52 protein-coding genes, 1 riboswitch and 1 other annotated feature are annotated in these 45,087 nt (G+C 52.5%); of the genes, 28 read left to right on the plus strand and 24 right to left on the minus strand.

Annotation, left to right across the window (positions count from 1 at the left end; genetic code table 11):
* Positions 1-90, plus strand: a 90-nt coding sequence (locus EVJ22_RS13550; protein WP_131441643.1) for an IS3 family transposase, incomplete at its 5' end; no start/stop codon positions are given.
* Positions 91-149: 59 nt separating this feature from the next.
* Here EVJ22_RS13550 and EVJ22_RS13555 read toward each other — a convergent pair.
* The gene (locus EVJ22_RS13555; RefSeq protein ID WP_071398879.1) at positions 150-1,529 is read right to left on the minus strand and encodes a TrkH family potassium uptake protein; all 1,380 of its coding nucleotides are present in this window, start codon (positions 1,527-1,529) and stop codon (positions 150-152) included.
* 201 nt (positions 1,530-1,730) lie between these two features.
* Between EVJ22_RS13555 and EVJ22_RS13560 the strand changes: the two genes are divergently transcribed.
* From EVJ22_RS13560 to EVJ22_RS13570, 3 genes are all read left to right on the plus strand, one after another.
* Positions 1,731-1,922 carry a hypothetical protein gene (locus tag EVJ22_RS13560; protein WP_233589722.1) on the plus strand — a complete coding sequence of 64 codons (192 nt, stop codon included), beginning with the start codon at positions 1,731-1,733 and terminating at the stop codon, positions 1,920-1,922.
* Positions 1,923-2,008: 86 nt separating this feature from the next.
* On the plus strand, positions 2,009-2,791 hold the full coding sequence (motA, locus tag EVJ22_RS13565; protein ID WP_070329182.1) for a flagellar motor stator protein MotA: 783 nt from the start codon (positions 2,009-2,011) through the stop codon (positions 2,789-2,791).
* Complete coding sequence (locus EVJ22_RS13570; RefSeq protein WP_071398878.1) at positions 2,769-3,545, plus strand: flagellar motor protein MotB; 777 nt, start codon at positions 2,769-2,771, stop codon at positions 3,543-3,545. The genes motA and EVJ22_RS13570 overlap by 23 nt, the downstream gene beginning before the upstream one ends.
* 35 nt (positions 3,546-3,580) lie before the next feature.
* On the opposite strand, the gene EVJ22_RS13575 is transcribed toward EVJ22_RS13570, so the two are convergent.
* The 4 genes from EVJ22_RS13575 to EVJ22_RS13590 all read right to left on the minus strand — a co-directional run bounded on the left by EVJ22_RS13575 (position 3,581) and on the right by EVJ22_RS13590 (position 7,501).
* Complete coding sequence (locus tag EVJ22_RS13575) at positions 3,581-5,005, minus strand: dihydrolipoyl dehydrogenase family protein (protein WP_071398877.1); 1,425 nt, start codon at positions 5,003-5,005, stop codon at positions 3,581-3,583.
* Positions 5,002-5,367, minus strand: coding sequence for a DUF1499 domain-containing protein (locus EVJ22_RS13580; protein WP_071398876.1), 366 nt, complete (start codon positions 5,365-5,367; stop codon positions 5,002-5,004). Before EVJ22_RS13580 ends, EVJ22_RS13575 begins: the two co-directional genes overlap by 4 nt.
* Before the next feature lie 65 nt (positions 5,368-5,432).
* Positions 5,433-6,812 carry a sensor histidine kinase gene (locus tag EVJ22_RS13585; RefSeq protein ID WP_071398875.1) on the minus strand — a complete coding sequence of 460 codons (1,380 nt, stop codon included), beginning with the start codon at positions 6,810-6,812 and terminating at the stop codon, positions 5,433-5,435.
* A complete protein-coding gene (locus tag EVJ22_RS13590) occupies positions 6,809-7,501 on the minus strand; it encodes a response regulator transcription factor (RefSeq protein ID WP_016509883.1) in 693 nt (230 codons plus the stop codon). The genes EVJ22_RS13585 and EVJ22_RS13590 overlap by 4 nt, the downstream gene beginning before the upstream one ends.
* Positions 7,502-7,626: 125 nt before the next feature.
* On the opposite strand from EVJ22_RS13590, the gene EVJ22_RS13595 reads away from it, so the two are divergent.
* Both EVJ22_RS13595 and EVJ22_RS13600 read left to right on the plus strand, forming a co-directional pair.
* Positions 7,627-8,448 (plus strand): Cof-type HAD-IIB family hydrolase, encoded by an 822-nt coding sequence (locus EVJ22_RS13595; protein ID WP_070328310.1) that lies wholly within the window; start codon positions 7,627-7,629, stop codon positions 8,446-8,448.
* Positions 8,449-8,480: 32 nt separating this feature from the next.
* Complete coding sequence (locus tag EVJ22_RS13600; RefSeq protein ID WP_071398874.1) at positions 8,481-9,470, plus strand: alpha/beta hydrolase; 990 nt, start codon at positions 8,481-8,483, stop codon at positions 9,468-9,470.
* Positions 9,471-9,509: 39 nt separating this feature from the next.
* Here the strand turns inward: EVJ22_RS13600 and EVJ22_RS13605 are convergent, their stop codons facing one another.
* From EVJ22_RS13605 to EVJ22_RS13620, 4 genes are all read right to left on the minus strand, one after another.
* Positions 9,510-11,072, minus strand: a complete 1,563-nt coding sequence (locus EVJ22_RS13605; protein ID WP_071398873.1) for an aromatic amino acid hydroxylase — start codon at positions 11,070-11,072, stop codon at positions 9,510-9,512.
* A gap of 53 nt (positions 11,073-11,125) precedes the next feature.
* Positions 11,126-11,320 (minus strand) — a binding site (T-box leader).
* A gap of 122 nt (positions 11,321-11,442) precedes the next feature.
* Positions 11,443-12,120 carry a uracil-DNA glycosylase gene (locus EVJ22_RS13610; protein WP_071398872.1) on the minus strand — a complete coding sequence of 226 codons (678 nt, stop codon included), beginning with the start codon at positions 12,118-12,120 and terminating at the stop codon, positions 11,443-11,445.
* A gap of 78 nt (positions 12,121-12,198) precedes the next feature.
* Positions 12,199-12,834 carry an FMN-dependent NADH-azoreductase gene (locus tag EVJ22_RS13615; RefSeq protein WP_071398871.1) on the minus strand — a complete coding sequence of 212 codons (636 nt, stop codon included), beginning with the start codon at positions 12,832-12,834 and terminating at the stop codon, positions 12,199-12,201.
* Between the two features lie 120 nt (positions 12,835-12,954).
* Positions 12,955-13,386 (minus strand): MarR family winged helix-turn-helix transcriptional regulator, encoded by a 432-nt coding sequence (locus EVJ22_RS13620; protein WP_016509745.1) that lies wholly within the window; start codon positions 13,384-13,386, stop codon positions 12,955-12,957.
* A gap of 159 nt (positions 13,387-13,545) precedes the next feature.
* Here EVJ22_RS13620 and EVJ22_RS13625 point away from each other — a divergent pair, with 159 nt between their 5' ends.
* From EVJ22_RS13625 to EVJ22_RS13635, 3 genes are all read left to right on the plus strand, one after another.
* Positions 13,546-13,920 carry a hypothetical protein gene (locus EVJ22_RS13625; protein ID WP_070328315.1) on the plus strand — a complete coding sequence of 125 codons (375 nt, stop codon included), beginning with the start codon at positions 13,546-13,548 and terminating at the stop codon, positions 13,918-13,920.
* 91 nt (positions 13,921-14,011) lie between these two features.
* On the plus strand, positions 14,012-14,896 hold the full coding sequence (locus EVJ22_RS13630; RefSeq protein WP_071398868.1) for a diacylglycerol/lipid kinase family protein: 885 nt from the start codon (positions 14,012-14,014) through the stop codon (positions 14,894-14,896).
* Between the two features lie 49 nt (positions 14,897-14,945).
* Positions 14,946-15,470 carry a GNAT family N-acetyltransferase gene (locus EVJ22_RS13635; protein WP_071398867.1) on the plus strand — a complete coding sequence of 175 codons (525 nt, stop codon included), beginning with the start codon at positions 14,946-14,948 and terminating at the stop codon, positions 15,468-15,470.
* Positions 15,471-15,503: 33 nt separating this feature from the next.
* Here the strand turns inward: EVJ22_RS13635 and cbpA are convergent, their stop codons facing one another.
* Positions 15,504-16,139, minus strand: a complete 636-nt coding sequence (gene cbpA / locus EVJ22_RS13640; protein ID WP_071398866.1) for a cyclic di-AMP binding protein CbpA — start codon at positions 16,137-16,139, stop codon at positions 15,504-15,506.
* A gap of 187 nt (positions 16,140-16,326) precedes the next feature.
* On the opposite strand from cbpA, the gene pdxK reads away from it, so the two are divergent.
* From pdxK to bshB2, 3 genes are read left to right on the plus strand one after another with little or no spacing between them, the layout of a single operon-like run.
* Positions 16,327-17,151 (plus strand): pyridoxine/pyridoxal/pyridoxamine kinase, encoded by an 825-nt coding sequence (pdxK, locus tag EVJ22_RS13645; protein ID WP_071398865.1) that lies wholly within the window; start codon positions 16,327-16,329, stop codon positions 17,149-17,151.
* A gap of 56 nt (positions 17,152-17,207) precedes the next feature.
* Positions 17,208-17,579 (plus strand): YojF family protein, encoded by a 372-nt coding sequence (locus tag EVJ22_RS13650; RefSeq protein ID WP_016509734.1) that lies wholly within the window; start codon positions 17,208-17,210, stop codon positions 17,577-17,579.
* On the plus strand, positions 17,576-18,229 hold the full coding sequence (gene bshB2, locus EVJ22_RS13655; RefSeq protein ID WP_131444125.1) for a bacillithiol biosynthesis deacetylase BshB2: 654 nt from the start codon (positions 17,576-17,578) through the stop codon (positions 18,227-18,229). The genes EVJ22_RS13650 and bshB2 overlap by 4 nt, the downstream gene beginning before the upstream one ends.
* Positions 18,230-18,395: 166 nt before the next feature.
* On the opposite strand, the gene EVJ22_RS13660 is transcribed toward bshB2, so the two are convergent.
* From EVJ22_RS13660 to EVJ22_RS13675, 4 genes are all read right to left on the minus strand, one after another.
* On the minus strand, positions 18,396-19,229 hold the full coding sequence (locus tag EVJ22_RS13660; RefSeq protein WP_131444126.1) for an undecaprenyl-diphosphate phosphatase: 834 nt from the start codon (positions 19,227-19,229) through the stop codon (positions 18,396-18,398).
* Between the two features lie 143 nt (positions 19,230-19,372).
* A complete protein-coding gene (locus tag EVJ22_RS13665; protein WP_131444127.1) occupies positions 19,373-20,500 on the minus strand; it encodes an MFS transporter in 1,128 nt (375 codons plus the stop codon).
* A 131-nt stretch (positions 20,501-20,631) separates the two neighbouring features.
* Complete coding sequence (locus EVJ22_RS13670) at positions 20,632-21,144, minus strand: type 1 glutamine amidotransferase domain-containing protein (protein WP_131444128.1); 513 nt, start codon at positions 21,142-21,144, stop codon at positions 20,632-20,634.
* Positions 21,145-21,215: 71 nt separating this feature from the next.
* Positions 21,216-21,806 carry a DNA-3-methyladenine glycosylase gene (locus EVJ22_RS13675; RefSeq protein WP_131444129.1) on the minus strand — a complete coding sequence of 197 codons (591 nt, stop codon included), beginning with the start codon at positions 21,804-21,806 and terminating at the stop codon, positions 21,216-21,218.
* A gap of 134 nt (positions 21,807-21,940) precedes the next feature.
* On the opposite strand from EVJ22_RS13675, the gene EVJ22_RS13680 reads away from it, so the two are divergent.
* Complete coding sequence (locus EVJ22_RS13680) at positions 21,941-22,450, plus strand: NUDIX hydrolase (protein ID WP_131441732.1); 510 nt, start codon at positions 21,941-21,943, stop codon at positions 22,448-22,450.
* A gap of 47 nt (positions 22,451-22,497) precedes the next feature.
* Here the strand turns inward: EVJ22_RS13680 and nhaC are convergent, their stop codons facing one another.
* Entirely contained in the window at positions 22,498-23,874 is a 1,377-nt protein-coding gene (gene nhaC, locus EVJ22_RS13685; RefSeq protein WP_131444130.1) for a Na+/H+ antiporter NhaC, read from the minus strand.
* A gap of 208 nt (positions 23,875-24,082) precedes the next feature.
* On the opposite strand from nhaC, the gene queC reads away from it, so the two are divergent.
* From queC to queF, 4 genes are read left to right on the plus strand one after another with little or no spacing between them, the layout of a single operon-like run.
* Positions 24,083-24,727 carry a 7-cyano-7-deazaguanine synthase QueC gene (gene queC, locus EVJ22_RS13690; RefSeq protein WP_035386372.1) on the plus strand — a complete coding sequence of 215 codons (645 nt, stop codon included), beginning with the start codon at positions 24,083-24,085 and terminating at the stop codon, positions 24,725-24,727.
* Positions 24,724-25,179 carry a 6-carboxytetrahydropterin synthase QueD gene (gene queD / locus EVJ22_RS13695; protein ID WP_016509716.1) on the plus strand — a complete coding sequence of 152 codons (456 nt, stop codon included), beginning with the start codon at positions 24,724-24,726 and terminating at the stop codon, positions 25,177-25,179. The genes queC and queD overlap by 4 nt, the downstream gene beginning before the upstream one ends.
* On the plus strand, positions 25,179-25,874 hold the full coding sequence (queE, locus tag EVJ22_RS13700) for a 7-carboxy-7-deazaguanine synthase QueE (protein WP_233589723.1): 696 nt from the start codon (positions 25,179-25,181) through the stop codon (positions 25,872-25,874). The genes queD and queE overlap by 1 nt, the downstream gene beginning before the upstream one ends.
* Before the next feature lie 11 nt (positions 25,875-25,885).
* Positions 25,886-26,374 carry a preQ(1) synthase gene (gene queF, locus EVJ22_RS13705; RefSeq protein ID WP_029333812.1) on the plus strand — a complete coding sequence of 163 codons (489 nt, stop codon included), beginning with the start codon at positions 25,886-25,888 and terminating at the stop codon, positions 26,372-26,374.
* 32 nt (positions 26,375-26,406) lie between these two features.
* On the opposite strand, the gene EVJ22_RS13710 is transcribed toward queF, so the two are convergent.
* Positions 26,407-27,063: a TVP38/TMEM64 family protein gene (locus EVJ22_RS13710; protein WP_071398856.1), complete on the minus strand. Its 657-nt coding sequence runs from the start codon at positions 27,061-27,063 to the stop codon at positions 26,407-26,409.
* A 115-nt stretch (positions 27,064-27,178) separates the two neighbouring features.
* On the opposite strand from EVJ22_RS13710, the gene EVJ22_RS13715 reads away from it, so the two are divergent.
* A complete protein-coding gene (locus EVJ22_RS13715) occupies positions 27,179-27,688 on the plus strand; it encodes a hypothetical protein (protein WP_071398855.1) in 510 nt (169 codons plus the stop codon).
* A gap of 34 nt (positions 27,689-27,722) precedes the next feature.
* On the opposite strand, the gene EVJ22_RS13720 is transcribed toward EVJ22_RS13715, so the two are convergent.
* The 3 genes from EVJ22_RS13720 to EVJ22_RS13730 all read right to left on the minus strand — a co-directional run bounded on the left by EVJ22_RS13720 (position 27,723) and on the right by EVJ22_RS13730 (position 29,600).
* Entirely contained in the window at positions 27,723-28,226 is a 504-nt protein-coding gene (locus tag EVJ22_RS13720; RefSeq protein WP_071398854.1) for a hypothetical protein, read from the minus strand.
* Positions 28,227-28,321: 95 nt separating this feature from the next.
* Positions 28,322-28,777, minus strand: coding sequence for a GNAT family N-acetyltransferase (locus EVJ22_RS13725; protein ID WP_233589724.1), 456 nt, complete (start codon positions 28,775-28,777; stop codon positions 28,322-28,324).
* Positions 28,778-28,835: 58 nt separating this feature from the next.
* The gene (locus EVJ22_RS13730) at positions 28,836-29,600 is read right to left on the minus strand and encodes a TrmH family RNA methyltransferase (protein ID WP_071398853.1); all 765 of its coding nucleotides are present in this window, start codon (positions 29,598-29,600) and stop codon (positions 28,836-28,838) included.
* A 221-nt stretch (positions 29,601-29,821) separates the two neighbouring features.
* On the opposite strand from EVJ22_RS13730, the gene EVJ22_RS13735 reads away from it, so the two are divergent.
* The 4 genes from EVJ22_RS13735 to EVJ22_RS13750 all read left to right on the plus strand — a co-directional run bounded on the left by EVJ22_RS13735 (position 29,822) and on the right by EVJ22_RS13750 (position 35,340).
* Positions 29,822-31,450 carry a PTS transporter subunit IIBC gene (locus EVJ22_RS13735; protein ID WP_070328330.1) on the plus strand — a complete coding sequence of 543 codons (1,629 nt, stop codon included), beginning with the start codon at positions 29,822-29,824 and terminating at the stop codon, positions 31,448-31,450.
* A 52-nt stretch (positions 31,451-31,502) separates the two neighbouring features.
* On the plus strand, positions 31,503-32,294 hold the full coding sequence (locus EVJ22_RS13740) for an endonuclease/exonuclease/phosphatase family protein (RefSeq protein WP_131444131.1): 792 nt from the start codon (positions 31,503-31,505) through the stop codon (positions 32,292-32,294).
* Between the two features lie 142 nt (positions 32,295-32,436).
* On the plus strand, positions 32,437-34,026 hold the full coding sequence (locus tag EVJ22_RS13745) for an MFS transporter (protein WP_071398852.1): 1,590 nt from the start codon (positions 32,437-32,439) through the stop codon (positions 34,024-34,026).
* Positions 34,027-34,158: 132 nt separating this feature from the next.
* Positions 34,159-35,340: an MFS transporter gene (locus EVJ22_RS13750; protein WP_233589725.1), complete on the plus strand. Its 1,182-nt coding sequence runs from the start codon at positions 34,159-34,161 to the stop codon at positions 35,338-35,340.
* A 32-nt stretch (positions 35,341-35,372) separates the two neighbouring features.
* Here the strand turns inward: EVJ22_RS13750 and EVJ22_RS13755 are convergent, their stop codons facing one another.
* Positions 35,373-36,077 carry an alpha/beta hydrolase gene (locus EVJ22_RS13755; protein ID WP_131444133.1) on the minus strand — a complete coding sequence of 235 codons (705 nt, stop codon included), beginning with the start codon at positions 36,075-36,077 and terminating at the stop codon, positions 35,373-35,375.
* Positions 36,078-36,152: 75 nt separating this feature from the next.
* Here EVJ22_RS13755 and EVJ22_RS13760 point away from each other — a divergent pair, with 75 nt between their 5' ends.
* Positions 36,153-37,418 (plus strand): purine/pyrimidine permease, encoded by a 1,266-nt coding sequence (locus EVJ22_RS13760; RefSeq protein ID WP_071398849.1) that lies wholly within the window; start codon positions 36,153-36,155, stop codon positions 37,416-37,418.
* A 25-nt stretch (positions 37,419-37,443) separates the two neighbouring features.
* Here the strand turns inward: EVJ22_RS13760 and EVJ22_RS13765 are convergent, their stop codons facing one another.
* Genes EVJ22_RS13765 through EVJ22_RS13780 form a run of 4 tightly spaced genes read right to left on the minus strand, consistent with a single transcriptional unit; the run spans position 37,444 to position 40,396 of the window.
* Positions 37,444-37,836 carry an RDD family protein gene (locus tag EVJ22_RS13765; RefSeq protein ID WP_071398848.1) on the minus strand — a complete coding sequence of 131 codons (393 nt, stop codon included), beginning with the start codon at positions 37,834-37,836 and terminating at the stop codon, positions 37,444-37,446.
* Positions 37,833-38,480 carry an NAD(P)H-binding protein gene (locus EVJ22_RS13770; protein ID WP_071398847.1) on the minus strand — a complete coding sequence of 216 codons (648 nt, stop codon included), beginning with the start codon at positions 38,478-38,480 and terminating at the stop codon, positions 37,833-37,835. The genes EVJ22_RS13765 and EVJ22_RS13770 overlap by 4 nt, the downstream gene beginning before the upstream one ends.
* 33 nt (positions 38,481-38,513) lie before the next feature.
* Positions 38,514-39,818: a nucleobase:cation symporter-2 family protein gene (locus EVJ22_RS13775; protein WP_131444134.1), complete on the minus strand. Its 1,305-nt coding sequence runs from the start codon at positions 39,816-39,818 to the stop codon at positions 38,514-38,516.
* Positions 39,815-40,396, minus strand: coding sequence for a xanthine phosphoribosyltransferase (locus EVJ22_RS13780; RefSeq protein ID WP_131444135.1), 582 nt, complete (start codon positions 40,394-40,396; stop codon positions 39,815-39,817). Before EVJ22_RS13780 ends, EVJ22_RS13775 begins: the two co-directional genes overlap by 4 nt.
* Before the next feature lie 77 nt (positions 40,397-40,473).
* Positions 40,474-40,575, minus strand: a riboswitch (purine riboswitch).
* A gap of 131 nt (positions 40,576-40,706) precedes the next feature.
* Between EVJ22_RS13780 and EVJ22_RS13785 the strand changes: the two genes are divergently transcribed.
* From EVJ22_RS13785 to EVJ22_RS13810, 5 genes are all read left to right on the plus strand, one after another.
* Complete coding sequence (locus EVJ22_RS13785; RefSeq protein ID WP_131444136.1) at positions 40,707-41,315, plus strand: NAD(P)-dependent oxidoreductase; 609 nt, start codon at positions 40,707-40,709, stop codon at positions 41,313-41,315.
* Positions 41,316-41,375: 60 nt separating this feature from the next.
* Positions 41,376-42,929 carry an ABC-F family ATP-binding cassette domain-containing protein gene (locus EVJ22_RS13790; RefSeq protein WP_071398843.1) on the plus strand — a complete coding sequence of 518 codons (1,554 nt, stop codon included), beginning with the start codon at positions 41,376-41,378 and terminating at the stop codon, positions 42,927-42,929.
* A gap of 21 nt (positions 42,930-42,950) precedes the next feature.
* Positions 42,951-44,081 (plus strand): DUF418 domain-containing protein, encoded by a 1,131-nt coding sequence (locus tag EVJ22_RS13795; RefSeq protein WP_071398842.1) that lies wholly within the window; start codon positions 42,951-42,953, stop codon positions 44,079-44,081.
* 104 nt (positions 44,082-44,185) lie between these two features.
* On the plus strand, positions 44,186-44,455 hold the full coding sequence (locus tag EVJ22_RS15585; protein ID WP_071398841.1) for a hypothetical protein: 270 nt from the start codon (positions 44,186-44,188) through the stop codon (positions 44,453-44,455).
* A 34-nt stretch (positions 44,456-44,489) separates the two neighbouring features.
* Complete coding sequence (locus tag EVJ22_RS13810) at positions 44,490-44,915, plus strand: GNAT family N-acetyltransferase (protein WP_071398840.1); 426 nt, start codon at positions 44,490-44,492, stop codon at positions 44,913-44,915.
* Positions 44,916-45,087 lie beyond the last annotated feature (172 nt).

Raw genomic sequence — 45,087 nt, forward strand, 5'->3', positions numbered from 1 at the left:
ATCGAGTACTACAATCATCGTCGCATCAAGAAACGACTAAAAAACCTGAGCCCGGTGGAATACCGGACCCAGGTTCTCGAAGTCGCCTGACAAATTATTTAGTGTCTAACTTTTTTGGTTCAGTTCAAACCAGGGCTTTTTGTGTGTCCTCATCCAATTAACAACTTCTCTTTCGGGTAACGGATCTTCCGGTCCATCTGTCGTGCGACCGTGAACAGAATGGTCAGCGAGCCGACGCGACCGAGAAGCATCATGAACATGATGAGCCCTTTACCGGCGTCATTCAGTTCAGCCGTGATACCGAGCGAGAGCCCGACCGTCCCGAAGGCAGACACGGTCTCGAACAAGAGGGCGGTCGCAGGAATGTGATCATTCGTCAAAATCGTGAGTGCCGTGATCAGCAAGATAAAGAAGAAACTTGAGATGGCGACGACGTAGGCTTTCTTGATTTGGAACGCGTCGACCGTCCGTTCGAGAATGACCGTCTCTTTTTTACCGACGATGAACGCCCACATGTCCGCTAAAATGACAGCGACGGTCGTCACTTTAATACCAGATCCCGTTGATGCCGCTCCGGCCCCGATATACATCAAGATGAGGATTAAACCGATCGACACCGGCGCCATCATCGAGATGTCCACCGTATTGAATCCAGCCGTCCGTGTCGTCACCGCTTGAAAGAACGTGACGTTTAACGCCTCGCCAATCGGACGGCCGTAAAGTGCACCTTCCACTGATACCCACTCGAATAGCATAAGTCCGAACCAGGCAATCCCGTTGATGACGCCAAGCGAAGCAATCATGATTTTCGAATGCAGAGCGAGTCGCTTCCATCGTTTCACTTCGGTCGCGTCGGCAATCGTCGTAAATCCGAGACCCCCGATCATCAAGAGCATCGAAATCGTGACGACGATGGCCGTATTCTGCTCGAACTGCATCAAGCTGTCGGGCCATAATGCAAAACCTGCGTTATTGAACGCCGAGACGGCATGGAAAAAGCCATAATACAGTGCTTCACCGAACCGATAATCGCTCGTGCTGTAAAGTTCGACCGTCAAAAATAACATTCCGATGAACTGGACGATGATGGTCGTGAAGACGATGTTGCGGACGAGGCGGACCGTTCCGCCCGGACCTGACAAGTTGAGCGATTCTTGGAGTAAAATGCGCTGTTTTAAGCCGATTTTCTTACCGAGCACACTGAGCAGCATGAGCGCGACCGTCATAAATCCGAGTCCGCCGATTTGAATCAAGGCGACGATGACGAGCTCTCCGAACGTATTGAACGATGAGCCGATGTCGATCGTCGACAGGCCGGTCACCGTTCCTGCTGACGTCGCGATGAAGAGGCAATCGATCCAAGAGACCGGCTCAGTTTGGGCGAACGGCATGTACAGTAACGTGGCTCCGATCAAGATGGCGAGTAAAAATCCAGTCGCGATAAATCGGGCCGGTTTTTCAAAGATGAGCCGGTATAGCGCCTCAATCCGTTTTAAGCGCAATTCCCGTACGGTCAATCGATGTCGCATCTCGCTATCTCCTTCGAATCAAGTTTTCTAAGCATCATCTTACTCCTCGACGTGTAAATTGCCAACTAGAAAAATGTATCGCTAACCCTTCCTATATTTTTTTGGTAATATGAGAGATAGACTTTATGAATATTGAGGAGGTTGAATGAAACCGTGGACCCTAGTACGGTAGATCATTCGCTAAAGGATGTCTCGCGAAGGTTGGAGCGTCAATCACAATGTATGCCCGCCCATCTCTATTTCCAGCTCGAAGAACTGTTGAATTGGTCACTTGATCAAGAAGTTATGAATCAATTGTACGCATTATTAAAAAAATACGATGTGCTAACCGATATAGAGCGTGAAGAACGAAATATCAGCATCCAACTGCTGATTGACGAAAACGGCGCTTAACCATCGGAACGCATTTGCGGGAGACGAGTTAAGTCTCTCGCTTTTTTTATATCTTGATCTTTTTTAGAAAGGTGGAAAACATAGACATGGATGTCGTCACTTTAGTCGGACTTTTACTCGGTTTCTTTACGTTAATCGGAGGAATGATTTTGAAAGGAGCGGGGGTCGCTCCGCTGATCAACCCTGCGGCGCTCGTCATTATTTTTGTCGGGACGGCGGCCGCGGTCAGTATTGCCGTTTCGAAAGAGCAGCTACAGACGGTACCCCAACTATTTAAAATTTTATTCAAAAAGCAAGAACTGCCAAGCAAATCTGGATTATTGACGCAATTCGTCGACCTGTCGACACAAGCACGTAAGGAAGGCCTACTGTCACTCGAAACGGCACTCGAGCAAGTCGAAGAACCGTTTTTGAAACAAGGCATGATGATGGTCATCGACGGTCAACCGTCTGAATATATCGCCGAAGTGATGTCGCGTGATATCGAGAATATGGAAATACGCCACAAAGCGAACGCTGATGTGTTCACGCAAGCAGGCACGTACGCTCCGACGCTCGGTGTACTTGGAGCCGTTATCGGGCTCGTCGCCGCACTAAAAGACTTATCCGATATCGATAAACTCGGCTACGCCATCTCCGCCGCCTTTGTCGCAACGCTGTTCGGGATTTTCAGTGGATATGTTCTTTGGTTCCCGTTTGCCAACAAGTTGAAGCAATATTCGAAAAGTGAGGTCGTCGTCAAGGAAATGATGATCGAAGGAATTTTGTCGATTCAAGGCGGAGAGTCACCAAAGACGTTGGAAGATAAGTTGGCCGTGTATTTGTCTCCAAAGGAGCGAGCGAACTATGAAGCGCAAAAAGAAGCATGACCATGAAGAACACATCCCGGAAGGCTGGCTCATCCCTTACGCTGACCTGCTGACGTTACTTCTCGCTTTGTTTATCGTGTTGTTCGCCTCAAGTAACGTCGACCAGACGAAGCTTGAGAAGATGTCTCAATCGTTCAATCAGGTGTTCTCAGGCGGCACGAGTGTCTTCCAAGCCTCAACGGCGTCAAACAGTGACATTAGCCGAACGGACAAGACAGATACGACCGCTAATCCGCGGACGTATGAGCTGGCCAAACTCGACGAGTTAAAAGAAGAAGTGAATCAGTACATTAAGAAAAATGGATTAGAAGACGAAATTGAAGCGACCATCAACTCAAGCGGGCTCGTCCTGACGATCCAAGACCGGGCTTTGTTCAGCATGGGGGAAGCGACACTCGACGCTGACGCCCGCACGGTCGCCCAGTCGATTAGCGGCATTCTCGAACAAGCCGGAAATCGAGAAATCGTTGTGTCCGGTCATACCGATAACGTGCCGATCAATACGGCTCGTTTCCCGTCGAACTGGGAACTTAGTTCAGCCCGAGCGACTGCGTTCATGCGAGGTCTGTTGACAAATGAGTTGCTCAATCCGAATCAGTTCACGCTCGCAAGCTACGGGGAATATAAGCCGATTGCGACGAACGAAACGGACGCCGGCCGTTCTAAAAATCGCCGTGTCGAAGTATTGATCAAGCCGCTCGTCGACTTATCAGAAGGTTCACCAAAAATGATCGAAACGCTCGTCTTACCATGACGAAAAGCCCACTCTGCGACAGAGTGGGCTTTTTGTTAACGTGTCCATTCAAAATATTTTCGGGCGAGCTCGGTGAGCGGGCTCTCGAAGAGCCGCTTCCGCCAGTATAGATCGGCCGCTTTCTTAACGGCCTCGCTCCGCGAAGGATACGGATAGATCATGCGTGACAACTTGCCGATCTTATCGCCACGTTGCATCGCATAGACGACAATCTGCATCCAATCGCCAGCCGTCATCCCGACCGCGTGTCCTCCGAGAATCTTGCCGTTCTTCCGGGTGATGATTTTGACGAAGCCTGTCTCTTGGCGATCGGCGACGAACCGATCGACTTCAGACAGCTTCGCCTCAAAGATTTCGATGTCATCCCCGTGACGCTCACGCGCCTCGGCCTCGGTCAATCCGACATGGAACACTTCCGGGTCGGTGAACGTGATCCAAGGCATCTTGCTGTAATCGACCTTGTTCCATAGCCCGAACAAGGCGTTGGCGACGACCGCCTTTCCTTCTTCGCCGGCCGCGTGTGTGAACGGTAACGTCTTGATCGTATCTCCGATGGCGAAGATGTGGGACTGTGACGTCCGATACGTCGACGTCACATCGACATATCCGTCTTTCACGTCGACTTTCGCCCGATCAAGGCGAAGTTCTTCGATGCGTGGAGCACGTCCTGTCGCCATGAGCAGTTTTTCTGCCTCATACTCGACAGTTTCCCCATCAACTTCGGCTGTGACTTTGATGCGTCCTGCCACTTCAGCAATCTGTTTGACCTTGACACCGATTTCTAGATGCAGCGCCATCTCGAGCTGTGAGCGGAGCAACGCACTGACAGACCCGTCTTCTTTCGGCAAGAACGCGTCTTGCGCCTCGAGCACGGTCACTTGGCTGCCGAGCCTTGCGAACGACTGTGCCAGCTCAAGTCCGACCGTGCCGGCCCCGATGACGATGATGCTCTCTGGGAGCGTCTCTTCTTCAAAGACGTTTTCATTCGTTAAGTAGGAAACGTTGTCCAATCCATCGATTGGCGGGACGGTCGGTTTCGACCCGGTCGCGATGACGAACTTTTTACCGATCAGTAAATCGTCACCGACTTTCAGTTCGTACGGGCTTTGGAACGACGCTTCCCCGATGTACACATCGACCCCGATCTTTTCGAACCGCTCCGTCCCATCGTGTTCTTGAATGATTGCCCGCGCTTTGTCGACTCGTGCCTTCGTCGTCTTATAATGATCGCGCCCGTCAAACTCGGCTCCGAGCACACGTGCGGCCTGCATCAGCGAACTCGCATCTTTCGAGGCTGCGATGAGCGCCTTCGACGGGATACAGCCGACGTGGAGACAATCGCCGCCCAGATGTTTTTTCTTCTCAATTAGTGCGACTTTCGCACCTAAATTCGCGGCACCGGCTGCGACCGTCATCCCGGCCGCGCCTCCCCCGATTACAATCAGCTGATAATCCTTCATCCCATCAACCTCCGATATCGTTTGCTTACGTCGTCCATCCGTTTCCGGTTCACACCGAAGTCGGAATGACCAAGTCGTGAAGCAGAACGAAATTCTACTTGTCTCGCTTCATCGTCAAATAAAAATTCCACATCATCTTTAAAACGCATCAGTTTCGAAGTGACGACGTAATGGAGCGTGTCCGTCGTCTCCTCGGCAAGCTCCGTCCGAGGTAGCTGCCCCATCACCATTTTGATGGTTTCGACCGTTTGATTGCGGTCTTTTCCATACGGAAGCGGGTCCATGTGTAGCGCTTTGATCGACGTTTGTGTCGATACGGCATTCGGACTTCCTTTCAACGGTTTCAATGTTTTTTCGGCCACGACAAAAAACCTCCCTCATTCTACATACAATTGTATGTATCCTGAATTCGGAAGGTTTAACCCTTTTATTGCAGTTCGCTCGGATCGAGCGGTAACAAAACTGTCACAGTCGTCCCTTTTCTGACTTCACTTTCAATGACAAGTTTCCCTTCATGCGCCTCGATCAACTCCTTAGCGATCGCAAGGCCGAGACCGCTGCTGCCTTTCGTCACTTGCGCTTGATAGAACATTTCCGTGATGCGCTGCAAGTGTTCTTTCGAGATGCCAGGTCCTTGATCGATAATCGAGATGAAGGCGACCCGTTCCGACTGAACGAAGCGAACCGTGAGCGTCCCGCCAACTGGTGAGAACCGGATCGCGTTTTCAAGTAAGTTTAAGAACACTTGCTTGAGCCGGTTCTCATCGAATAGACCGACCGACTTGGCCGGGTAGCGCTCGATCAACGTAATCTGCTTATCTTCAAGCGATTGTTTCAGTTGAATCGTTACTTTGCGTAACAGGGAGACGAGATCGAGCTCTTGACGATAGAGCACGAGACGACTCTCCTCGATTTTTGTGTAGTCGAGCAATTGCTCGACTAGACCGATCATTCGCTCGGTCTCCGAATGAATGATACTCAGACCGAGCTCTGTCTCGTCTGACAGTTGCTCGTCCCCGCCTCGGATCGTCTCAGTCCAGCCTTTGATTGAAGTGAGCGGCGTCCTGAGCTCATGGGAGACGTTCGACAAGAATTCGTTGCGCGTCGATTGGTGCTGTTGCACTTTAGCGCCTAAGTAAGTCAGCGTCCGGGCAAGCGCGCCGAGCTCGTGCTTCTCGTTCGAATATACCTCGACGTCGAAATCACCTTGCGCCATCTCGTCAGCCGTCTCAATAATCTCGCGGATCGGACGGACGAAGCGGTCCGCGATTCGGATGACCGCGTATAGCGCCACGAGCCAAATTAACACACCGATTATGAGGATCGCCATCCAAATCTCGCGGATGAGTGCGTCTAAGTCTGCGAGTGGACGCGTGAAACTGATGGCGAACTCACCCGTTCCCTCGGTCATGATTGGGCTCGTCACCGACAGAAAGTGTTCTTCGTTCACGTCATAGTCTTGGACGACCGACTCTCCTCTAGCGAGACGATCAAGCTGCTCAGGTGTATACGACGCTTGTTGTGCTCGCTGCCCGGTCGTTTTTATAATCGCGCCAGAGCGGTCGACCATCGTCAAATCGGTACCCGGATACCCGAACGTCCGGACGAGGACCGAGAACGCGCTCGGTGTCTCAAATCCGACTTGCGCCTGTGGATACAAATAAGCGCTTGTTGTCGCATGGCTGACCAACGCATCGGACTCATACTCGTAGTAATAACGGTACGTACCGTATGACAGGACGCTTACGAGCAGTAAGAGCACGAGTGTCACGACAATCATCATGCGGATGACGAGCTGTTGTCTCATCCGTCATGTCTCCGCCACTTATAGCCATGCCCCCATAGCGTCTCGATATAGGCCGGATGGCTCGGGTCGTCTTCAATCTTTTGCCGTAAGCGGCGAATGTTGACGTCCACCGTCTTCCGATCCCCGAAGTAGTTGATGCCCCAAACCGCGTCAAGAAGTGCGTCGCGGGATAAGACGACTTCTTCGTTTTGGACGAGATGACAGATTAAGTCGTATTCGGTCGGCGTCAAATCGATCGATTGTCCGTATTTCGTCACTTGTTTCGCCGCCAAGTCGATGGCGAACGGTCCTGACTTGAGACGTTTCTTCTCTTTGCGCTTCACTTTTTCGACGCGTCGCAGGAGCGCATGAATGCGCGCGACGAGCTCGCCCGGGCTGAACGGCTTGGCGATATAGTCGTCCGCCCCTTTTCCGAGACCTTCGATTTTATCTTCTTCAAGCGTGCGTGCCGTCAACATGATGATCCCGACGTTCTCGTCTAAGTCACGAATCGCGGCGCACGCTTCAAAACCGTCCATCTCAGGCATCATGACGTCTAGCAAGACGATATCAAACGGTTCACGATCGAACGCGGTGACCGCTTCACGGCCGTTCGTCGCTTCAAAGACATCAAATCCGGCTCGTTTTAAATTTACGATGATAAAGCTGCGAATCGCATGCTCATCTTCGGCTACTAATATCCGATTCATATTTCCACCTCTTCTGGAGTTCACTACTCTACATTATAGTTACGTTTTTGCGACAAGGTTGTCAATTGACCTCAAATCGTATTAGGATGGAGTCATTAGATTCTGAAGGAGGACTCCTTACCACTATGAGTTATAACATGATTGTTTTAGATATGGACGATACGCTCCTCACGAGCGACCACACGATTTCCCCTGTCACGAAAGCGGCGTTGCTTGACGTCCAAGAACGCGGCCACAAAGTCGTTTTAGCAAGCGGACGTCCGACATACGCCATGTGGGAAGCAGCTCGTGAACTCGAGCTCGCCAAATATGGTAGTTACATCTTGTCATTCAACGGTGCTTCAATCATCAATTGTGAAACAAATGAAGAAATCTTCTCAAGCACGTTAATGCCAGACACAGTCGCCCACCTCCATGATATCAGTGTCCGGGAGGAAATCGCGATTCATACGTACATCGGTAACGAAATCGTAACCGATCAGCCGAACCCGTATACCGATCTCGAAGGCGAATTGACGGGCATGCCGGTCATCCACGTCAACGATTTCAAAGAAACCGTCACGACCCCTGTCGTCAAATGCCTTATGCTCGGCGACGGCGATACGCTCGCTCCAATCGAGACGAAGCTGCAACTCGAGCTCGAAGGCAAGCTCGCCGTCGCTCGTTCGAAACCGTTTTTCCTCGAGTTCACGGAAGCCGGTGTGACGAAAGGGACGAGCCTCGCCTTTTTGGCTGACCACGTCGGAATCGACCAAGCACACGTCATCGCTTGCGGAGACGGCAACAACGACTTGACGATGATCGAATGGGCCGGACTCGGTGTCGCCATGGGTAACGCCAACGCCACGGTCAAAGGGAAAGCCGACTTCATCACGAAGTCAAACAATGAAGATGGGATCGCCCACGTCATCGAGACGTACATGAGCAGTGTCGTTACGAATCGTTAAGCAATAACCGTTTGAACCAAGGAGGGATTACGATGAATAAAGGATTGAAACGAGCTGGACTCGGACTAGTCGGAACTGCCGTCGCCAGTGCCGCCTACGTCTTCTTGTCACCGAAGCCTGCGTCCCGTCTCGTCAAAACTTCATTTACTGGAGGCAAGGAAGTCGCGATCAAAGGATTCGACGAAGTCGTTCAAAAGACGTCGGTCCGTAAAGACATCGATTACTATTCTGCCTACGAGAACGGAACGTTCGATTTGATTCGCTATGAAGGTGATAAGCATGTCGTCCCGACGATCTTTTGGGTGCACGGTGGCTCGTTCGTTGGCGGTGATAAGGCCGATGTGTTCAAGTATGCGACGTCGATCGCAAGCAACGGCTACAACGTCGTCAGCATCAACTACGCCCTCGCCCCGGACGTCACGTATCCGGTGCCGCTCCAGCAAATCGAAGAGGCGTACACGTATATCACCGACAACAACGATCGCTTCCGACTCGATCTCGACCGCGTCTTCTTCGCCGGAGACTCGAACGGAGCGCAGCTCGTCGCCCAATTCATCGGGATTCAACTGAACGATGGCTATGCACCGTCAGCCGAAGTGAATCAAGTCGTCCCGCAAGACTCGATCCTCGGCGCTGTCCTCTTGTCTGGCCCGTACGATTTGAAACGGACGATTCTCGAGTCTTCGAAAGCCGTCAACCGTTTCTTGTTCAAGCGGATCGGTTGGGCCTACTTCGGGACGTACAATTGGGAGAACCTCCCCATCGTCAACGAAGCGTCTCCTCTCGTCAACATCCCGGCCACGTTCGTCCCGACGTTCATCACCGACGGGAACACGGGGTCGTTCGAGACACAAGCGAAAGAGTTCGCGACGATTCTCTCCGGACGGACTGACGTGACGAGCGTCTTCTATAATCGAGATGAATACGAACTCGGAAACAGCTATCACTTCGAGATGAATCAACCAGCAGCCAGTTCAACGTATCGTCGCTTGATCACGTTCTTGCGCGAAACGACCAAATAAAAACAACCCCGACTTTTTTCAAAGTCGGGGTTGTTTGCGTCATTTGAGCAAATCCATTGCGCGGCCAATCAGCTCGTTGCGAGAGTCTGAAGTTTTCCGTAACGCTTGTAGCCGGTCGATGAGTGCTTGACGAAGCTCGTCTGACTGAACGAGTTCCAAACATTCAATCTGAGCCAACCAGGCGTCTGCATGCTTAGAGAGGACCATCGGGACGAGAGCGTCGATCGACTCCCCTTGTTCACGCATGAGCCGGATGCGATTGAAGAGCGGGTCGTCTTCCGTCCACGTCCGGGCGTCCCGTTCGATTTGAACCGGTTTCTCTAGGACGACGAGCTCTTCGACGTCCGTGCCCGGGAAGATCGACGGTAGCGAATCGTGTCTCACTTCAAGCGTCGCGAGCTCGATTTGTTTGCCGTCGATGTGCACGCTCACGTCTTCTAGCGTGATCTCGTCTGCCGTCTCGCTAACGATGCGGCCATCGAGGCGAACGTTCGCTTCCGCGAGCGCTTCTTGGATGGGTCCATCTAAAACGAGTAGTCCGTGATTGTTCAAATTACGAAGCTGGCCGTGGTCAACTTTCACGCAGTCTCCCCATTGAACGAGAGCAACTCCGCCTGTGTTCGTCACGTGTCGAACCGTTCCGACACGGTCGGTCCCATCTTCGAGCCGGATCGTCGATTGACTTCCTGAAGCGAGCGCCTTCTCAAGCGATGCGATCCCGCCCTTGTGGACGGCCATCCGTGATTCGAGTTCATCGAGCGCATCCGTCAACGCCTCGAAGTCAGGGATGACGAACAGTTCACTTTGCATATTCGTCACGTCCTGTTTCGTCTCTAGCGCATGCTCGAGATTGAACGGATGTTTCGTGACGGCGTCGGTCAGGCAGTGACGGCTCTCGCCGACCGAAGACAACAGTCCGGCCCCGTAAATGAGCGGGCGTTCGATGTCGCCGATCAGTCCGAACTCGACCGTCCACCAAAAGATACGCGCCACTTGTTGCGCTTCGGAGAAGCCCGTCACTTGCGCTTTCGCTTCATGCAGCGCTTCTAAGGCGGCTTTGACATCCGCTTCCGTCGAGTTGGCATTCTCTTTCACGATTGTCAGTCGTTTGAGTGCCGCGAACGAGGCGTGTTCCTCACGGTTCATGAACGCTTTCGCACCAAGTTGACCGAACCGTTTCACGATTTTAGAAAACTCAGGGTCCATCAGCATCGGCGCGTGACCGGCCGCCTCATGGATAATGTCAGGTGCCGGGCTGTACAAGATGTTCTCGACTTTCCGGATGTCGGTCGCGACCGGTAACATCCCGTTCCCTTGGAAGTCAAAGAACGCGACGCCAGGAATCAATCCGTCGACCGCGACCGTCGACCAACCGGCCGCTCGCATCTCGGCGGTCATTTTTTCGACGTCCGGCAAACGTTCCGGTCCCATGCCTGTCTTTTTCAACCCTTCGATGTAGAACGGATGGGCCTTGCCTTCGAGCGTATGCAAATTGAGCCGTAATACGAAGCGCCAGACCGCGTGATCGGTCGGTGTGTACTCGTTGTAAAACTGGGGCGAGATATGAGGCGCCAAGTGGCGTGGGATTGATTGTGTGAGCATGATATTTCCTCCTTTTGTCTACTGGACGTCAAAAAGTCCCTATCGATTCACTCGATAGGGACGACTTAGCCGCGGTACCACCCTGATTACTAGACGTCATCTAGTCACTCTAATCCGATAACGGGGGACCGCTCACATGCGAGAGCTCACAAACTGTAATTCGATTCATCTTTTGGGCGTGTTCGCAGCACCACACGCTCTCTGGGCCAGGGAAGATGTCTCTACTTCGGTTTGATCATCGCTTTTGTTACTGTTATGCAGTTATGCTTCTACGCGAACTTGCTTTTAAGCGTTAAAGTATCTTGTTGGTTGTAACTTTACCAAATCGTTTTGTCGACGTCAACAAAAAACAGTCCGCAACTGCGAACTGTCACAAACACCAATCAATTTCAGGTTGTCCCCACTGTTTCAGCAAATCGTTCACTTGCGAGAACGGACGGGATCCGAAGAAGCCGCGGTGTGCCGACAGCGGACTCGGGTGGACCGATGTCAAGATCGCGTGCTGCGGCCCGATCAGCTTTTGTTTCTTTTTGGCATCGTTTCCCCAAAGAATAAACACGATCGGTTGTTCGCGCTTCCCGAGTTGCTCGATGATCGAGTCCGTGAACTGCTCCCAGCCTTTACCCCGGTGAGAGCCAGCTTTACTCGCTTCGACCGTGAGCGCCGTGTTGAGCAACAATACGCCTTGGCGGGCCCAGTTCTCTAAATTCCCGCTCTTCGGCACGCTACAACCCAAGTCTTCATGCAACTCTTGAAAGATGTTGCGCAGCGATGGCGGAAAACGGACACCGTCTTGGACCGAGAAGCTTAGTCCGTGCGCCTGATTCGGACCGTGATACGGGTCTTGGCCGAGGATGACGCATTTGACGTCTTTAAACTTCGTGTAGACGAACGCGTTCCAAATGTCTTCCCGCTGCGGATAGACGGTCGTCGTCGCATACGCCTCATCGACGAACGCTTTCAAGTCAACGAAGTACGACTGCTCCATCTCGTCGGCAATGATATCGCTCCAATCGCCGAGCAAGCGGTCTGATAACTGTTCTCCCATTTGATTCGCCCCTTTCCGTCTTATCATACCCGAATCGACGGCACACAAAAAGACGAGCCCAGTGGACTCGTCCGATGATTATACTGTGACTGTGCCTGCTACTTCTTTCGCAAGTGCTTCTGCTTTCGCTGTAGCGTCAGCAACGATGTCTTCGATCTTGTCTGGGAACTGGTTCATTCCTTCAACCGCAAGTGTCGTTACTTCGTTCACGCCGACGAACGCAAGCGCTTGACGGAGGTACGCGTCTGCAAAGTTGAGGTCTGTTCCTGTGTAGATGCCGCCTGTCCCTTGAATGTGAATCGCTTGTTTGTTCTCAAGGAGACCGACTGGCCCTTGCTCTGTGTAACGGAACGTCTTGCCAGCTGAGAGGACGCTGTCGAGGAACATCTTCATGCGTGCTGGGAAGAAGAAGTTCCACATCGGCGTCGCGAACACGTAAAGGTCTGCTTCCATGAACTTCTCAAGCATACCGTTCATCGTCGCGACTTTTGAAGCTTCGACGTCTGTGAGTGCTTCACCAGACGCGAATTTTCCCCAAGCGCTTAACACGTCGCCATCGATTTCTTGGACGTCGACATCGTAAAGCTCGATTGCTTCGACTTCAAGCGATGCGTTTTCTTTTTGAAGCTTCGTCATGAACGCTTCTGCGACTTGTTTGCTGTATGACAACTCTGTCGGTTTTGGGTTAGCTGATACGTATAATACTTTTTTCATAATGGGTTCCTCCACTGGTAATCTCTATTTTGATAACAACAGTTAGAACTATATCATCTGTATATCTCACCGTCAATTATTTCAACTTCAAGATAATTGACAAAAAAAAACAGGCAGGCGTTATTTGCCTGCCGCGTTGTAGCCGACGCGTTTCAATAAATCAATCAATGTCTCGGTCTCTTGTTCGCTGAGCGGTCCATAAATATCTTTGAAGATTTCAATATGCTCAGGATAGACGACGTCCATCAATTGCTTGCCTTCGCCTGTCAACGATGCATACGTGACACGACGGTCTGACGGGCAGGCGACGCGCTCGATGAGCCCTCGCTTCTCAAGCTTGTCAATCACATACGTGACGCTGCCACTTGTGATCAAAATTTGATCACCGATTTGTTGCAGCGGCGTATCTCCTCGTTTATACAATACGGATAGAACACCGAACTCTGTTGAATTCAATTGGTGGCGTCTAAGATCGTCTTTGACACGATCACTGATTGCGTCCATCGCTCTTGCTAAGACGACCCATGCCTTCAATTCGAGTGATTCAATCATGTCGGTTTCACCTCAATTCGTTCATCATTTACCTTTAGTATAGCAGGACATGAGCAGTATACGTCGCTAAAAACACTTCGTCAAGAAACTTCTCCGTTGTCGCGTCTCCTTGAAACGTTTAGAATAGAACTATTGTGATTTTTAGAAAGGGTGGACGGTATGCGTGAGTATTATGAGATTTCATTGACGATTAAAGCAGGCTATTTGAGTTCGGTCATCGAGTTGTTGAACCGGGAAGGCATCGCCCCTGACTATGCACTTGAAAAAGAAGGCGCGGTCTTTTTACTGTTCAACCACTTGCCATGGCCGAACGTCACGCGCGAACCGCACGCAGTCGAGCGTTTCTTGTTGACGTTGTCGCGCGAAGACTACCTGTTCGTCAAGACGAAACGAAAATCGCCCGTACCCGGCCATGAACCGGTCGCCTGCATGGGAGCGTATGATTCGCCTTTCCACGAATATTTGAAAATCGAGCTCGCCGTCGACGAATCCGATGCGAGCCATCTCGATATGTCGGCGTTCCGCCATTACTAAACAACGCACGCGCGTTGTTTTTTTGATGACTAGGTTTGAGCGTGGACGGGAATATAGGACAATATCTGACTGATAAAGGGGAATGTCTTGAATGGATACAGTTATGTTGATCGTCAACCCATCATCTGGGAAAGAATTAGGGAAAGAGCATGCGGCGTTCGCTGAAGAAGTGCTGCGCGAACGTTACGGAAACGTCGACGTCCGTTTTACTGAAAAAGCCGACGACGCCACACACTTTGCACGAGAAGCGGCGTCGAAACAATATAAAGCCGTCATCGCCATGGGCGGCGACGGCACGTTGAACGAGACGGTGGCCGGTCTCGCCGAAGCCGATCATCGTCCCGACTTCGGAATCATCCCACTCGGAACGGTGAACGATTTGGCACGGGCTCTCGGCGTACCGAGCGACCCGAAAGAAGCGATTGAAGCGCTGCGAACGGCAAAACCGTCACCGATGGACATTGGGAAGTATGAACATGGCTACTTCATGAACGTCATCGCCATCGGCCTCATCGCTGAGGCGGTCGATGAAGTCAGCGTCGAAGAGAAGACGAAATGGGGCCCGTTCGCCTACTTGATCGAAGGCATCAAAGCGTTCCGGGAACACAGTCCTTACTCGTTATCAGTTCAGGCCGAAGAGCACACGTTCGATGGGGACGCTTTTCTCGCCGTCATCGCGCTAACAAACTCGGTCGGCGGCTTTGAAAACTTCGAGCCTGATGCGAAGTTGAACGATGGCCTGCTTCACGTCTACTTGTTTGAGAATCTCGGTTTCACAGACGCCTTCCAGCTCGCTCCGGCCTTATTTACCGGTAAGCTTAAAGAAACAGACAGTGTGACCGCGTTCCAGACGAAGCGGGTGTATATCGATTCGCCTGATTCGCTTCCGGTCAACGCCGACGGGGACACGGGCGGGAAACTCCCGCTCACGTTTGAAGTGCTCCCAAGCCATCTCCAAGTGCTGAAACCAGTCTAATCTCTCGCCTCGGGACAGAAGGCTCGTTCGAGAAAGGAGAGATCGTTCGATGAACATCACACTCGTTCCGCTGCTCGAAGCGTCAGACGACATCGTCAAGACATTCAACCGGTGGAACAACGATCCCGAAATCGTTCATTTGATCCGCCCTGCTCGCTCGGAAGAAGAACTCGCGGCCGAGCAACGGATGACCGTCGCCGACTTGACGGATCGACTTCAGACACACGATATCTTTCTCATTTACGCTGACGACAGGCTCGTCGGCGAGGTAAACGTGATGTATGACGCGAACCATCTATACGTTCAAGAACCAGGGAGTGCCTGGCTCGGACTCGTCATCGGGGAAGCGGCGGGACGCGGCAAGGGTGCGGGTAGCGAGGCGCTCCGACTTTTGGAGGAACGGCTTCGTCACCAAGGCACGCCGCGCATCGAGCTCGGCGTGTTCGGGTTCAACGAGGCGGCACACCATCTCTATAAGAAGCTCGGCTATGTAGAAATTGCGCGCATCGATGCGTTCACGTACTGGAACGAACAATTTTGGCCCGATATCCGCATGGAAAAGCGACTGACATGACAAAGACCTTCCTCAAGCGAGGAAGGTCTTTCGTCAGTTGTTCAAGTTTTCGACTTCGACGACGCGGAACCCTTTTTGCTCGAGCTTCGCGACGATCTTGTCTTTCTTCGGCTCATCACAGTCAGGTGGCAACGTGATCAAAACACGGCGAAGCACTTTGCTCTTCGCGTCGAGCGTCATCAAACTCGCGATTGACGAGTATTTGCTGACGACTTTCGTGATTTTCTCGAGCGCACCTATCTGCTCGCTGAGTGCAATCGTGACGACGTAGCTGCCTGTATCACGGCTCCACGCCTCTTCGAGCATGCCGAGCATCTTCCCGTGTGGCAAAATACCGTAAAATTCATTGCTCTCGTCTTTTAAGACCGCGATATACGGTAACTCTTTGATCGAGAAGAAGACTTTGAAGAATCCGTCCGACTCGTGGACGTATTTCTGCGTATTTTTAATGAGTTCCATGACGTTGTCGTCAAGGCTCGCGCCACTCATTCCGTGACGATAAATATGCATCTTATAAATATTACCGCGGAAAAATGTTCCTGTCTCATCGAGGACAGGGACACAGCGGTATCCTGTCTTTTCAAGCGTATCGAGCGCTTCACGTAACGTCGCCTTTTCACTGATTGTGATGACGTCTTTTTTTGGAATGCATAAGCTATGCACTAACATGCGGTTTTCCTCCTAGCAAATTAAAAGTGGTCTACACCCTATTCATTACTATTCCCCAAATATGATTGAATTCCTGCCACCTTTTTCAAAACTTCGATTCTACCTTTCCGCGGTCATGGGATTTGTCGTAACGCCTAAAAGTCGTTATAGTGAAACTATCCAAACAGACAAAGGGGATTGAACGACTATGACGATGAAAAAAGCCTTAACAATCGCTGGTTCAGATACGAGTGGCGGTGCAGGCATTCAAGCTGACTTGAAGACGATGGAAGAGCTAGGTGTGTATGGCATGACCGCACTCACGGTCATCGTAGCCCAAAACCCACATAACGCTTGGCACCATGAAGTCTTCCCAATCGATACGACGTTGATCGAGAAGCAGATTGACACCGTCCTCGCCGGAATCGGCGTCGATGCCGTCAAGACAGGGATGCTCCCGACTCCAGAAATCATCGAGCTCGCGGCTCGTAAAATTAAAGAGTACGGCATTCAAAACGCAGTCGTCGACCCGGTCATGGCTTGTAAGGGAGCCGACGAGATCCTCAACCCAGACGTCGCCGTCGCGATGCGCAAATATCTCGTCCCTGTCGCTAAAATCATCACGCCGAACTTGTTCGAAGCGCGTATGCTCGCTGGCCTCGACAAGACACCGTCGACGATGGAAGAAATCAAAGAAGCCGCACGCTTGATCCATGAGCTCGGTGCTGAAATCGTCATCGTTAAAGTCGGTGGAAAACTTGGGTTCGACACGGCGTTTGACGTCCTCTATGACGGTAACGAGTACCGTCTGCTCGAAAGCGAAAAGATCGAACCTGCTTTCACGCACGGTGGCGGTTGCACATTCTCTTCAGCCATCGCCGCATCACTCGCGAATGGACATTCCGTCGACGAGTCGATTCGCATCGGGAAAGAGTTCATTACAGAAGCGGTCCGTCACTCGTTCCGCCTCAACCAATACGTTGGGCCGACGAACCATACCGGTTATCGTCAAAAACTAGCAACACAATCATAAACAAGGTGGCCCGGGGCGAACGTCCTGGGTCATTATTGCCATTGGAGGAGACTAGCGTGAAACCGATTCAACCTGAAACGATTCAAACGTATTTAAACGCACACGTGTCGACGCCTTTATACGCTCACGTCGAGACGACGAACGGCGCTTACGCCACACATAACGACCCGGATTTCCATAACGCCGGGATGTTTATCCGTAACGTCGTGATCGAGTACAGTATCGGTCAAATCAAAGGAGACGGACCGTATCGAGTCGGACTAAAGCTCGATCACGGCTGGCTCTACGTCGAAGGATTGACCGACTTTGAACAACACGGTGAACAGTTGCTGCTCGCCGGGCACGACCGTCTCGGACGCCTCGCCTGCGCGCTGCATCTAGACGTCAAACCGCTCCCGCAAGGAGCATCGGAGGTGGACAGCCAATGAACGGACCGTTACTTGTTATTTTCCCACACCCGGACGATGAGGCGTTCAGCTCGGCCGGAACGATCATTCAACATCAGAAGAACGGATTCCCCGTCACATACGTCTGTCTGACACTTGGTGAGATGGGCCGTAATATGGGCTCGCCAATCTTCACGACGCGTGAAGAACTGCCAAGAATCCGTAAACGCGAGCTCGAGGACGCCTGTGCCGTCATGGGCATCGACGACCTCCGGATGTGGGGACTGCGCGACAAGACCGTCGAATTCGAAGACGAGACCGAACTGACGAATCGCTTCAGCAAGTTGATCGCCGAAGTGAAACCGACCCGCGTCATCTCATTTTATCCAGGCTATGCCGTCCATCCCGACCATGAGGCGACAGCACGAGCGGTCGTCCGGGCGCTCCAAGAGATGGATGAAGCGAAGCGTCCCGAATTTTTAGGTGTCGCTTTCGATCACCGGACGGAATATGAGCTCGGCAAACCTCACGTCCTCATCGAAGTCGGTCAGGAGAGTGCCGCCAAACGTGAAGCGTTACTCGCCCACCGTTCACAGACGGAAGGGTTGCTCCGTGCAATCGACAACGCAGAAAACGCCCACGTCATGGAGTTACTCCAACGTGAGCGCTTCTATCATTATCCGTTCTCATGATTCAAACGCGTAACGCGTCATATACAGCAACAAACCTATAGTCCCTAACCCGATCAACGTTCCTAGCACGACGACGATATGTCCCATGTTCTCACCTCTACTTGGTTTTACGAACTGAATGAGTAATAAGTTTCAATAACGCGTGTGCGAACACGCGTTTTTTTCGTTAAAAGTATAAGACGTAAATGACTGCCGCCAAGACGAGCCGGTAAATCGCGAACGGCGTTAGTTTGACTTTGTTGATCAACTTCAAAAAGAATTTGATGGACAGCAACGCGAACAAGAAGGCACTGACGAATCCGATTAGGAAAACTGGGAGCGTGTCGACCGTGAAATAGCTCCACTTGCTGTAAAGCGAGAGCGCGCTCGCCCCGAACATGATCGGGACGGCCATGATGAATGTGAAGTCGGCCGCAGACCGGTGACTCATCCCGAGCAACACTCCGCCCGAAATGGTCGAGCCCGAACGTGAAAAGCCTGGCCAAAGCGAGAAACATTGAATCAAGCCGACTCCAAGCGCTTGTTTGTATGTGATGTCGTCAAGTGTCGTGGTCGTCTGTCGTTTCACGCCGGACAAGTCGGCGGCAATCATAAAGAACGCACCGATGACGAGTCCGATCAATACCGTCTTAATCGAAAACAGATGCGTGTCGATGTAGTCCTCAAACATGAGTCCGAGCACGGCCGCCGGGAGCAGACCGATAAAGATATGTAGCAGGTTCAACTTTTTCGTCGGCCCTTCGTGTCGAATCGCGAGCAACTCCTTCGGATTCAATAACTCTTTGAACCGACTCCTGAAAACGACGATGACCGCTAAGATCGAACCGAGCTGAATCACGATCTTGAACGTGTTAGCTACTTCTTGGCCTAGAAAACGACTTGAGTTGAGCCAAATATCATCGACCAAGATCATGTGTCCGGTCGAAGAGACAGGTGCGAACTCCGTCAATCCTTCGACGACGCCTAATAAAAAACCGATGAATAATTCATACCATTCCATTGCATCGTCCCCTAATCCAGTATTGCTTTTTATCATACACGGACGGGACGACGTTCTCTCTCGGTCTTGAGACGTAAAAAAAAGAGGGCGTCATGCCCCCCTTTCCCCTCACGCCTAAAAAAGAAGCTGGCTAATGTGCAATCCTAACCGCTTCTTGAGATCCACCCCGAACTCAGGGCAGCTTGACACGCGCACACGAACAAACCGATGACAAAGAAAGCAGTAAATAACGACATCCCAGCACCACCGATGAACAATATGCCGAGTCCGACAATCCCGGCATGCAAAAGCATCGATACCGTTGACTCGGTCGTGGCTCGAATCATGGACGGAAGAGCGCGATGGAGCACCCCGAAGTAGAGCGGTTCGACCGCCCCGACGAGTAGCGCCATCAGTGCCATCCAGAGCAGTCCGAACTGATTTGGGAACGTTCCGAGCAGTATAAACCCGATCCCGATACCCCAAGCGATGAGTTGTTGCCAGCGAGCGACCGGGGCAACTTTCAATAACACCGGGGCAAGCAGTTGACCGGGAATTTGAATGAGCAACAGTACGGTTGAGACCGCCCCGAACCAGTAGATTGGGACATTGACGTCACGCGCGTACAGCTGCCAAAACTCATCCACGAAATTGAATGCACTAACGACCAACACGAACGACCCGGTCAGCATGAGCAGTGACTTGTCGTTCCAAATGAAGCGGAAACCAGCCTTTAACTGCCGCCATGTCACCCCTTCTTCGTGGACCACCCGTCTCGGTTCGACGAGCAATAGACTGCACATCGTCGCGATGAACAGGCTCACAAGCGATAGCATGTAGTTGAACTCAAACGGAAACTTGGTCGCGAGCAAACTTCCGCTAAAGGCGGCGATGACGGCCGCGACGAGCCCGATGGCATTCAGGCGACCTAGCAATCGCTCAAACGCATCCGTATCTCCGTCTTGCTCGAGCGTTTCATACAACAAAGCGTTCTCGGACCCGCTGCGCAGCACCGCCCCGATGGCGGACAAACTAATCGCCAAGACAAACCCAATCAACGAAAACGACAGCAACAACACAATAAACGATAGCCATTCGAGCGCAATGCCGATTTGCAGCAGACGTCGTCGTTCCCAGCGGTCGGCTAAGACGCCGGTCGGCACTTCAAGGAACACGACGATGACGGCATAGACGATTTCCGTGTAGACCACTTCTTGAATCGTGATGCCGCGCGACTCCCAGAACAGACGTTCAATCGTATAGGCCGGAATCAACGCCTCAAACCAGCGCATCGCACCAAGCAACCCTACGTTTCGACGGACTTAGCTAGGGGACCGTGCTCTTCGTCTCATCATGATCTCCTCCTTGTTTACCTATTCCCGATTCCACAAAAAAGCCACGGAACATGTCCGTGGCCGATAGATTATTTTAATAGGTTGAGCATCTCACGGTTAAACGCCGGAATGTCGTCCGGTTGACGGCTCGTGACGAGCTGATTTTGGCAGACGACGACTTCTTTGTCGGCATACTTCGCACCGGCATACTCCATGTCGACTTTAATCGACTTGTACCCGGTCGCGTCGCGGCCTTCGAGCGTCTTCGCCGTGATCAACAGTTGCGGCCCGTGACAGATAGCGAATACCGGCTTCTTCGCATCCATGAACGCTTTCGCGAACTGGACGAAACGTTCGTCTTCGCGCAACAAGTCAGGTGAGAATCCGCCTGGTAAGAGCAGAGCGTCAAAGTCTTCTGGTGACACATCGTCGATCGCTTTGTCAATCGTGACTTTCGCCTCGCCTTGTTTGCCTTCGACGGTGTTGCCGGCTGCCTTTTCGATCGTGACAACTTCGTGCCCCGCTTCCACCAATGCGTCGCGTGGACCTGTAAACTCTACGTCTTCAAACATATCCGTGATTAGCGTTGCTACTTTTGCCATATCGGAAACACTCCCTAATTTTTGTTTTACGCACATAGGGACTGTTCCACCCGTCACGGACCGTTAAACATTCAGCGGAATTTCGAGACGTACGGATTGTCCCGCTCAAAGAAGCGGTACGCATAGTCACGCGCCTCACCACTGTTAGGGATACCGATGCGCGGGCCGGCCTCAATCTCGTTCACACCGTCCCCTTCGACAATATAGAGCGGTTCATGTTGGAGCGAGTGTCCGTATAAGTCCATCGTGATCCCGAGCGCCTTCGTCAGTTTACCAGGTCCGTTCGTCCGGTCGAACCGTTTGATGCCAGGACGATTGATTTCAATCAACTCCTGCCCGGCGACGGGTTCGACCGCCCGGATCAACACGGCTTCCGGTGATCCGATCGGACCGCTGACGACGTTCAAGAGCGTATGCGTGTGCATTTGATACGTGTACACATGTCCAGACTGCCCGAACATGATCTCGGTCCGATTCGTCCGTCTGCCGCCAAAACTGTGGGCTGCCTGATCGACCGCTCCGAGATACGCCTCCGTCTCGACAATCTTGCCAATGATCTGTCCGTCGAGATGATCATGGACGAGATAGTGCCCGAGCAACGACCGGGCCAGTTCGAGCGTCGGTTGTTCATAAAATGATGGGTCGAGCCGTTTCATCGTCATCCCTCCTCGTCCTTATTTTCTCAAACGAGGCTTGGCGACACAAAAAAGATGCCCCCATGACAAGAAACTTCCGTCTAGAAGGATTTTTATGCTTGAAGTAGAACTGTAGTATCTAGAAAGCGAGGCGAGTAAAGATGGGGTATCTGTTGGAATTACGAAAGACGGTCGGTAGTAGACCATTGATTAGTGTCGGGGCAACCATCCTGGTCATGAATGAGAAGCGAGAACTTTTGTTTCAACATCGTTCCGATACGTTAGATTGGGGCTTTCCAGGTGGTTCAATGGAATTGAATGAAACGTTAGAAGACGTCGCTACTCGTGAACTAAAAGAAGAGACGGGACTGATTACAAACCAATTTGAACTTATCGGTGTTTGTTCGGGTCCACGTTACTATTTCAAGTATCCAAACGGAGATGAAACATATGGCGTCATCCACCTGTTCCATGCGAAACGAGTAAGCGGAACACTGGAAATGAATGACGGGGAGAGTCTAAATCTTCAGTATTTTTCAAAAGACGCTCTTCCGGATCACATTGAAAAAAGAGCAGGCGCGCTCATGGAGCAGTTTGGCGCTTCGTTGTGGGAGTTAGATAGTTCATTCGTAACGAATAGTCCGGAGAACATGTTTCGTTCAAAAAAATAAATCCAGGACCGCAATTGCGGTTCTGGATTTATTTGTCCTGTATTCGATTAAGATGCGAGCTTGATCGCATCACGCTGCTTCCCCAACTTCACGTAACCGAGCACGATTGAGAAGATCGGGCTGAGCCAAAGGAAGAACGCGAACGGTGCGTACTCGAGCACCGGCACGCCTAGTGTCGCGGCGAAGAAGGCACCGGACACACCCCAAGGAATGAGCGGGTTGATGACCGTCCCGCCGTCTTCAAGCGCACGCGACAAGTAGCGCGGGTCGATGCCACGGTCGATAAATCCTTGTTTGAACGCTTGTCCCGGGAGCAAGATCGACAAGTACTGCTCGCCGGCGAGCAAGTTGACGCCAATCGAGCTGAGCACGACCGACAGCACCGAGCTGCCTGGCGACTTCAGACGCTCTAGTAACGCATCGACGATTGCTTGGAACACGCCCAGCTCACGGAGCAGTCCGCCGAAAGCGAGGGCAATCAACACGAGGCTGACCGACCAAAGCATCGATTCGAGGCCACCGCGATCGAGCACAGCCGCGATCGTCTCGTTCTCGACGCCCGACTTGAATCCGGCCTGCATGACACCGAACCAGTTAGAGACGTTCCAGTTACCTTGGACGAATCCGGCCGTCAACACACCGGCGAACATCCCGACGAGCATCGTCGGCAATACCGGCATACGACGGAAGGCGAGAACGGCGACGAGGACCGGGGCAAGCAGTGTCAACCATGACAAGTTGAACCGTCCGGCGAGTGCCGTCTGTGCTTCCGCGATTTGCGTCGTGTCGGCTGCTTGACCGCCGCGTCCGAGAACTGTGAATAAGATGAGTGTGATTACAATCGCGGGAACGGTCGTCCCCATCATAAAGCGGATATGGTCGAACAGTTTGACACCAGCCACAGCCGGTGCGAAGTTCGTCGTATCCGATAGCGGACTCATCTTGTCACCGAAGAGCGCACCTGACACGATGGCTCCGGCGGCGAGCGCCGGGGAAATCCCGAGTGCCATCCCGATCCCGAACAAGGCGACCCCGACGGTACCGACCGTCGTGAAGGCACTGCCCGTGAACGATGACACGATCATCGTGATGAGAAGCACGCTCGGTAAGAACCACTGGGCCGAGATTGTATTTAAACCGATGGAGAGGATCGTCGCCACCGTGCCAGACATTTGCCATACTCCGATCAGCATCCCGATCAGCAATAAAATCATGATTGGCATAATCGCTTCACGAATCCCGTTGATCATCGCGGTCTCGATGCGTTTAAAGTCACGCGTGCGATAATACGCGTAACCCCCTATTAATACCATTGTGCCAAAGATCGCCATATGTGGCGTCGCTTTGGCCAAAAACATCAGTGCGAGCAAGGAAATCCCGCTCATCAGCACGACGAATACAGCCTCTTTTCCTTTCATCTGCATCGACGTCCCCTCCTTTCAGTTCCATTATTTTCTACCTAACCGCTTAAACGCTTTTATGCATGAAAGTGTGTCAGTGATGTTCTTTACTATACCTACTTCTCTTTTCCCTGTCAAACGTCTTTTTATGGTAAAGTAAACGCTCGAGGGTGACCTCCGGAGTTCGTAACCTCCTCCGACATCAAAACTAGCGAAAAAGGAAGTGTGCACGTTGCAACACGAAAAAGCATTGGTCGTCTTCAGTGGCGGTCAAGATTCAACCACTTGCCTGTTTTGGGCAAAACAACAATTCTCTCATGTGGAAGCCGTGACGTTCGCCTACGGGCAGCGCCATGATGCGGAAATCGAGGTCGCGAAAGAGATCGCGGCCGAACTTGATGTCCCGCACCACATCCTCGATTTGTCCTTACTCGGACAACTCACCTCAAACGCGTTGACGAGACATGATCTCGACATCGACAATGCGGACGTCCCAAATACGTTCGTCGATGGACGCAACCATTTATTCTTATCCTTTGCGGCCGTCATGGCCAAACAACTCGGTATGCATCACATCATCACCGGTGTCTGTGAGACCGACTTCTCGGGCTACCCGGACTGTCGCGACCAATTCGTCAAATCATTGAACGTGACACTCAACTTAGCGATGGACTACCCGTTCGTCATCGATACACCTCTCATGTGGCTCGATAAAAAGCAGACGTGGGAACTCGCGGACCGGCTCGGAGCGTTCGACTTCATCAAAGAGCGAACCCTCACCTGCTATAACGGTGTACTCGGTTCAGGCTGCGGCGAATGTCCGGCGTGTGTACTCCGTCAAAACGGGCTCGCTGCATACGAGGAGGTACGCGTATGAAACACGCCCCATTCCTCGCCCCGACGAGCGTCGAAGCCAAACAAGACGGCTCGCTCATCTACTGCCCGCACCGCGTCCAAATCGTCAAAGAAGTGACGTTCGATGCGGCCCATCACTTGTTTGATTACGATGGCAAGTGCCGAGCGCTCCACGGACATACGTACAAACTTCAAATGGGGATCAGCGGTTTTCTCGACAATCGCGGGATGACGCTCGACTTCGGTGACTTGAAAGCCATCTTTAAAGAAGAGCTCGAACCGTATCTCGACCACCGCTATTTAAATGAGTCCCTTCCATATATGAATACGACAGCAGAAAATATGTGCTACTGGATTTTCGATCAGCTCGCTAAGCATTTGCCTGACGAACGCGACGTCCGCGTTGAATTCGTCCGCCTTTATGAGACACCGACGTCCTACGCCGAGTTCCGGCGCGAATGGCTGGTGGACTGATGAAGATCCCTGTCCTCGAAGTGTTCGGTCCGACGTTTCAAGGTGAAGGCCGCGCCATCGGACAGAAGACGATGTTCGTCCGGACCGCCGGTTGCGATTATCGCTGCGCCTGGTGCGACTCCGCCTTCACCTGGGACGGTTCGGAAAAGCCCGACATGCTGACGGCTGATGACATCATCGTACGTCTCGACGAGCTTGGGATGTACGATTACGTCACGATCTCAGGCGGCAACCCGCTCCTCATCGCCGGTATGAAAGACTTGGTCGAAAAGTTGAAAGTGCGCGGCGTCAAACTCGCCGTCGAGACACAAGGTAGCCGGTATCAAGACTGGCTCCAAGACATCGACGACGTGACGCTCAGCCCGAAACCACCGTCGTCCGGCATGACGACCGATTGGGAAAAACTCGACGCCATCGTCGAACGGCTGCGTCCCGAACAGACGACGTTCAAAATCGCCGTGTTCGATGAGGTCGATCTCGCCTATGCGAAAGACGTCCAAACCCGCTACACCCCGGACGTCATGTACTTGTCGGCCGGCAACCCTGAGCCCGGGGCGGACGGTGACATCACCGACGCGCAGCTCAAACGTTTGAAAGAGTTGTGGGAAGACGTTGCGCGTGACCCGTCATGGCAAAGCGTCCGTGTCTTGCCGCAGCTACACACATTACTATACGCCAACGAACGTGGCGTCTAAGGAGAATGAATATGAGACCAGAAGACTTACAAGACTTGTCGCTCCTCGGCCAGAAGAGCGTCCCATACATTTTTGAATACGCCCCAGACGTGCTCGAGGCGTTCCCGAACCGGCATCCGGAAAACGATTATTTCGTAAAGTTCAACGCACCGGAATTCACATCGCTCTGCCCGATCACGAATCAGCCGGACTTTGCGACGATCTACATCTCGTACATCCCGGACGAGAAACTCGTCGAGTCGAAGTCACTCAAGCTTTATTTATTCAGCTTCCGTAACCACGGCGACTTCCACGAAAACTGCATCAACGTCATCGGGAAAGACCTCGTCAAGCTGATGGAACCGCGCTACCTCGAAGTGTGGGGCAAGTTCACGCCCCGCGGCGGCATCTCAATCGACCCGTACTACAACTACGGCAAGCCGGGCACGAAATATGAGAAAATGGCCGAACATCGCCTCTTCAACCACGATTTATACCCTGAGACGGTCGACAACCGTTAAGCAAAGAAGTAGACGCTCATCCAATTGAGCGCCTACTTCTTTTTGTAACGGTTGATTTGTTGCTTGATCGGTTCGCGGAACACGGTCGCGACGAGTGTCAACACGACAAAGACGAAGAGCGCGAGGATGACCAGTTTCATATCCCCGCTCGCGAGGCTACTGCCGAGGAAGTTGTTCGCGAACGCCCCCGGAATCATACCGACCGAAGTCGCGAAGACATAAGCCGGGAGTCGCACTTTCGCCAAACCTGAGGCATAACTGACCAAATCAAAGTTGACGAGCGGGATCAATCGTAAGATCAAGACGTAAAAGAATCCGTCTTCTTCGATTTTGTGCTGAATCTTCTCATAATCGCTCGATTTGAAATGGCGCAGAAACCGGTCTCCGAAGCGAACCGCTACATAATAAGCGACGAGTGCGCTGAGCGTGGCGCCTATGACCGTATAGACGACACCGGGCAGCGTCCCAAACGCCAATCCGCCCGCAACCGACAAGACGGACGTCGGAAATAAGATCAACGGGCGAACGGTGAACAATAAAATATAAATGAGCGGGGCGAGCCAACCGAATTGAACGATATAATCTCGGATCTCCCCCGGTCGCAAGTCGATCCACTGATAGAGAAACGTCGCTGTCCCGAATACGAGCAAAACGACGGCAATGACCCATTGTGTTTTCCACTTGTTCATCGGTCAACCTCCCCTCTTTCTTTCATCATATCGCCTCACCTCGAAAAAGTAACGCCTTCCTTTTTTTAGGAATCACAGTGTGGTACGGTTAGAAAAAGCAGAAGGAGGAATCCCAATGTACCTGGCAGATGCCATCAAATTGAAATACCTGCTCTTGAAGCAGATTGATAAGTTGTTACAAGAAGTCGAACGTGTCGCGTTCATCGAGCTCGAGAAGGATGAGCCGCTCCCGACGATCCAATCCCGCTCGCTCGAGGATATCGAGGTCGAGCTCCAATCGATTCGGACCGACATGCGTCGGCTCGACCGCCTCGTCTGTGAAGCGCACTTGCATACCGTCATCGAGACGAACGATGGACCGCTCCCGCTCGTCGAGGCGATCGAGTTCGCCGTTCAGTTGCGAGCTCAGGCTCGGATGTATCAAGACTTGGCCGAACGTCCGAAACGCGAATTTCAATCGGGTCACGGTGAAGGCACTACTGTCATCAAGCACGCGCTTTATGACCCGGAACTGTACCGTTTGAAGGCGCTCGACGTCGAGAAACGGGCCAACCGTATCTCAAGCGCCATCGATGCGTCCAATCACCGGACCGAAATCGACTTTGATGCGAGCCGATATATGTAAGCTAAAAACGCGTCGGGGAATATCCCGACGCGTTTTACATGTGATGATGGTCGTTATGATGATTGTGGTGGTCATGATGGTGCGAACCAGACCGACGTCTCGGCGCCGGCTCATCGGCGAACTTCTCGCCGTCTAAAATACCGAGCCGCTTATATTGGCGGTCGACCCGTTCTTTCGTCTCGTCTCCGACGTGCGGTGATTCCATGACGAGTTGATAGCTACCGAGCGCCACCCGAAACGGCTCCATCTGCGTGCGATGGACCGGAAACGACTTCACGTCCCGTAAGTAATCGGCGAGCCGGTTCGCTGATGCGTCATCGGGATAATCTGCGAGGTCTGAGGCGAAGCGTTGCATGTCTTTCAACAGACTGCCCGTCTTCACTTGATGACGGATGCCACTAATAATGGCGATGACGATTACCGTGACGATAGCTAAGATGAAAATCAGAAAAAAGATTGGCATCTCACCAAAAAATGAGTCCCCCATCCCCGTCGAATCGATATAGACTTCTTCTCCAAATGCTAGCGTATTGAACATGTCTGTGCCCCCTTTCTGCTACATACGATCATCTCTCGGTTTTTGTTTCATCTCCATGAAAAAAAGCCGTGGTCTTTAACCCACGGCCGACATACTTAGTTCAGTTGTTTCTCCATCATGATGCGCGGTGCGCCATCTTCCGTGTACGCCCCCATGATGTCGTAGCCACAGAGCAGGTTCAAAATGATGACGCCTTTGTTCGTGTTGCGCGCTTTCGTCCGAATCGAGTGGAACCCTTGCGCTTTCACCCATTCGAGTTGCGTATCCATCAACTTGCGGCCGATCCCGTGCTTTTGGAACTCAGGATGCACGCCGCCAGCCCAGCTATAGAAGCGATATGGCTCAGCCTCGTAGCCGATCTTGAATCCGACGGGCCGGTCGTCAGAAAATGCGAGTAACACGAGCGGGTTGGCATGGCGGTACAGTCGTTCTTTAAAACGAAGTTGGTCGATGTCGCCGTACAGATGGCGATACAGGTTGAAGAATTCCTCTTCAAACTCGTTAAAGTTCGTCGTCACATCTTTCACGATAAATGAACTGGTCGTACTCATCTTTCCATCCCCTTTCGAAATATGGACAAGTTACTCGTACGCCTGTTTATTTCGCCATCTACTCGGATTTTCCTGTTTCTCGCTCAAATGCGTTCAAACCTTTTTGTTTGTACACCCCGAGCGAACGTTTCGGGAGACTCCGTACCATCCAGTTTTTGAACACACGTTGTTTGTCCTCGATCGATAGTCCGTATCCTTCCGTCACGATATGACGGGCCCGCGTCGTCACGTCATAAAGCGAGATGGCGGCAGCGACCGAGATATTTAAACTTTGGACATAGCCTTGCATCGGGATGACGTAATTCCCGTCCGCTTTCGCGAGTGCCTGCTCCGACACACCGTGATGCTCATTCCCGAATAAGAGTACGGTCGGTTTTGACACGTCGACGTCTTCGAGCGGGATCGCCTCTTCGCTGAGCGCCGTCGCAAGTATTTGATAGCCGTCTACTTTCAACTGGTCGATCGCCTCTTCAATCGAAGCGTGTTCGACCACGTCGACCCAACGATCGGCACTCTTGGCGATAATCGAGTTCGGTTTGAACTTGGCCCGCCCTTCAACGACGTGAAGCGTCTGCACACCGAACGCATCCGCCGAGCGTAATACTGCCGATTGATTGTGCGGATCATCAACGCCTTCGGTCAATACTGTAATGTGATTCGTCCGCGTGTTCAACACGTCTTGCATCCGCTTGACGCGGTCTGGCATGAGCATTGCGAACAGGAGCCGGTCCTCTTCTGCCATAACGCCTGTTCGCAGCAACTCTTCAAGCAACGCAGCCTGCTCTTTTTTTGACAATGCCGATGTCGTCTGTCTCCATCCCATTCTTCTCGCCCCTTTCAACCTCTAGTATTTTAGCGGGATTCGTTTCGACTGACAAGCGACGTTGTAAAACGGCGGATTTTCACCCTTCCATAAAAATTCATAAATTTTAGGAAACCGGTTGCACAAAATTATGCAATCGATTACAATCATTAATGCAAGCGATTGCATTGGCGGTCGTTCTAAACAGAGAAAAAGTTCCGAATAGGAAGGAAGCGTATAGCATGAAACAGCTCATCTCATTTGATTTTTGGCAAAAACTCGGTAAGGCCTTGATGGTCGTTATCGCCGTTATGCCGGCAGCAGGACTCATGATTTCGATCGGTAAATTGATCGGCATGTCAGCCGGAGACGTCAGCATCTTACTCACGACGGCACGCATCATCGAAGACTTAGGTTGGGGCATCATCGTCAACTTACATATCTTGTTCGCGGTCGCCATCGGTGGCTCGTGGGCGAAAGACAAGGCCGGCGGTGCGTTCGCCGCACTGATCGCCTTCATTTTGATCAACCGTGTCACAGGCGCCATCTTTAACGTCAACGGCGCCATGCTCCAAGACCCGGAAGCGACAGTCCAATCCCTCTTTGGGGCCGACCTCGTCGTCGCTGATTACTTCACATCTGTCCTCGGTTCACCTGCCCTGAACATGGGTGTGTTCGTCGGGATCATCGCCGGTTTCCTCGGTGGTGCTCTTTATAACCGGTTCTACAATTTCAGTAAATTGCCGAACGCCTTGTCGTTCTTCAACGGGAAACGGTTCGTCCCGTTCGTCGTCATCCTCGGTTCGGTCGTCGCGGCGATCGCGCTGTCGATCATCTGGCCAACAATTCAAGGGGCACTCAACAGCTTCGGCCAATGGATTGCCACGTCACGTGACACGGCACCGATCCTCGCGCCGTTCATCTACGGTGCACTCGAACGTCTGTTGTTACCGTTCGGTCTCCACCACATGCTCACCGTCCCGATGAACTACACGGAGCTCGGTGGCACGTACACGATTTTAACAGGCGCGACAGCTGGTTCAGTCGTCGCCGGTCAAGATCCGCTTTGGTTAGCTTGGGTGACGGACCTCGTCAACCTTCGCGCCGCTGGGGATACGGCTGCTTATAACACGCTGCTCGCTGACGTCGTACCGGCCCGTTTCAAAGTCGGTCAAGTCATCTTGTCGTTCGCCGCACTCATCGGTGCCGCTTATGCGATGTACCGTAACGTCGATGAGGACAAGAAAGCCCAGTACAAGCCGATGTTCCTCTCGGCCGGTCTCGCCGTCTTCTTGACGGGTGTCACTGAGCCGATCGAGTTCATGTTCATGTTCGTCGCTCCAGTCCTTTACGTCATGTATGCACTCATGGCCGGTGCCGCCTTCGCCTTGGCGGACATTATCGACCTTCGTGTCCACGCGTTCGGTGCGATCGAGCTATTGACGCGGATCCCGATGATCATCAAAGCCGGACTCCTGCAAGACTTGATCAACTTCTTCCTCGTCTCGGCTGCGTTCTTCTTCATCAACTTCGGGGTGTTCAACTTCTTCATCAAGAAGATGAACTTGCCGACGCCTGGACGCAACGGCAACTATATGGAAGAAGCGACAGAGCAATCGACGGTGACCGGCAACGAGCAGGTCATGGGGATTATCGCACTACTCGGTGGGGAAGATAACATCGAGGACGTCGATGCCTGCATGACACGTCTTCGTGTCACAGTGAAAGATATGTCGCTCGTCTCAGAAGAGCGCGAATGGAAAAAGAACGGCGCCATGGGTCTCATCTTGAAAGACCGTGGTGTCCAAGCAATCTACGGCCCGAAAGCCGACGTATTGAAGTCTGACATTCAAGACGTCATCGGTGCATAATCAACAGGCCAGCTCGTGCGAGTTGGCCTGTTTTTTCTAAAGGAGGACTACTGTGAATATTTTGACGCTCAACTGTCACGCCTGGTTAGAAGATCGGCAACAAGAGAAAATCGACTCAATCGTGGAACGGATCGCGAGCGAGGAGTATGACATCATCGCGCTCCAAGAAGTGAACCAACATAAAGAAGCGCCGCTGATTGACGGTCTCATCCGTGAAAACAACTTTGCCCACGTCCTCGTTGAAAAACTCCGTGAGCAAGGGGTCGCCTATTACATGACATGGGATTTCGCCCATTACGGCTATGACATCTACGAAGAAGGCGTCGCGATCTTATCGCGGACACCGTTCGTCTCGACCGAGTCGTTTTTTGTCTCCAAAACGACCGACCCGAACGATTACAAGTCTAGAAAAATTGTCAAAGCCGTCGTTAGCGGCACGGACGAACCGACGGCCGTCTACTCGTGCCATCTCGGTTGGTGGCATGATGCGGACGAACCGGCTCGTCACCAGCTCGATGAACTGCTACGCCGCGTCGAAGATGACGACCGAGCTCTCCTGCTCGGCGACTTCAACAACGACGCGTTTCTGCGCGGTGAAGGCTACGACTATTTGATCGACCACGGTCTTCAAGACTTGTTCTTTCTCGCGGCTGAGCGCGAAGGCGATGCGACCGTCCAAGGCAAAATCGCCGGTTGGGACGAGAACAAGCAGGCGCTTCGCATCGACTTGATGTTGACGAACGCCCCGATCCACGTTTCGCGCCACGCCGTCGTCTTTGACGGCGACAACGGACCAATCGTGTCAGACCATGCCGGTGTCGAAGCGACCGCGTTTTGGCGTTAAGTTCCATGCCCTTTTCTTTCATTCCACTCTGCAAAGACACGATTATCGTGTCTTTTTTGCTGGCATTTTTACGTAAAGGGAGTACAATTTACTTATAAAAAATAAGTTTCTTGAATAAAACGACAACGTTGAGGTGAATTACATGGATCAACATCCAACAAAAGTGAATGCGGCGTTTATCATTTTACTGATCGGTGTGTTCATGGCTGCTCTTGATAACGGGATAATTAGTGCCGCCCTGACAACCATCAATGCTTCCTTTGACGTGACGGCAACCCAAGGGACGTGGGGCATCACCCTGTACACGTTGGGACTCGCCATCGCAACCCCGATTGTTGGTAAACTATCGGACCGGTATGGACGAAAAAAGCTGTTCCTCATTGAAATCGCAATTTTCACAATCGGATCGCTCGGCGTGGCATTGAGTCCGAACTTCACGTTTTTCTTAGCCTCACGGTTGCTCCAATCATTTGGCGGCGGCGGGATTTTCATCATCGCTAGTTCCTATGTTATCAGCACGTACACGAGAGAGAAGCAAGGAAGCATGCTCGGGTTGCTCGGCGGGATGAACGGAATCGCTTCGGTCATCGGTCCAAATATCGGCAGTTTCCTCATTGACATGACCGGAACGTGGCATTGGTTATTTTTAATTAACGTACCAATCGGATTACTGCTGTTAGTTGGCGGTTTCTTCTATCTTGAAGAAACGAAAGCGACCGCCTTGTCTAAAATCGATTTCCTCGGTATTTCATTGCTATCGCTGTCGATTTTAAGCGTCATGTTCGCCATCAATAATCTCGGGACAGGCAACTTGTTCCGCAGTTTGTTCTCACAAGCCGTGCTCGGATTGTTATTGATTGCTGTCGCTTTGTTCGCTCTGCTCATGTATGTCGAGAAGAAACGTGAGCGCGGAACGCGTTACGATCCATTCCTCCCATATAGCTTGCTTCGAAAACCGACGTACGCTGTGACGATGCTCATGGCCCTTTTATCGGGAACCTTGATTGGAGCCGTCATCTTTATTCCTTCGTTCGTGGAGCAAGTGCTTGGGATTCCTGCAGCGAAGTCAGGCTATTGGATGACGCCACTCGCCATCGCATCTGGAATCGGTGCCGGGGGCGGCGGATACTTTGTCGATAAGCAGGGACCCGTCAGAACATTGATCTTGTCTGGTGTCATTTCAATCATTGGTTACGGGGGGCTCGCCTTTTTCGTCGACACGAAACTGTCGTTCGTCCTCTTCTCCGTCATCGCCGGGATTGGATTTGGATTTGTACTCGGTGCGCCATTGACCGTTCTGACAGCAAACGCGGCGGGTCTTCAAAAAGGAACGGCGCTCGGGACATTGTCCGTCTCGCGTCAAATCGGATTGACGATTGCACCGACCATTTTCGGTGCATTCATTCAAAATGGATTCAGTCAATTGGACACATTGATTCCGCAGAAGTTACGAGCGTATGGAATTGACCCGGCCAGCATCCCGCCCGATCAGCTCGACCAACTCGGCGGCTCGTATGGAGATCTTCAATCTCGAATTGACCAAATTCCTATAGAGAACGTACGTCTTGCTTTAACGGATGCCTTCCAACAAGCCGCCCACTTGGCGTATCAACCTATCTATGTGGCGACAAGTGTGGCGGCGCTTCTCATCATCATCTTAGCGTTCGTTTTTCGAAAACAGTTCGAGCGTGATGCTGAAGTAATGGAGAATCGACAACAACATGAAGAGTAATCCATGAGTCGGCTCTGATTTAACCCTTTTCTTTCACAATGTGAGCGAAAAGGGTTTTGCTTTTGGCGAAAATTCGGTATGGTTGGAAACGACTGAAGTCTAACAACCTTGAACGAAAGAAGTGATTTTATTTTGACAACCACTCCATCGCTCAGTCGGACCGACTGGACGCTCATCTTATCGCTCGCATTGCTCACGTTCGTACTCGGTACAAGTGAATTTGTCATCGTCGGGATTTTGCCCGATATCGCCGATGGCCTGTCCATTTCGATTGCCACGGCCGGTACGCTCGTCTCGGCGTTCGCGATCACGTTCGCCATCGGCACACCGCTCACGATGTCGTTCACAAGCCACTTGCCAAAGCGAAAATTGATGCTCACGCTCACTGTTGCATTCATCGTCTTCAATTTGTTCAGTAGTCTCGCCCCGACGTACGGAATGTTACTTGCACTCCGGATGATGACCGCCGTCGTGACGGGTGTGCTCATCTCGCTCGCCATGCTCGTCGCGAGCGAGTCGGTTCCGGCCGGGAAGCGTGGGATTGCCGTCTCGTTCATTTTCGGCGGCTTCACGATGGCGAACGTGTTCGGTGTTCCGCTCGGGACTTTCATCGGGCAACGCTCGGGCTGGGAAGCGACGTTCTTCATGACGACCGCACTCGGTGTCGTCGCGTTATTCGCGGTCTACCGCGTCGTCCCCAACCAGTTATCGAGCGCGAAGACGTCGATCTCTGACCAGCTCCGCCTCTTGACGAATCCACGTATTTTGATTGCCTTCTTCATCCCGGCTTTCGGATTCGGTGCGACGTACGTCGTCTATACGTATCTCGTCTCGATTTTAAAAGGCGTGCTCGGCGTTCCGGTCGCATGGATCAGTCCGATCCTGCTCGCCTACGGTTTCATCTCAATTTTCAGCAACATGGCAGCCGGTAAGATTGCGAGCCATAATCCGATTGGACGGCTCCGGTTCGTCTTTCTCATCCAAGCGTTCGTCTTGGCAGCCTTGTATGTGACGACGTCGAACGTGACGCTCGGTCTCATCAATATCGCGTTCATGTCGTTCATGGCAATTCTGCTCACGACGTCGACGCAAATCTATTTGATTGATTTGGCCGAGAAGTTCAATCCAGACGCCAAAGGTCTGGCCTCGTCGCTCATGCCGGTCGCGAGCAACGTCGGTATCGGGATGGGCTCTGCCGTTGGTGGTCTCGTCTATGCGAACGCACCCGTGATGATGCTCGCCCTCGTCGGCGGTGTCGTCGCCCTCATGACCGCCTTGCTCACAGCGGTCAGTCATCGTCTCGACCAACGCTAAACAGCGTGCCCGAACCCGGGCACGCTGTTTTTTTAGAGCCAATCTACGATTTGATCGATTGTCTCATCAAGTTGCTGTTTCGCGCTGAGCGGGCTGTCGTTATCCCCGTCTTGCGGCCCGTACATCCCAAATTTGGCATGATTGCCACCTTCGATCTGATGGAACGTGGCGTCACTCGGCACGCTGTCACGGCTCGCCTCGATATCGGCCGGTGTCGCCAGACCATCCAATTCACCCGAGATCGACAAGACGCGCAAGTCGCTATCCGTCATCGAGCTGATCGGATACGAGGCGAGGAAGATGACCCCGTCGACTTTATCTTCGTTTTCGAGCGCATAGCCCGAGGCGGCCGAACCGCCGAGCGAATGACCGGCGACGTACCAGCGCTCGATATCGGGATGTGCCTCGATGATTGTTTCCGCTGCATCGATATCTAAGATGCCGAGGTTCAAGCGCAGCGACGGGATGGCGACAAAGTGCCCTGCTTCCGCCAATCGGGTCCCGTAATAGGCGTACGCCTCTTTATCGACTTTTGCACCCGGGTACAGGATAATCCCGACCTCGCTCCCCGGGTCACCGAACTCTAGTCGGTTGTCGACCTGTTCAGCTTCAACCGCATAGCCAAGCGCTTCATCCGTCGGTCCGTACGTCATTTGCGTCCAAACGACGAAGCCGATCACGGCGACAAGGATGACGGCAAGCAACGACAGTCCGATCCACTTCAGTTTTCTCTTCATTATATACCTCCATTTGCATCCACTTCGTCGTCACGGTACACTAATAGTAAAAAAGGGAAATACCAGGGGGACACCATGACGAAAAGTTCTGTAACCACGACGATTCAGTGGTTTATTTTTATTTTAGCTACCAATATTGTACCACCGCTCGCCATCGCCGCCCTATTTGAACTGTCGCCGGCCGAGACGATGACGTTCATCTCGCGCTCGCTGTTCATCTTCGCACTGTTCAGCATCATCCAGACGCTGTTCGGCCACCGTCTGCCGATCTTAGAAGGACCGGCCGGCATTTGGTGGGGTGTGTTCACGCTGTACGCCTCGATCGGCCCTGCCCTTTACGGCAGCGGGCAAGAGACGCTCCAAGCGCTCGGCTTCATGCTGTTCTTGAGCGGTGTGCTCGGCGTGGTCATGACCGTGACCGGACTGCTACGGCGCATGTTGTCGCTGTTCACGCCTCAAGTGCTCGGCGTCTATATGATCCTGCTCGTCCTGCAACTATCCGGTGCCGTCATTAAAGGCGGTTTCGGTGTGAGCGAGGACGGCATCAATATCGTCCAAGCCGTCGCGACAGCCGGGCTCGTCTTATTCGCACTCACGCTCGAGCGGAGCCGCTTCAAACAATACGGTCTCGTCATGACGCTTTTCGTCGGGTTCGGATTGTTCAACCTGCTCGGTCTCGGCAATCCGATCGTTCGTTCGGACTCGTTCTTCCTTGTTCCCGAGCTGTTCCCTTTCGGCGCTTGGGTATGGGATTGGAACTTACTTCCGACCGCTTTCGTCATCACACTTCTACTCATGACGAACGTGCTCGCGAACATCAAATTGATTGAGCGCATCGTCAGTTCACGGACGAAACAACAAGTCGAAGGCAACGTCGCCGCGTCCGGCGTCGTCAGCGGCGTCAGTCAGATGGTCGCTGGTTTGTTTGGAACGCCTGGACCGGTCGCGATCTCTGGGACAGCCGGTTTCTTGTCGTCAACGGAGAGTGTGCACCGTGCCCCTCACCTCGTCGCTCACGGCTTAATGATGGTGCTCGCTTTAATCGGACCGTTCGTGTCGCTCATCGCAAGCATCCCGGCCGCGGTCGGGTACGCCATCGTTACCCCGCTCATCGCGACGATGATCATCATCGGGATTAACGAGGCCGCGTTCGAGTTGAACCAAAAGACGGCGTCGCTCACGGTCGGCCTGCCGCTCGTCATCGGGGCCGGGGCGATGTTGCTCCCGCCTGGAGCGATGAACGATTTACCGCCGCTCCTTGCGACCGTGTTCTCGAACGGTCTCGTCCTCGGGACGGTCGTCGCCTTGACGACCGCCATCCTAAGCCGAATCCACGACTAAAAAAGAACTGACCTCGCGCCTGAGGTCAGTTCTTTTCGGTTACGTGCATATGGAAAGCTTTGTCGTGCGGTAAGACGGCACCGTCTTCCGCCTCGAAGTGTTCGCGGTCCTTGAAGTAAGCCGCAACCGTCAATGTGTCCCGATGAAAGGCACGCTTGAACGCTTGCTCGGCCGTGACCGGTGTCCCATCATCGTTCTTCAGTTCGAGACCCATCAGCTTGTAGCCGATCGTTTGACCACCGCGGCTCATCTGGCACGCCTCGATCGCATACGAGACGAGTGTCGGTGTGATGACGGTGTGGACGAACTCGCTCTTCACTTTCTTCCGGACGAGCTGTTCGACACCGAAACTTAGTAACCCGGCAATGACACCGTCAATCATGACGGCTTTCGTGCGTTTACTCGTCACTCGCTTCATTGGCTCATCCCCTGCATCATTCCAGACGTCAACACTTCCGTGCCTTGTCCTTCTTCTGCCGCCATGATCAAGGCCCGGGCCACATGTAACGCTTGGATTGGGGCCGCGTTTGGCACTTTTTCGAGCAACAGCGGTTGGAATGGGCGGCTGACGACTTCAGCCGCTTTCTCACCGAGCCGGAACGACTCGCGGTCGCCGAGTAAGAGCGACGGGCGAGCGATAATCAAGTGCTCGAACCCGAACACTTTGAGCCCGTTCTCGAGTTCGCCTTTCACTCGGTTGTAGAAGAACGGCGAGCGCAATGACGCACCTTGTGCCGAGACAACGGCGTAACGTATGGCGCCGTGCCGTTTCGCGACACGCGCGACTTCGAGCGGTAACTCGAGGTCGACATGTTTAAACGCCTGCTGCGATCCGGCGACGGCAATCGTCGTACCGAGTGCACAGTACACATCGTCAATGTGAGGCAACGTCTCATCCATCTTTTCAAAGCCGACAACTTCATGTAATTTCGGGTGACTCCAACGTTTCGAGCGGCGGACGACGATCCATACCGCATCATACCGTTCTTGTTCGAGCAACTGCTCGACGAGCTCGCGTCCGATCAAACCGGTCGCGCCGACAACGAGTGCTGTTTTTCCCATCCTAGTTCCCCCTTGTTACGTACTCCTTTCAGTCTAGCTGACTTGCCGTTCATCGGCAACGACCTCGTCGGGACTGAACCGATCGACGAGACGGAAGAAACCGTTCAAGAACAGGGCTGTGAATGAGCCGGCAACGATGGCGCTATCCGTGAACAGTTGGATCGATTCCGGCATATTGGCGACAATGCCTGGGTTGGCCGTGATGCCTAGTCCGATGCCGATCGAGAGCGCGATCGTGATCAAGTTCTCGTTTTTCGCAAAATCGACTTGGCTAAGGATGCGAATCCCCGACGCGGCGACCGTTCCGAACATGACGAGCATCGCCCCACCGAGCACCGGTTTCGGGATGAGCGTCGTGAACGTCGCGACTTTCGGCAAAAAGCCGAGCAAGATCAAAAGCCCGCTCGTCCAAAAGATGACACGACGTGATTTGACACCCGACAGCTGGACGAGTCCGACGTTTTGACTGAACGTCGTGTACGGGAAGCTGTTAAATATCCCGCCGAGGATCGTCGCCACACCTTCGGCTCGGTACCCTTTCGTCAATTCGTTTGATCCGATCGGTTTTTTCGTGATGTCACTCAATGCCAAGAACACACCGGTCGATTCGATCATCGAGATGATGGCGACGAGCGTCATGACGAGAATGGCCGACACGTCAAACGTCGGCACCCCGAAGTAGAACGGCTGCACCATTTGGAACCAGCCGGCCTCACGGACCGGGCTGAAATCGACGAGACCGAGGAACGCGGCGACACCGGTACCGATCAAGACGGCGAACAAGACCGCTGCCGCCCGACTGAAGACGGTACCGACTCGGTTCAAGACGAGAATCAAACCAATCGTCAATCCTCCGAGCGCCAAGTTTTGCATCGAAGCGAAACCAGGTTCACCTGGCGCGCCGCCCCCGATATCATTGATGGCGACCGGGATGAGCGAGAGGCCGATGATCGTCACGACCGAACCAAGGACGACCGGCGGGAAGAATCGGGCCAGTTTGCCGACGAAGCCTGAAATCAAGATGACGATGACACCGCTCGCAATCAACGCCCCATAAATCGCTGTAATACCGCTCGAACTGCCGATGGCGATCATCGGACCGACCGCTGTGAACGTACAACCGAGCACGACCGGTAGCCCAACACCGGTGAAGCGGGTCGTCCATACTTGAAGCAATGTCGCGACGCCGCACATGAACAAATCGATGGCGACGAGATACGCGAGCTCAGTCGGTCCGAGCCCGATGGCCCCACCGACGATGAGCGGGACGATGGCTGCGCCTGTATACATCGCAAGCAGATGTTGGAACCCGAGACTGGCCGTTTTGAACGTGTTCATCGGACACCCTCCACGAACGTAATACTGTTTGCCTCGAGTTTCTCGATGCGAGCGAGTGATTCGACACGATACCCGTTGTCGATCAGTTTATCCCGTCCTGGTTGGAACGACTTCTCGATGACGATGCCGACACCCGCGACAATCGCACCGGCCGATTCGACGAGTTGCGTCAAACCGAGAGCGGCTTCTCCGTTGGCGAGGAAGTCATCGATGACAAGCACACGCTCTCCTGGTTGGACGAAGCGACGGCTCAAACTGATGCGGTTCGTCTCTTGTTTCGTGAACGAGTAAACGTCCGCTTCGACGAGGTCGTCTTGGAGCGTGAGCGATTTACGTTTACGGGCGAAAACGAACGGGATGTTCATCTCAAGCGCCGTCATCATGGCTGGGGCGATCCCGCTCGATTCGAGCGTGACGATCCGGTCAATTCCCGCGTCACGGAACCGGTCCGCAAACTCTTTCCCGATTGCCTGCATCAAGACCGGATCGACTTGATGATTCAAGAAGGCATCGACTTTCAATACGTGTTCGGACAACGCTTGTCCTTCATCTCTGATTTTGTCTTCTAACTGCTTCATTGTTTTCCCTCCAATAAAAAAATGCGATTCGTCACCCCAACCCGGGGACGACGAACCGCATGGAAACAAAACGAATGCACACGACAAGCGTCACCCGTAGTCGAACCATTTACGGTGGTTCGGTAGAGACTTGTGAGCCATATTCTCACGGATATACGAGTGCGAATCTTTTATTTATATAAGTTAGGACTTATTCTAGACGATATTTTTTAAATTGCAACCCGTTTTGGAAAAGACGGCTAAAAGTTCGATTTTTCTGAAACTGCTGTATACTAAAGATACTGGAAAAACGAGAGGAGCCACATCCATTATGAAGCTATTCGTTTTAGGTGCCACCGGTCGGACCGGTCATCAGTTTGTCGATCAAGCGATCGAGCACGGCCATCATGTCACCGCTTTCGTACGGGAACAGAAAAAATTGATTCGGACCCCGCAACTTGAAATCATCGAAGGCGACGTCACGGACAGCGCCGCATTGACGGACGCTCTCGCCGGTCATGACGCTGTCATCAGCTGCCTCGGGACTGACCTCGAGGATTCAGATTTCTTGGCCCGTGTCACCGATGCACTCGTCCCGGCGTTAAAAGCGAACGCCATCAACCGGGTCGTCTACCTTGCCTCGGCTGGGATTGACAAAGAAATTCCGGGCATCGCCGGTACGGTCGTAACGTTCATGCTTCGGAAACCGCTCCGTGATCACCGGGCCGCGGTCGATTTGTGGCGCAACTCATCGTTCGATTACACGATTGTGCGGCCGATGCAACTGACTGACGGTCCCCGGACCTCGGTGTATCGCACGTCCGTCGACAGTATTCCAGACAACGGGAAACAGATCTCGCGAGCCGACGTCGCCCAGTTCATGCTGAACGCCGTTGAAGAACACCAATTCGTCCGCCAATCGGTCGGACTGGCGTACTAATTTTTTTGAATCCATGCTACAATATCGGATAGTCAACTTTGAAGGGAACGAATACGAATTATGAGTATATTAACAGTACAAAACTTGAGCCACGGTTTCGGTGACCGCGCCATTTTAAACGACGTGTCTTTCCGTCTATTGAAAGGCGAACACATCGGCCTCATCGGAGCGAACGGTGAAGGCAAATCAACGTTCATGAACATCATCACGCGCAAACTTCAACCGGACGAAGGGAAAATCGAATGGGCGAAAAACGTCCGTGTCGGTTACCTCGACCAGCACGCTGTCCTCGCCCGCGGGATGACGATTCGTGACGTGTTGAAAAGTGCGTTCCAATACTTGATCGACATGGAGACACGCATCGGCGAACTCTACATGGAGATGGGTGACGCGACACCGGAACAGATGGACGACATGCTCGCTGAAGTCGGTGAACTGCAAGAGACGCTCGACTCGAACGACTTCTATATCATCGATGCGAAAGTTGAGGAAGTCGCCCGCGGACTCGGTATTTTAGACGTCGGGCTCGACCGTGACGTCGCTGATTTGTCAGGCGGACAGCGGACGAAAGTGTTGCTAGCGAAGTTGCTCCTTGAAAAACCGGACATCCTCCTCCTTGATGAGCCGACCAACTACTTGGACGAGATTCACATCGAATGGTTGAAGCGTTATCTCCAAAACTATGACAATGCGTTCATCTTGATCTCGCACGATATCCCATTCCTAAATAGCGTCATCAACTTGGTCTACCATATGGAAAATCAAGATTTGTCGCGCTACGTCGGCGACTATGACAAATTTATGGAAGTGTATGAGATGAAACGGTCGCAGCTCGAGTCGGCTTACAAACGCCAACAGGCAGAAATCGCTGACTTGAAAGATTTCGTCGCCCGCAACAAGGCCCGCGTCTCGACGCGGAACATGGCGATGTCACGCCAGAAGAAACTTGACAAGATGGATGTCATCGAGCTAAGCGCGGAACGTCCGAAGCCAGAATTCCGGTTCTTGCAGGCACGCACGTCAGGCCGTCTCATCTTTGACGCGAAAGATCTCGTCATCGGTTACGATGAGCCGCTCTCACGTCCGCTCGACCTCCAAATGGAGCGCGGTCAGAAAATCGCCCTCGTCGGTGCGAACGGGATCGGGAAGACGACGCTCTTGAAAAGTCTGCTCGGCATGATCAATCCGCTCGAAGGAACGGTCGAACGCGGCGAGTTCTTGGAGATCGGGTACTTCGAACAAGAAGCGGCCGTCAGCAACAACACGTGTATCGAAGAGATTTGGAGTGAGTTCCCGTCACTCAACCAGCAACAAGTCCGGGCCATGCTCGCGAAGTGTGGTCTCATGACGAAGCATATCGAAAGTAAGATTGCGGTCCTCAGTGGTGGGGAGAAGGCGAAAGTCCGTCTCTGTAAGCTTCAAAACAACGAATCGAACTTGCTCCTCCTCGATGAGCCGACGAACCACTTGGACGTCGACGCGAAGGAAGAGTTGAAGCGCGCGTTGAAAGAGTATAAAGGCAGTATCCTACTCATCAGTCACGAACCGGAGTTCTACCAAGACATCGTCACTGACGTCTGGAACTGTGAATCGTGGACGACGAAAGTATTCTAATCCATGTAGAGGAAGTGTCGCATGACTGGTCCAATCCAATTGAACGAACGCATCGTTCTGTATGACATCATCCGAGGATTTGCCTTATGCGGCATCTTCCTCGTCAACATCCCAAGCATGCTCGGGAGCGACTGGATTTCTGGTAACCCCGACTATATGGGGAGTGATTTACTCGTCCGGACGCTGTTCGACTTATTCGTCCAGACGAAGTTTTATACGATTTTCTCGCTTTTGTTCGGGATTGGCTTCTCGATTTTCCTTGAGCGCTCATATGCGCGTGGGGACTCGGTCGGCCGTTACATCCGACGAATCGCCATCTTATTCCTCTTCGGACTTGCTCACCTGGCCATCTGGTCGGGTGACATCTTACATACGTATGCGATGTGGGGCTTATTGCTCCCGTTGTTTTATGGGTTGAGCAACCGCGTGATTTTGACATGGGCGTGGGGTTTGTTGATTACGAGCTTTGTATTGTTCTATGTCTCATCCATGTACTTAGAATTGTTTCTCGGATTAAGGTTTTTGGGCGATCCCTTCCCAGCCATCTTTAATTCCGGTTTTGGTCCGTGGTTCGACTATCGCTTAGACAAAGAGATTTTTGCTATGTTCCAAACCTCATTTTTTGTCGGGGTTGAAATTCTAAGCCTGTTCTTGTTCGGCCTTTACATCGGGCGGGAACGGAAGCTGCTGACATGGACGATTCAAGGATTGACGCGGACGGCCATCATCTGCGCGGTAGCTGCCCTGCCGTTCTTCGGAGTCATTGTTTGGCATCATTACGGTGGCGGTGCAGATTATTCGGCGACGAACTCCGCGGCTGTCCTCGTCTCCGGCAAACTGCTCGCGACGACGTACGTCTGTTTCTTCACCATCGCTGTCCGCAACGGGCGCGCGTTCCGTCCGCTTCAAGCGCTCGGTCGCATGGCGCTGACGAACTATTTGACGCATACGCTCGTCGTCGTCATCCCGGTCATCGCTTTTGGCTACTATGGTCACCTGTCGTTGACGGAAGGTTTGTTCCTGAGCATCGCGATTTTGATTGCACAGGCGTTCTTCTCGATGTGGTGGTTAAAATCACATCGCTACGGTCCGTTCGAGAAGTTATGGCGCAACGGTACGTATGGGCTTCAAAAAAATAAGGATGCTGCCTAAAGGCCGAACGATTTCGTTCGGTCTTTTTTTTGTGCAGGTAGGAAATCCCAGAAACTCACGCTATCCTAATTGAGGAAAACGCTTGCATTATCAAGGAGGAACGTATGTCACAGTTAGCGATCGAAGTGAAAGGTCTCGTCAAACAGTACAAAATCATGGAGCGGGATGCGGGCTTGAAAGGCGCAATCAAAGCACTGTTCACGCGGAAATACCGCATCAAAGAAGCCGTGAAAGGCATCGATCTCTCCGACCATGTACTTCTTCGAGGGACGTGGGTTCATGATGTTTGCGCTCGCGACCCCGTTCGTCGCTGTCGTATCACTCGTAATCGCATACCGGTTTTGGCTTTACGGACTGCGAGCGTTCGCAAGTAAGGGTTCATAACTATTTAAGGGAAAGGCTGATGATATGAACATCACGAGACAGTGGGATCAGGAAGACAGTGAATTTATTCGGCAACGATTAATTGAATACAACCTATCTCAATTACCAGAAGAAGTGAAAACTCCTATCCAACAAGTCAGCTTCATCTTAAGAAATGAGGATGAAGACATCGTCGGCGGTGTGACGGGCACGATTTTTTGGCAGATGCTACACATCAACTTTTTATGGGTCGATGCGAGCGTTCGCGGTTCAGGGTACGGAAAACAATTAATGCGTGACATCGAGAAATTGGCAATCGATCAAGCCTGCAGACTGATTCAACTCGATACGTTCAGTTTCCAGGCACCAGAGTTTTACATCGCCCTCGGCTATGAGGTCGTCGGTGTGATTCCCGGCCATCCGACACCAGAGCACCAACAATATTATTTGAAAAAGACATTAACTGTTTAATCAATCATTCATCACAGAACAGGCCCGAAGCATTCGCTTCGAGCCTCAGGCTGTTGACGAACCAAATCGCCCATCGCGATTTGGTTCGTCTCTTTTTGTGTTCATCGAGCTCGAGGCGCTCTGCCCGGCATAAAATTGAAGAAATGCTATGTAGACGGTCTTTTTCGGCCAA

The organism is Exiguobacterium sp. SH0S7, assembly GCF_004337195.1.
Classification (GTDB): Bacteria; Bacillota; Bacilli; order Exiguobacteriales; family Exiguobacteriaceae; genus Exiguobacterium; species Exiguobacterium aurantiacum_A.

Excerpts from the sequence above, each read along its gene's own strand:
- EVJ22_RS13730 (WP_071398853.1), bottom strand. The coding sequence starts at position 29,600 with ATGGGATGGAGACAGACGACATCGGCATTGTCAAAAAAAGAGCAGGCT.
- EVJ22_RS13635 (WP_071398867.1), top strand. The coding sequence starts at position 14,946 with ATGAACATCACACTCGTTCCGCTGCTCGAAGCGTCAGACGACATCGTC.
- EVJ22_RS13605 (WP_071398873.1), bottom strand. The coding sequence starts at position 11,072 with ATGCTCACACAATCAATCCCACGCCACTTGGCGCCTCATATCTCGCCC.
- EVJ22_RS13680 (WP_131441732.1), top strand. The coding sequence starts at position 21,941 with ATGGGGTATCTGTTGGAATTACGAAAGACGGTCGGTAGTAGACCATTG.
- EVJ22_RS13810 (WP_071398840.1), top strand. The coding sequence starts at position 44,490 with ATGAACATCACGAGACAGTGGGATCAGGAAGACAGTGAATTTATTCGG.
- EVJ22_RS13765 (WP_071398848.1), bottom strand. The coding sequence starts at position 37,836 with ATGAAGCGAGTGACGAGTAAACGCACGAAAGCCGTCATGATTGACGGT.
- EVJ22_RS13775 (WP_131444134.1), bottom strand. The coding sequence starts at position 39,818 with ATGAACACGTTCAAAACGGCCAGTCTCGGGTTCCAACATCTGCTTGCG.
- EVJ22_RS13595 (WP_070328310.1), top strand. The coding sequence starts at position 7,627 with ATGAGTTATAACATGATTGTTTTAGATATGGACGATACGCTCCTCACG.
- EVJ22_RS13675 (WP_131444129.1), bottom strand. The coding sequence starts at position 21,806 with ATGACGATGAAACGGCTCGACCCATCATTTTATGAACAACCGACGCTC.
- nhaC (WP_131444130.1), bottom strand. The coding sequence starts at position 23,874 with ATGCAGATGAAAGGAAAAGAGGCTGTATTCGTCGTGCTGATGAGCGGG.
- EVJ22_RS13615 (WP_071398871.1), bottom strand. The coding sequence starts at position 12,834 with ATGAAAAAAGTATTATACGTATCAGCTAACCCAAAACCGACAGAGTTG.
- EVJ22_RS13660 (WP_131444126.1), bottom strand. The coding sequence starts at position 19,229 with ATGGAATGGTATGAATTATTCATCGGTTTTTTATTAGGCGTCGTCGAA.
- EVJ22_RS13570 (WP_071398878.1), top strand. The coding sequence starts at position 2,769 with ATGAAGCGCAAAAAGAAGCATGACCATGAAGAACACATCCCGGAAGGC.
- EVJ22_RS13575 (WP_071398877.1), bottom strand. The coding sequence starts at position 5,005 with ATGAAGGATTATCAGCTGATTGTAATCGGGGGAGGCGCGGCCGGGATG.
- EVJ22_RS13710 (WP_071398856.1), bottom strand. The coding sequence starts at position 27,063 with ATGAACAAGTGGAAAACACAATGGGTCATTGCCGTCGTTTTGCTCGTA.
- EVJ22_RS13720 (WP_071398854.1), bottom strand. The coding sequence starts at position 28,226 with ATGTTCAATACGCTAGCATTTGGAGAAGAAGTCTATATCGATTCGACG.
- EVJ22_RS13620 (WP_016509745.1), bottom strand. The coding sequence starts at position 13,386 with ATGATTGAATCACTCGAATTGAAGGCATGGGTCGTCTTAGCAAGAGCG.
- cbpA (WP_071398866.1), bottom strand. The coding sequence starts at position 16,139 with ATGTTAGTGCATAGCTTATGCATTCCAAAAAAAGACGTCATCACAATC.
- queE (WP_233589723.1), top strand. The coding sequence starts at position 25,179 with ATGAAGATCCCTGTCCTCGAAGTGTTCGGTCCGACGTTTCAAGGTGAA.
- EVJ22_RS13735 (WP_070328330.1), top strand. The coding sequence starts at position 29,822 with ATGAAACAGCTCATCTCATTTGATTTTTGGCAAAAACTCGGTAAGGCC.
- EVJ22_RS13790 (WP_071398843.1), top strand. The coding sequence starts at position 41,376 with ATGAGTATATTAACAGTACAAAACTTGAGCCACGGTTTCGGTGACCGC.
- bshB2 (WP_131444125.1), top strand. The coding sequence starts at position 17,576 with ATGAACGGACCGTTACTTGTTATTTTCCCACACCCGGACGATGAGGCG.
- EVJ22_RS13795 (WP_071398842.1), top strand. The coding sequence starts at position 42,951 with ATGACTGGTCCAATCCAATTGAACGAACGCATCGTTCTGTATGACATC.
- EVJ22_RS13755 (WP_131444133.1), bottom strand. The coding sequence starts at position 36,077 with ATGAAGAGAAAACTGAAGTGGATCGGACTGTCGTTGCTTGCCGTCATC.
- EVJ22_RS13770 (WP_071398847.1), bottom strand. The coding sequence starts at position 38,480 with ATGGGAAAAACAGCACTCGTTGTCGGCGCGACCGGTTTGATCGGACGC.
- EVJ22_RS13715 (WP_071398855.1), top strand. The coding sequence starts at position 27,179 with ATGTACCTGGCAGATGCCATCAAATTGAAATACCTGCTCTTGAAGCAG.
- EVJ22_RS13600 (WP_071398874.1), top strand. The coding sequence starts at position 8,481 with ATGAATAAAGGATTGAAACGAGCTGGACTCGGACTAGTCGGAACTGCC.
- EVJ22_RS15585 (WP_071398841.1), top strand. The coding sequence starts at position 44,186 with ATGTCACAGTTAGCGATCGAAGTGAAAGGTCTCGTCAAACAGTACAAA.
- EVJ22_RS13585 (WP_071398875.1), bottom strand. The coding sequence starts at position 6,812 with ATGAGACAACAGCTCGTCATCCGCATGATGATTGTCGTGACACTCGTG.
- EVJ22_RS13555 (WP_071398879.1), bottom strand. The coding sequence starts at position 1,529 with ATGCGACATCGATTGACCGTACGGGAATTGCGCTTAAAACGGATTGAG.
- EVJ22_RS13780 (WP_131444135.1), bottom strand. The coding sequence starts at position 40,396 with ATGAAGCAGTTAGAAGACAAAATCAGAGATGAAGGACAAGCGTTGTCC.
- queF (WP_029333812.1), top strand. The coding sequence starts at position 25,886 with ATGAGACCAGAAGACTTACAAGACTTGTCGCTCCTCGGCCAGAAGAGC.
- EVJ22_RS13670 (WP_131444128.1), bottom strand. The coding sequence starts at position 21,144 with ATGGCAAAAGTAGCAACGCTAATCACGGATATGTTTGAAGACGTAGAG.
- EVJ22_RS13665 (WP_131444127.1), bottom strand. The coding sequence starts at position 20,500 with ATGCGCTGGTTTGAGGCGTTGATTCCGGCCTATACGATTGAACGTCTG.
- queD (WP_016509716.1), top strand. The coding sequence starts at position 24,724 with ATGAAACACGCCCCATTCCTCGCCCCGACGAGCGTCGAAGCCAAACAA.
- EVJ22_RS13745 (WP_071398852.1), top strand. The coding sequence starts at position 32,437 with ATGGATCAACATCCAACAAAAGTGAATGCGGCGTTTATCATTTTACTG.
- EVJ22_RS13625 (WP_070328315.1), top strand. The coding sequence starts at position 13,546 with ATGCGTGAGTATTATGAGATTTCATTGACGATTAAAGCAGGCTATTTG.
- EVJ22_RS13590 (WP_016509883.1), bottom strand. The coding sequence starts at position 7,501 with ATGAATCGGATATTAGTAGCCGAAGATGAGCATGCGATTCGCAGCTTT.
- EVJ22_RS13630 (WP_071398868.1), top strand. The coding sequence starts at position 14,012 with ATGGATACAGTTATGTTGATCGTCAACCCATCATCTGGGAAAGAATTA.
- EVJ22_RS13725 (WP_233589724.1), bottom strand. The coding sequence starts at position 28,777 with ATGAGTACGACCAGTTCATTTATCGTGAAAGATGTGACGACGAACTTT.
- EVJ22_RS13785 (WP_131444136.1), top strand. The coding sequence starts at position 40,707 with ATGAAGCTATTCGTTTTAGGTGCCACCGGTCGGACCGGTCATCAGTTT.
- pdxK (WP_071398865.1), top strand. The coding sequence starts at position 16,327 with ATGACGATGAAAAAAGCCTTAACAATCGCTGGTTCAGATACGAGTGGC.
- EVJ22_RS13760 (WP_071398849.1), top strand. The coding sequence starts at position 36,153 with ATGACGAAAAGTTCTGTAACCACGACGATTCAGTGGTTTATTTTTATT.
- motA (WP_070329182.1), top strand. The coding sequence starts at position 2,009 with ATGGATGTCGTCACTTTAGTCGGACTTTTACTCGGTTTCTTTACGTTA.
- EVJ22_RS13610 (WP_071398872.1), bottom strand. The coding sequence starts at position 12,120 with ATGGGAGAACAGTTATCAGACCGCTTGCTCGGCGATTGGAGCGATATC.